At 71.8% G+C, this 47,853-nt stretch carries 34 protein-coding genes and 5 pseudogenes; 10 read left to right on the forward strand and 29 right to left on the reverse strand.

Annotated elements, in window-relative coordinates; translation table 11 throughout:
• From SSOG_RS08860 to SSOG_RS08910, 11 genes and pseudogenes are all read right to left on the reverse strand, one after another.
• Positions 1-264, reverse strand: a 264-nt coding sequence (locus tag SSOG_RS08860; protein WP_039936966.1) for an FAD-dependent oxidoreductase, incomplete at its 3' end; no start/stop codon positions are given.
• Positions 265-319: 55 nt separating this feature from the next.
• Positions 320-1,270, reverse strand: a complete 951-nt coding sequence (gene hpnD, locus SSOG_RS08865) for a presqualene diphosphate synthase HpnD (RefSeq protein WP_009713875.1) — start codon at positions 1,268-1,270, stop codon at positions 320-322.
• Positions 1,267-2,136 carry a squalene synthase HpnC gene (hpnC, locus tag SSOG_RS08870; protein ID WP_009713876.1) on the reverse strand — a complete coding sequence of 290 codons (870 nt, stop codon included), beginning with the start codon at positions 2,134-2,136 and terminating at the stop codon, positions 1,267-1,269. The genes hpnD and hpnC overlap by 4 nt, the downstream gene beginning before the upstream one ends.
• A gap of 412 nt (positions 2,137-2,548) precedes the next feature.
• The gene (locus tag SSOG_RS08875; RefSeq protein WP_039936968.1) at positions 2,549-3,289 is read right to left on the reverse strand and encodes a TetR/AcrR family transcriptional regulator; all 741 of its coding nucleotides are present in this window, start codon (positions 3,287-3,289) and stop codon (positions 2,549-2,551) included.
• 474 nt (positions 3,290-3,763) lie between these two features.
• Positions 3,764-4,570, reverse strand: a complete 807-nt coding sequence (locus SSOG_RS08880; RefSeq protein WP_009713878.1) for an ABC transporter ATP-binding protein — start codon at positions 4,568-4,570, stop codon at positions 3,764-3,766.
• The gene (locus tag SSOG_RS08885) at positions 4,563-5,498 is read right to left on the reverse strand and encodes an ABC transporter permease (RefSeq protein ID WP_009713879.1); all 936 of its coding nucleotides are present in this window, start codon (positions 5,496-5,498) and stop codon (positions 4,563-4,565) included. Before SSOG_RS08885 ends, SSOG_RS08880 begins: the two co-directional genes overlap by 8 nt.
• A gap of 79 nt (positions 5,499-5,577) precedes the next feature.
• The gene (locus SSOG_RS08890) at positions 5,578-6,450 is read right to left on the reverse strand and encodes a glycosyltransferase family 2 protein (RefSeq protein WP_039940836.1); all 873 of its coding nucleotides are present in this window, start codon (positions 6,448-6,450) and stop codon (positions 5,578-5,580) included.
• An 11-nt stretch (positions 6,451-6,461) separates the two neighbouring features.
• On the reverse strand, positions 6,462-7,253 hold the full coding sequence (locus SSOG_RS08895) for a CDP-alcohol phosphatidyltransferase family protein (RefSeq protein WP_078510269.1): 792 nt from the start codon (positions 7,251-7,253) through the stop codon (positions 6,462-6,464).
• A complete protein-coding gene (locus tag SSOG_RS08900) occupies positions 7,219-8,292 on the reverse strand; it encodes an iron-containing alcohol dehydrogenase family protein (RefSeq protein WP_009713882.1) in 1,074 nt (357 codons plus the stop codon). Before SSOG_RS08900 ends, SSOG_RS08895 begins: the two co-directional genes overlap by 35 nt.
• Positions 8,280-9,017 (reverse strand): phosphocholine cytidylyltransferase family protein, encoded by a 738-nt coding sequence (locus SSOG_RS08905; RefSeq protein WP_009713883.1) that lies wholly within the window; start codon positions 9,015-9,017, stop codon positions 8,280-8,282. The genes SSOG_RS08900 and SSOG_RS08905 overlap by 13 nt, the downstream gene beginning before the upstream one ends.
• Positions 9,014-10,916 (reverse strand): annotated as a pseudogene (locus SSOG_RS08910) (DUF5941 domain-containing protein). Before SSOG_RS08910 ends, SSOG_RS08905 begins: the two are co-directional and overlap by 4 nt.
• 269 nt (positions 10,917-11,185) lie before the next feature.
• Here SSOG_RS08910 and galE point away from each other — a divergent pair.
• The 3 genes from galE (at position 11,186) to idi (ending at position 13,864) form a co-directional block, all read left to right on the forward strand.
• Positions 11,186-12,172 carry a UDP-glucose 4-epimerase GalE gene (galE, locus tag SSOG_RS08915; protein ID WP_009713885.1) on the forward strand — a complete coding sequence of 329 codons (987 nt, stop codon included), beginning with the start codon at positions 11,186-11,188 and terminating at the stop codon, positions 12,170-12,172.
• A 110-nt stretch (positions 12,173-12,282) separates the two neighbouring features.
• Positions 12,283-13,194: a cation diffusion facilitator family transporter gene (locus tag SSOG_RS08920; RefSeq protein ID WP_009713886.1), complete on the forward strand. Its 912-nt coding sequence runs from the start codon at positions 12,283-12,285 to the stop codon at positions 13,192-13,194.
• A gap of 55 nt (positions 13,195-13,249) precedes the next feature.
• Positions 13,250-13,864, forward strand: a complete 615-nt coding sequence (idi, locus tag SSOG_RS08925; RefSeq protein ID WP_009713887.1) for an isopentenyl-diphosphate Delta-isomerase — start codon at positions 13,250-13,252, stop codon at positions 13,862-13,864.
• Here idi and SSOG_RS08930 read toward each other — a convergent pair.
• Positions 13,797-14,369, reverse strand: a complete 573-nt coding sequence (locus tag SSOG_RS08930; RefSeq protein ID WP_009713888.1) for an ATP-binding protein — start codon at positions 14,367-14,369, stop codon at positions 13,797-13,799. The two genes, idi and SSOG_RS08930, sit on opposite strands and share 68 nt — an antisense overlap.
• Before the next feature lie 245 nt (positions 14,370-14,614).
• On the opposite strand from SSOG_RS08930, the pseudogene SSOG_RS08935 reads away from it, so the two are divergent.
• The 4 genes and pseudogenes from SSOG_RS08935 (at position 14,615) to SSOG_RS08945 (ending at position 19,167) form a co-directional block, all read left to right on the forward strand.
• Positions 14,615-15,375 (forward strand): annotated as a pseudogene (locus SSOG_RS08935) (enoyl-CoA hydratase/isomerase family protein).
• Between the two features lie 80 nt (positions 15,376-15,455).
• Positions 15,456-16,319 (forward strand): SCO6745 family protein, encoded by an 864-nt coding sequence (locus tag SSOG_RS08940; RefSeq protein ID WP_009713890.1) that lies wholly within the window; start codon positions 15,456-15,458, stop codon positions 16,317-16,319.
• A 189-nt stretch (positions 16,320-16,508) separates the two neighbouring features.
• Positions 16,509-16,652, forward strand: coding sequence for an LPFR motif small protein (locus SSOG_RS53405; RefSeq protein WP_167542478.1), 144 nt, complete (start codon positions 16,509-16,511; stop codon positions 16,650-16,652).
• Positions 16,653-16,770: 118 nt separating this feature from the next.
• Positions 16,771-19,167 carry a Tex family protein gene (locus tag SSOG_RS08945; RefSeq protein WP_039940840.1) on the forward strand — a complete coding sequence of 799 codons (2,397 nt, stop codon included), beginning with the start codon at positions 16,771-16,773 and terminating at the stop codon, positions 19,165-19,167.
• Positions 19,168-19,469: 302 nt separating this feature from the next.
• Here the strand turns inward: SSOG_RS08945 and SSOG_RS08950 are convergent, their stop codons facing one another.
• The 5 genes and pseudogenes from SSOG_RS08950 to SSOG_RS08970 form a co-directional block, all read right to left on the reverse strand.
• Entirely contained in the window at positions 19,470-21,107 is a 1,638-nt protein-coding gene (locus SSOG_RS08950; RefSeq protein WP_009713892.1) for an ABC-F family ATP-binding cassette domain-containing protein, read from the reverse strand.
• Between the two features lie 437 nt (positions 21,108-21,544).
• Entirely contained in the window at positions 21,545-22,579 is a 1,035-nt protein-coding gene (locus tag SSOG_RS08955; RefSeq protein WP_009713893.1) for an oxidoreductase, read from the reverse strand.
• Between the two features lie 219 nt (positions 22,580-22,798).
• The gene (locus SSOG_RS08960; protein ID WP_009713894.1) at positions 22,799-24,604 is read right to left on the reverse strand and encodes a BCCT family transporter; all 1,806 of its coding nucleotides are present in this window, start codon (positions 24,602-24,604) and stop codon (positions 22,799-22,801) included.
• A gap of 99 nt (positions 24,605-24,703) precedes the next feature.
• Positions 24,704-26,015: pseudogene (locus SSOG_RS08965) on the reverse strand (M14 family metallopeptidase).
• Positions 26,016-26,122: 107 nt separating this feature from the next.
• Positions 26,123-28,102, reverse strand: coding sequence for a Xaa-Pro dipeptidyl-peptidase (locus tag SSOG_RS08970; protein ID WP_281048190.1), 1,980 nt, complete (start codon positions 28,100-28,102; stop codon positions 26,123-26,125).
• Positions 28,103-28,293: 191 nt separating this feature from the next.
• On the opposite strand from SSOG_RS08970, the gene SSOG_RS08975 reads away from it, so the two are divergent.
• A complete protein-coding gene (locus SSOG_RS08975; RefSeq protein WP_009713897.1) occupies positions 28,294-29,778 on the forward strand; it encodes a M1 family metallopeptidase in 1,485 nt (494 codons plus the stop codon).
• 30 nt (positions 29,779-29,808) lie between these two features.
• Here the strand turns inward: SSOG_RS08975 and SSOG_RS58390 are convergent, their stop codons facing one another.
• The 3 genes and pseudogenes from SSOG_RS58390 to SSOG_RS08985 all read right to left on the reverse strand — a co-directional run bounded on the left by SSOG_RS58390 (position 29,809) and on the right by SSOG_RS08985 (position 34,515).
• Positions 29,809-30,204, reverse strand: a complete 396-nt coding sequence (locus tag SSOG_RS58390; RefSeq protein ID WP_425385409.1) for an oxygenase MpaB family protein — start codon at positions 30,202-30,204, stop codon at positions 29,809-29,811.
• Positions 30,098-30,682 (reverse strand): annotated as a pseudogene (locus SSOG_RS08980) (oxygenase MpaB family protein); the annotation flags it as partial. The pseudogene SSOG_RS08980 and the gene SSOG_RS58390, both read right to left, overlap by 107 nt.
• Positions 30,683-30,759: 77 nt before the next feature.
• Positions 30,760-34,515, reverse strand: a complete 3,756-nt coding sequence (locus tag SSOG_RS08985) for a glycoside hydrolase family 2 TIM barrel-domain containing protein (RefSeq protein WP_245606254.1) — start codon at positions 34,513-34,515, stop codon at positions 30,760-30,762.
• Between the two features lie 198 nt (positions 34,516-34,713).
• Here SSOG_RS08985 and SSOG_RS08990 point away from each other — a divergent pair, with 198 nt between their 5' ends.
• On the forward strand, positions 34,714-35,466 hold the full coding sequence (locus SSOG_RS08990; RefSeq protein WP_009713900.1) for a MerR family transcriptional regulator: 753 nt from the start codon (positions 34,714-34,716) through the stop codon (positions 35,464-35,466).
• 11 nt (positions 35,467-35,477) lie between these two features.
• Here the strand turns inward: SSOG_RS08990 and SSOG_RS08995 are convergent, their stop codons facing one another.
• The 6 genes from SSOG_RS08995 to SSOG_RS09020 form a co-directional block, all read right to left on the reverse strand.
• Complete coding sequence (locus SSOG_RS08995; RefSeq protein WP_009713901.1) at positions 35,478-36,338, reverse strand: alpha/beta fold hydrolase; 861 nt, start codon at positions 36,336-36,338, stop codon at positions 35,478-35,480.
• 103 nt (positions 36,339-36,441) lie between these two features.
• Positions 36,442-38,634, reverse strand: a complete 2,193-nt coding sequence (locus SSOG_RS09000) for a 3-hydroxyacyl-CoA dehydrogenase NAD-binding domain-containing protein (protein WP_009713902.1) — start codon at positions 38,632-38,634, stop codon at positions 36,442-36,444.
• Between the two features lie 1,021 nt (positions 38,635-39,655).
• Positions 39,656-40,870 carry an acetyl-CoA C-acetyltransferase gene (locus SSOG_RS09005; protein ID WP_009713904.1) on the reverse strand — a complete coding sequence of 405 codons (1,215 nt, stop codon included), beginning with the start codon at positions 40,868-40,870 and terminating at the stop codon, positions 39,656-39,658.
• Between the two features lie 39 nt (positions 40,871-40,909).
• Positions 40,910-42,082 carry a CaiB/BaiF CoA transferase family protein gene (locus tag SSOG_RS09010; protein WP_009713905.1) on the reverse strand — a complete coding sequence of 391 codons (1,173 nt, stop codon included), beginning with the start codon at positions 42,080-42,082 and terminating at the stop codon, positions 40,910-40,912.
• A gap of 101 nt (positions 42,083-42,183) precedes the next feature.
• A complete protein-coding gene (locus SSOG_RS09015; protein ID WP_039936972.1) occupies positions 42,184-43,632 on the reverse strand; it encodes a sialate:H+ symport family MFS transporter in 1,449 nt (482 codons plus the stop codon).
• Entirely contained in the window at positions 43,629-44,567 is a 939-nt protein-coding gene (locus SSOG_RS09020) for a dihydrodipicolinate synthase family protein (RefSeq protein ID WP_009713907.1), read from the reverse strand. Before SSOG_RS09020 ends, SSOG_RS09015 begins: the two co-directional genes overlap by 4 nt.
• A 158-nt stretch (positions 44,568-44,725) precedes the next feature.
• On the opposite strand from SSOG_RS09020, the gene SSOG_RS09025 reads away from it, so the two are divergent.
• On the forward strand, positions 44,726-45,238 hold the full coding sequence (locus SSOG_RS09025; RefSeq protein WP_245606255.1) for a DUF1203 domain-containing protein: 513 nt from the start codon (positions 44,726-44,728) through the stop codon (positions 45,236-45,238).
• Here SSOG_RS09025 and SSOG_RS09030 read toward each other — a convergent pair.
• From SSOG_RS09030 to SSOG_RS54755, 3 genes and pseudogenes are all read right to left on the reverse strand, one after another.
• Positions 45,223-45,954 carry an endonuclease V gene (locus SSOG_RS09030; protein WP_009713909.1) on the reverse strand — a complete coding sequence of 244 codons (732 nt, stop codon included), beginning with the start codon at positions 45,952-45,954 and terminating at the stop codon, positions 45,223-45,225. The genes SSOG_RS09025 and SSOG_RS09030 overlap by 16 nt on opposite strands.
• Before the next feature lie 31 nt (positions 45,955-45,985).
• A complete protein-coding gene (locus tag SSOG_RS09035; protein WP_208867507.1) occupies positions 45,986-47,062 on the reverse strand; it encodes a WD40/YVTN/BNR-like repeat-containing protein in 1,077 nt (358 codons plus the stop codon).
• 116 nt (positions 47,063-47,178) lie between these two features.
• Positions 47,179-47,853, reverse strand: a pseudogene (locus SSOG_RS54755) (hypothetical protein); the annotation flags it as partial.

Genomic DNA, 47,853 nt, shown 5'->3' on the forward strand with positions numbered 1-47,853 from the left:
CGCGGTGCAGCAGCGCAGGTACACGTGCTGGCCGTTGTCGACGGTCAGCTCACCGGCCGGTGAGGGGCGGCGGAACGAGAAGGCGAGCCCGCCGAGCCGGGGGCGCCCTTCGACCAGGGTGACGCGCATCCCGGCGTCGGCGAGCGCGAGCGCCGCGGTGGTCCCGGCGAGCCCCCCGCCGATGACAAGCGCGGCCGCCCCCTCGGGGCGGCCTGCCGGGTCCGGGCCCGGCCGGTCGGCGGAGTGTGCGGTGCGGACTGTCATGTGGTCACCCCCTCGGGTGAACACGACGCGGCGCCGGGCCGCGAGGTTGCGTGGCTCACCGGATCCCTCCGGCTCCGCGGCGGACGGCGGCGCGGGTGTCGAGCCCGGCGAGGCCGCGCACCGCGACGTATGCCTTCTCGTGGCCCGGCAGCGAAACGCGGCCGCGCAGGACGGCCGCGGGGTCGTGGGCGATGCGCTCCAGGAGTCTGCGGTAGATGCCCGCCATGGCGGCCACGCACGCCCCGCTGCGCCGGTCCAGCATGGGCAGCAGCCGGTATCCCTCGGCGAAGAGCGCCCGGGCGCGCCGGACCTCGAACTGCACCAGCCCGGTGAGGTCGGCGTCGGCCGGGGCGACCGAGGAGTGGAAGGCCGTGGTGCAGCCGAACTTGGCGAGGTCGTCGGCGGGCAGATAGGCGCGTCCGGTCGCGGCGTCCTCGCGGACGTCGCGCAGGATGTTCGTCAGCTGGAGGGCGAGGCCGAGCGTATTGGCGTATTCGGGGGCGCGGGAGGCATCGCGCGCGCCGGGTACGGTGCCGAACACGCCGAGGGAGAGCCGTCCGATGGCGCCCGCCACACAGCGGCAGTAGTCCTTGAGGTCGTCCCAGGTCTCGTACGTCTCCCCGGCCACGTCCTTCAGCACGCCGTCGATCAGCTCGTCGAGCCCGCCGAGCGGGATCGGGAACCGCCGGGCGGCGTGGGTGAGCGCGACGGCCACCGGGTCGGTGTCGTCCTCCTCGATCGCGCCGCCGCGGATCCGGTCGAGCAGGGCGCGGGTCTGGTTGAGCCGGGCTCGCTTGGCGTCCGCGGGCAGCGCGCCGTCGCCGATGTCGTCGATGCGGCGCGAGAAGGCGTAGAGCGCCGACATGGCGTGGCGCTTCTCGGTGGGCAGCAGCTTGATGCCGTAGGCGAAGTTGCGGGCCTGGTGCCCGGTCACGGCCTCGCAGTAGCGGTATGCCGCGAGCACTGGCGCGGACGCGTGCGGAAATCCGTCCACGGTCCGGCTCACCCCTCTCTTCGCAGTGTCGCCCCCACCTCGCGCAGCAGGCTGAGCTTGGTGGGCCTGGGCGGTCCAGGGAGTACGTCATGTCCCGCGGCCGCGACCGCCCGCAGGGCGGCCCGCCCCCCGGCCACGAATCCGGCGAGCAGCACCTTGAGCCTGCCGTGGACGCTACCCACCAGGGGGGTGCCTTCATTCAGCAGGTCTCGGGCGCGTTCCGCCTCGTACGCGACCAGGGCACACACCGATGCGCCACCCTTCGGGGCGGCGAGGTCGGCCTCGGTCACCCCGAAGCGTTTCATGTCCTCCGCCGGGAGGTAGACGCGGTCCCTGCGAAGGTCCTCCGCGACGTCCTGGAGATGCTCGATGATCTGGAGGGCGGTGCAGATCGCGTCGGAGCGGCGGACCCGCTCGGGGGTGACGGTGCCGGTGATGCCGAGGACGAGCCGCCCCACCGGGTTGGCGGACAGCTCGCAGTAGTCCAGCAGCTCCTGGAAGGTGGCGTACCGCCGGACGCGCTGGTCCTGCCGGTTGGCCTCGATCAGTCCGCGGAAGGGCCCCGGGGTGAGGCCGTTGCGGCGGACGGTGGGGCGCAGCGAGCGCAGCAGCGGATGGCGGGGCGGCGCGGCGGAGGCGGTGTCGAAGACGCGGTCGAGGTCGGCCTCGAAGGCGTCGAGCATCGCGAGCGGATCGTCGGCGAGGGACCGGTCGAGGCCCAGCAGCTCGGCGTCGGCGCCGCCGGGCGGCAGATCGCCGTCGCCGATGTCGTCGACGAGCCGGGCGTAGCCGTAGACGGCCATGAGGTCGGCGCGCCAGGCGCGGGGGACGAAGAAGGGGGCCACGGGGAAGTTCTCGTGCGCGGCCTTGTCGAGCACGGCGCGCGCGGCTTTCGTGTCCGCCGTTCAGGCTGCCCGACATGGTGGAGGACCCGCTGCGCTCGTCCTCCGCGGTCACCGTGGACAGCCAGGCGTACGGGCGAGGGCCACGACGCCGCGCGGATCCCGGTGACCGGGGCCCGTGGGCGTACTGGAGATGGGCCGTGGAGCCAATGCCGTCACATCCCCCGTTCTACACCGGTTACCAGGGTCGGCACGATCCGGACACGCCGCGCCGAGGCGTCAACGGCGTCCGGCCGGGCACCCCCGAACAGGTGACAGCCGCACAGGTCCGACATGATCCGGTTGGGCATTGGTACAGCTTACGCTCCCCGACGCACACACGTACGGGGCCACACCTCGGAGCGACCCCGTACCCTGCACGGCGGCCCGGCCCTGCCCGGAGGCGGGGTCAGGCGGCCTCGTCGTAGAACTCGGTGATGTCGAGCATGGTGCACAGGTCGCGCAGCTCGAACTCGAAGAACGACTTCCCCTCCGACAGCCCGAACGACATGTGCCCCAGCGCCTCCATGGAGATCACCCCGTACAGCCGCGCCCAGCAGCGCAGCATGACGGCGATGGCACCGGGCGGCATGTCGACGCCCTGGTCCTCGCTGAGCGCCCCGAGCTGACGGGCGAGCGCCGGTTCCAACTCGCCCTCCTCGGGCGCGGGGAAGCCCCGCACCCGCCACAGATCGGAGACCAGATCGGAGAAGACCGACCCGAAGACCCAGCCCATGGTGCGCTCCGGCTTGGTCTCCTCGCGCCCGAGGCCAGGGGCCCAGGGTCCGAGGATGAGCCCGAACTCATGCGGGTGCTTGATGGCCCAGACGCGCAGCGCCCGGGCGCCGCCGATCAGTCTGCGGCCGGGCTCGCCCTCGGGGAGCTGCCCGATGACCCCGCGCATATAGCGGGCCATTTCCGCGAAGATGTCCACCCGCAGCTGAAGGATCAGCGCGTCCCGGCTGCTGAAGTAGCGATAGACGGCCGGCGCGGTCATGCCCATCTCACGCGCGATGGCCCGGATGGTCACATTCTCCGGGCCCTCCTGAACCAGGAGCGTCCGGGCGACGTCCTTGATCTCGCGGATGGTCGCAATGCGCAACCGCTCGCGCCGTGAGTACGGTGCGACGTGCGCTTCCCCTGGCGACACGCGTCCCCCTCCCTCATACCCCGCCGCTCGGCAACCCGGCGTACACGCACACGATACAGCGCCTCCGTTTAGTGAACAGCCGCAGCGGCGGTACCTCTGCGTCACTCACGGTCCGGCGGCGGCCCATCGGGAGACCGCGCGACCGCGGCCGGAACCGAGGGACGGCCGGTCGGCGGCCTGCCGCCGTGTCCCGGGACGCCCCGGACGGCCCGGCCGCGCCCCGGCAGAGGGGCGAAATTGCCCTTGGTGGACGTGTGTTCACCACGTCCCTCGCCAGATGCGGAATACAGCTTCCGCTTCGCCCGCGGTGGTCAATCCCCGGCAGCGGTCGCATGTGTCACCCCCCGTAAGCCCGATGAATTTCTGACCACCACCTTAGTGGGGCGGGGTGACAGTGCGTGAGCTTTTCCACAGGTCGGGTGCACGACGAAGGGCCGGAACCGCCTCGCGGCCCCGGCCCCCGGCGGGTTTCGGCTACTTGCCGGTCTCCTTCTCGTACGCCTTGATGACCTCGTCCGTCGGACCGTCCATCAGCAGCTCACCCTTCTCCAGCCACAGCACCCGGTCGCAGGTGTCCCGGATGGACTTGTTGTTGTGGCTGACGAGGAAGACCGTTCCGGCGTCCTTGCGCAGCTCGCGGATGCGGGCCTCGGAGCGCTTCTGGAACTTCCGGTCACCGGTGGCCAGGGCCTCGTCGATCATCAGGACGTCATGGTCCTTGGCCGCCGCGATGGAGAAGCGGAGCCGGGCCGCCATACCGGAGGAGTAGGTGCGCATCGGGAGGGTGATGAAGTCACCCTTCTCGTTGATGCCCGAGAAGTCCACGATGTCCGCATATCGCTCGCGGACCTGCTCGCGCGACATCCCCATGGCCAGACCGCCCAGTATGACGTTCCGCTCACCGGTGAGGTCGTTCATCAGGGCCGCGTTGACGCCGAGCAGCGACGGCTGACCGTCGGTGTAGACGCTGCCGCGCTCGGTGGGCAGGAGGCCCGCCACGGCCTTCAGGAGGGTCGACTTGCCGGAGCCGTTGGAGCCGATCAGGCCGATGGACTCGCCCTTGTACGCGACGAAGGTCACGCCGCGCACGGCGTGCACCTCGCGCATCCCGGGGCTGCCCTTGCGGCGCAGAATGCGGCTCAGGGCGGCCGTGGCGCTGCCACGGCCCTTGGGCCCGCCGTTGACGCGGTAGACGATGTGGACGTCGTCGGCGATGACGGTGGGCACGCGCGCCCCGGCGGGCGCGGTCGGCTCGATGGTCTCGAGTGTCTGTTCAGCCACGGCCGTACTGCTCCTCCGCCTTCCAGAAATACACGAAGCCCGCCGAGCCGATCAGGACGGCCCAGCCGAGCGCGAAGGCCCAGACGTGGTCCGGCAGGTTCGACGCGCCGTATCCGTCGATCAGCGCATACCGGATGAGGTCCATGTAGACGGCCGCCGGGTTCCACTGAAGGACGTCGGTGACCCACCCGGGCACGTTCTTCTCCGCCAGCATGTTCGGGATGCTGAACATGACCCCGGACGCGTACATCCACGTCCGCAGGAGGAACGGCATCAGCTGCGCGAGGTCCGGCGTCTTCGCCCCCATCCGGGCGACGATGAGCGCGAGGCCGGTGTTGAACACGAACTGGAGCGCCAGCGCCGGGATCACCAGCAGCCACGACAGACCGGGGTAGCTGCCGAAGGAGACCATGATGATGACCAGCACGATCATCGAGAACAGCAGCTGCTGGAGCTGCTGGAGCGAGAACGAGATCGGCAGCGAGGCGCGCGGGAAGTGCAGGGCCCTGACCAGGCCGAGATTGCCCGAGATGGACCGCACACCGGCGAGCACCGAGTTCTGCGTGAAGGTGAAGACGAAGACACCCGTCACGAGGAACGGAATGAACACCTCATGCGACATCCCGCGGCTGGTGCTCAGCAGCAGCCCGAAGATGAGGTAGTACACCAGCGCGTTCAGCAGCGGTGTCGCCACCTGCCACAGCTGACCCAGCTTGGCCTGGCTGTACTGCGCAGTGAGCTTGGCCTGCGAAAAGGCCAGGATGAAGTGACGCCGGCCCCACATCTGGCGGATGTACTCGCCGAGGCCCACCCGGGCGCCGCTCACCGACAGCCCGTACTTCTTCGCCAGCTCGGCCGGGGACAGGCCGTCGTCGGGTGAGGGCGGAGCACTCACGGCGACCGCACTGTCGTGCGTAGTCTCGCTCACAGTTGACACTTTCGTCTTCAGGGTGCGCTGAGCGGGGCCGCGCCCCGGTCGCGCTCGATGCGTATCTGATACGAGCTTGTCAGATGACAGGAGGCCGGCCCAGTCGGGTCAGGCGCCATACCGTACGCCACTTCATGGGCCGCCGTGGACCACAAGGGGTCTTCCAGCCTTCGCGGAACCCGCCCAACCAGGCACGAAGCGCGGTCTTCGAGGGACGCCTGGCCAGTGTGAGCAGCAGCCAGACCCCCAGATACACGGGTACGAGCAGGGCCGGAAGGTTTCGCCGGGCCAGCCAGACCCGGTTGCGCGCGACCATGCGGTGGTAGACCGCGTGCCTGCTGGGCGCGGTGGTCGGGTGGTGCAGCACCATGTCCGACCGGTAGTCGATCATCCACCCGGCATCCAGTGCCCGCCAGGCCAGATCGGTCTCCTCATGGGCGTAGAAGAAGTCGTCCGGCAACCCTCCGACCTGCTCGAAGACCTCGGTGCGGACCGCGTTGGCACCACCGAGGAAGGTGGTGACCCGCGAGGACCGCATCGGGTCGGCGGCGCGCAGCCGGGGCACATGGCGGCGCTGCGTGACGCCCGTATCGGGGTCGGCGATGCGGAACGAGATGATGCCCAGCTCCGGGTCGGCGGCGAACGCCTCCCGGCACAGCTCGGCCGTGTCGGTGCCCGGCAGCAGCCCGTCGTCGTCCAGGAACAGCAGGACGTCGACGTCGCGGCCGCCCGGTCCGAACGCCTCGATGCCGACGTTGCGCCCCGCCGGGATGCCCACGTTCTCGGGCAGCTCGATGGTCCGTACGGACTCGGGCAGCGCCGGAAGCGGCGAGCCGTTGCCGACGACCACCACCTCGATCGGGTCGCCGTCCTGCTTGGCGACCGAGTCGAGCAGTGCGCGCAGCTCCTCGGGGCGGTTGCCCATCGTGAGGACAACCGCTCCGACCTTCATCGTGCCGCCCGTCACTTGAGCCTGCTCGACGCGAGGATGGACACCAGGTGAAGCAGGGTTTGCAGAAGGGCGATACCGGCCAGTACGGCCACACCCAGCCGGGTGAAGAACAGGTCGCCGCGCACCTGGTCCACGACCGCCAGCGCCAGGACGAGCAGCGACGCCTCGATCCCGAGGATCAGCCGGTGGAACTGGAGCGCCGCGGCCGCCTTGCGGGCCAGCGCCATACCGGAGGAGCGCGGTTCGGAGGCCGCCTCCTTGACCGGGGGAAGACCGCCCTGGTGCCGGGCGACCCCGACGAGGTCGGTCTCGGCCTTGATCAGGACGGCACCGAGCGCGGCGAGGGTGCCGAGGAACGCCCACAGCCAGTCGATCCGCCCGGAGCCCCACAGGTCGGCGGCGCGCAGACCGAAGCCGACGAGCACCGCGGCGTCGCACAAGTACGCGCCGACGCGGTCCAGATACACACCGCCCAGCGAGAACTGCTTCTTCCAGCGGGCTATCTCACCGTCGACGCAGTCCAGCAGCAGGTAGAGCTGGACCATCAGCACGCCGAGCACGGCGCCCGCGATCCCCGGCACCAGCAGGGCCGGGGCGGCGAGGACGCCGAAGACGGTCATCAGATACGTCAGCTGGTTGGGCGTGACCCGCGTGTTCACCAGGTGCCGGTCGCAGCGCAGCGAGATCTCCCGCATGTACAGGCGCCCGGCCCAGTGCTCACCGCTCCGCCGGTCCTTCACCCCCGCGGGGTGAACGACCGGGCGGAGTTCAGCCACTGATGGCTTGACTGACTGCTTTGGCATAGTCGGCGTATGCGTCCCTGATCGCGTCGGAGGAGAGGTCGAGGTGCTCGAGGATCGTGTAGCGCCCGGGGCGGGTCTTCGGCGCGTACTCCACGACCTGGACGAACTCGTCCACGGTGAAGCCGATCTCCTCGGGCAGCACCGGAAGACCGTGCCGGTGCAGCACTTCGGCCATGAACGCCGACTGCTCGTGCTCCCCGCGCAGGTACATCGCGAACGCCCCGCCGAGACCGCACTGCTCGCCGTGGCTCGCCGCGCGCTTGGGGAACATGAGGTCGAAGGCGTGGTTGATCTCGTGGCAGGCACCGGACGCCGGACGGGAGTCGCCCGCGACCGACATCGAGATGCCGGTGAGGACCAGGCCCTCGGCCAGCACCTGGAGGAAGCCGTCGTCGCCGACGCCACCGGGGTGGCGCAGCACGGCCTCGCCCGCCTGGCGTGCCATGGCGGCCGCGAGTCCGTCGATCTGCTCGCCCGTCTCGCGGGCGGACAGCTCCCAGTCCGCGACCGCGGAGATGTTGGAGAGCGCGTCGCCGATGCCGGAGCGGACGAACCGGACCGGGGCCTCGCGGATCACGTCGAGGTCGATGACCACGGCGATCGGGTTCGGCACCCCGTACGAGCCGCGGCCCGCGTCGTTGTCGAGGGTCGCGACCGGTGAGCACAGACCGTCGTGCGAGAGGTTCGTGGCGACGGCGACCAGCGGGAGGCCGATGCGCGCCGCAGCGAACTTCGCACAGTCGATGATCTTGCCACCGCCGAGTCCCACGACCGCGTCGTAGTGGCCGGACTTCATCCGGTCGGCGAGCTTGATCGCGTCATCGAGGGTGCCGCCGCCCACCTCGTACCAGCTCGCGCCGGGCAGCGCCGGGGCCAGCCGCTCGCGCAGCACGGCCCCGGAGCCGCCGCTGATCGCGACGGCGAGCTTGCCGGAGGACGAGATCCGCTGGTCGGCCAGGACGTCCGCCAGGTCGTCCAGGGCGCCCGCGCGGATGTCGACGACGAGCGGCGAGGGGATGAGCCTCGTCAGTACTGGCACGCGATGTCACGGCCCTTCGCCAGGTCGTCATGGTTGTCGATCTCGACCCACTTGATGTCGCCGATCGGGGCGACGTCGACCTTGAAGCCGCGGTTGACCAGCTCCTGGTAGCCGTCCTCGTAGTAGAGGTCGGGGTCGCGCTCGAAGGTGGTCTTCAGCGCGTCGGCGAGGTCGGCGGCGGCCTCGCCCTCGATGAGGGTGACGCCGATGTACTCACCGGTGGCCTCGGCCGGGTCCATGAGCTTGGTGATCTTCTGGACGCCCTTGGCCGGGTCCGCGACGACCTTCATCTCCTCGTCGGCGAGCTGCTTCACCGTGTCGAGGGCGAGGATGATCTTCTGGCCGTTGCCGCGGGCGGCGAGCAGGGTCTTCTCGACGGAGACCGGGTGCACGGTGTCGCCGTTGGCGAGGATCACGGTGTGCTTGATCGCGTCACGGGCGCACCACAGGGAGTAGGCGTTGTTCCACTCCTCGGCCTTGTCGTTGTCGATCAGGGTGAGCTTGAGGCCGTACTTCTGCTCCAGGGCCTCCTTGCGCTCGTACACCGCTTCCTTGCGGTAGCCGACCACGATCGCGACCTCGGTCAGGCCGACCTCCGCGAAGTTGCCGAGGGTCAGGTCGAGGACGGTGGTCTCACCGTCGACCGGCACCAGGGCCTTGGGGAGGGTGTCGGTGTAGGGGCGCAGACGCCGTCCGGCGCCGGCCGCCAGCACGAGGCCGATCATGCGGGTTCTCCTGTTTCGTCGTGTACTGCGGGGGCCCCGGAGGACACCCAGAAGCGGATGCTCTCGATGAGCACCGTCACCGCGATGACCACGGCGAGCGCGGTCAGCGCGATGGTGAAACCTTGATTCCGGTCGTGCAGCAGGGCGGCGGCGGCCGTGACCACCAGGATCCGCCCCTCGTGCCCGCCGATCGCCCGCACCAGCCAGTGCGGCGGCGCCCCGGTGCCGCCGCGGATGCGGTACACCGTGTCGTAGTGATGGTAGGCGACGGCCGCCACCAGCCCGAAAGCCGCAGGCAACGCCCCGTTCACCTCCGAGCGGGCGGCGAGGACGAGGACGGTGCCGTACTCCGCGGCGCGGAAGAGGGGCGGCACCAGCCAGTCGAGCGCGCCCTTGAGGGGCGCGGCCACGGCACGGTCCGCGCAGGTCGCGTAGAAGGCGGCCAGCAGGACGAGCTGCCATGAGCCGAAGGCGAACGTGTCCGCGGCAGTGACCATCATGACGGCGCCGCAGAGCGCGAGGCAGGGCGCCAGAAAACGGCTTGGCTTGCGCGGCGCCACCTTGGCACCCAGCTCCGCCAGCGGGCCGGAGTCCGCGAGGTCGGCGAGGGCCTGCGCGGCCCGGTCGGTGCGCCGCGCCTTGCGGGTGAGCGAGCGCAGCACGCGCCCGGCGGTGGTGTAGCAGGCGGCCAGCGCACAGCCTATGAGCAGGACGTAGAAGGTGATGCGGGGCGTGGTGAGCGCGGTCAGCACGGCGATCATCGCCCAGCGCTCGCCGATCGGCAGCACGATCATGCGCCGCACCCAGACCGTCCAGCCGACGCTGTTGAGGCGGTCGGAGAGGGCGGCGGTGGGGCTGCTGTTGCCGGTGGCGTCGTGGTTGGCCTCGTTGAAGGAGAAGTCCACGACGTGGCGGCAGGTCTGGAGCACCATCGCGCCCAGCGCGAGCGCCCATACGTCGTCGCCGTCGGCGTTGGCCGCCCCGAGGGCGAGGCCCGCGTAGTACGCGTACTCCTTGGCCCGGTCGAACGTCGCGTCCAGCCAGGCGCCGAGCGTGGAGTACTGGAGCGAGTAGCGGGCCAGCTGGCCGTCGGTGCAGTCGAGGACGAACGAGGCGATCAGCAGCACCCCGGCCGCGACGAACCCGGGCCGGGTGCCGGTCGCGGCGCAGCCCGCGGCGATGAGGGCGGTGAGGAGGGAGGCGGTGGTGACCTGATTGGGCTCCAGCCCGCCGACGGGCGCACCAGCGGGGGATGTAGCGGGAGTAGGGGCTGATGCAGAAGGTCGTGAAGAAACCGTCCCGCGCCTTCACGGCGGTGCGCAGCCGCACCTTCTCCTCGTCCACCGCGGCGGTCTCCGCCAGCGCCGCCGCCCGGCGCTCCTCGTCCGCGGGCACGGTGGCGACCAGCACACCCAGCTCGGGACGGTGGGGGGTGGCGCCTTCGGCGTCGAGGGCGGCCGCGATGTCGTCCACGAGGGAGGGCGTACGGGCCTCCGCCGTTTCCTCGGCCGTCTCCTCAGCGCTGCCGACCGTCGCCACCGACCCGGCGGCGCCCGCGGGCGACGGCGCGCGCTCGGCCTGCCCGGCGGCGCCGGGGGCCGCCGCGGCGGCCGTGACCGCGCGGGCCAGCGCGGCCCGCGCCTCCGGCTGCGCCGTCAGCGCGCCGGTCACGGCGGCGGCGGGGAAGCGGGGGTCGGTCAGCGCCAGCCGGAGGGCGTGGCCGTGGCCGACGAAACGGTGGTCGACGAGGGCCACCCGCTCACGCGGCGGGACGGCGGCCAGCTCCGTCGCCACCCCGGCCGCGTCGATCGCCGTGCGCACGTCGAAACCCAGCGACCGCAGGTCGTCCTGGAGAGACGAGCCGGCGACCGGGGCACCGGTGAGAATCGCGGTCGACAGACGAACTCACTCCTTGGCAGCTGACATGGTGGCCGCGCCGCTCTGGCACAGGCCTGAAGCCCTCGGAACAGGGGGCAACGCGCATCCCGGTCCCGGGTGGGGCGGGCGGCATGTCGGCAGAGGCTATCGGATCGATGGAAGCGACCGTTCACCGCACATTCACCACACGATCGGGGGAACGACCGCTTCCCGCGCCGCCGATCATCATGGTGGATGGCGTGTCCCCTCGACAAACGGGCGCCGCCCTGACCTGTGGATAGGGTGCCGTCATGACGTGGCTGATCACAGGTGGTGCCGGATATATCGGGTCGCATGTCGTGCGGGCGATGGCCCGGGCCGGCGAGCGGGTGGCCGTCCTCGACGACATCTCCAGCGGAATCCCCGAGCGGCTGCCCGAGGACGTTCCGCTCGTGCGCGGCTCCACGCTGGACCGTGAGCTGCTGGACCGTACGTTCGCCGAGCTGAACATCACCGGCGTGGTGCATCTGGCGGCGAAGAAGCAGGTCGGGGAGTCGGTCGAGCAGCCGCTGCGGTACTACCGGGAGAATGTGCACGGCCTCACCGTGCTGCTGGAGGCCGTGGCCGCCGCCGGGATCGGCAGTTTCCTCTTCTCCTCCTCCGCCGCCGTCTACGGCATGCCGGATGTGGAACTGGTCACCGAGGACACCCCGTGTGTCCCGATGAACCCGTACGGAGAGACCAAGCTCGCCGGAGAATGGCTGGTCAGGGCCGTGGGGGCGGCGCATTCGATCTCGACGGCCTGTCTGCGCTACTTCAATGTGGCGGGTGCCACGCGGCCCGAGCTGTCCGACACCGGGGTTTTCAACATCATCCCCATGATGTTCGAGCGGATCACACATGGGGAGGCTCCGAGGATCTTCGGTGATGACTATCCGACCCCGGACGGCACCTGCATCCGTGACTACATCCACGTCGAGGACCTGGCCTCCGCCCACCTCGCCGTGGCCCGCCGGCTGGCCGCGCGGCCGGGCGCGGGCGATCTGACGGTGAACATCGGCACCGGTCAGGGCGTCTCGGTGCGCGAGATGGCCGACTTGATCGCCGAGGTCACCGGCCGCCGCGAGCCCGCCCCCGTGGTCGAGCCCCGCCGTCCGGGCGACCCGGCCCGGGTCGTCGGATCGACCGACCTGATCGCCAAGGAACTGGGCTGGAGCGCCCGGCACGATGTGCGCGCGATGGTGGAGTCCGCCTGGGAGGGCTGGTGCCTCCGCCACCCCGAGGCACGCCAGAGCTGAATCCGCGCCCCAGCGCGGCTCGACCGGACGGCGGTATCCCTGCCCGGGGCGCGGCCCCCGCGTAGTTCACTGGGGACGGGGGCCGTCCCGGGCAGGAGGGCCGTACCGACATGGGCGCAGGTCATGACCACCGCACCGCGGGCACCGGGCATCGGTGGCGGTTGCGGATCGCGCTCGTCATCACCGTCACCGTGATGGTCGTGGAGATCGTCGGCGGGCTGCTCGCCGATTCGCTCGCGCTGCTCGCGGACGCCGGGCACATGGCGACCGACGCGCTCGGCCTGGCCATGTCGCTGCTGGCGATCCACTTCGCGGGGCGCCCGCCCAGCCCGCGGCGTACGTATGGATACGCACGCGCCGAGATCCTGGCGGCGCTCGGGAACTGTCTGCTGCTGTTCGGGGTCGGCGGCTACATCCTCTACGAGGCGGTGGTGCGCTTCCTCGAACCCGCCGCCACCCGGGGCGGCCTGGTGATCGTCTTCGGCGCGGTCGGGCTGGCCGCGAACCTGGTGTCGCTGGCCCTGCTGCGGGGCGGGCAGCGGGAGAGCCTGAACGTGCGGGGCGCGTTCCTGGAGGTGCTGGCGGACGCCCTGGGGTCGGTCGCGGTGCTGGTGTCGGCCGGGATCATCGTGGCCACGGGGTGGCAGGCGGCCGATCCGATCGCCTCGCTCGGGATCGCGCTCATGATCGTGCCGCGTACGTACACCCTGCTCCGGGAGACGCTGAACGTCCTCCTGGAGGCGGCGCCGCGGGACGTCGACATGGCCGCGGTGCGCGCCCACATCCTCGCGCTGCCCGGTGTGGAGGGGCTGCACGACCTTCATGTGTGGACCATCACCTCCGGGATGCCGGTGCTCTCCGCACATGTGGTGGTCGGGCGGCCGGTGCTCGACGCGGTGGGTCATGAGCGGCTGCTGCACGATCTCCAGGGGTGTCTGGGGGAGCATTTCGACGTCGCACACTGCACGTTTCAGCTGGAACCGGGTGGACATGCTGATCACGAAGCCCGGCTGTGCCAGTGACACGTGCATGGGTGCGGCAGACTTGGGGGCCAAAGTCGGAACTATGAGGACGGTCATGCCGATCACACCCGCAAGCGGCCCCTCCGCCGAGACCGCCGCCGCGTCCCCCGCGCCGAACGGCTCGACGGAATCGATCATGCTCGAACTGGTCGATGAGGCCGGCACCACGATCGGCACCGCGGAGAAGCTCGCGGCGCATCTGGCGCCCGGGCAGCTGCACCGGGCGTTCTCGGTCTTCCTCTTCGACGAGCGGGGGCGGCTGCTGCTCCAGCGCCGCGCCCTGGGCAAGTACCACTCCCCCGGCGTCTGGTCGAACACCTGCTGCGGCCATCCGTACCCCGGCGAACCGCCGTTCGTGGCCGCGGCCCGCCGCACCGGCGAGGAGCTGGGCATCGCGCCCGCGCTGCTCGGCGAGGCGGGCACGGTCCGCTACAACCACCCGGACCCGGCCTCGGGGCTGGTCGAGCAGGAGTACAACCACCTGTTCGTCGGGCTGCTGAAGGAGACGCCGCGGCCGGATCCGCAGGAGATCGGCGAGACGGCCTTCGTCACGCCGGACGAGCTGGCGAAGCTGCGCGCCGAGGGCCCGTTCTCGGCGTGGTTCATGACCGTGCTGGACGCGGCCCGGCCGGCGATCCGGGAGCTGACCGGGGCGGCCGCAGGCTGGTGAGCGGCCCGCCGTCGGGTACGGGGGCGGCGGAGGTCAGCGGCAGGGCCGCCCAGACCGTCTTGCCGCCGCTCGCCGTGTGATCGACGTCGTACCGCCCGCCGGACTCCTCCGCGATCGCCTGCACCAGCAGCAGTCCGCGGCCGCCGGTCCGCCCCTGATCCGCCTCCAGCTCCAGGGGTCTGGGCCGGTACGGATGGTTGTCCTCGACGGCGACCCGCACCCAGCCCCGGCCGATCGACACCTCGACCCCGATCTGCGGGGAGAGCAGCGCCGCGTGCCGCACCGCGTTGGTGACCAGCTCGGAGACGATCAGCAGCAGATTGGGCACCAGATCGCCCTGCCCGGACACCCCCTGATGGGCCAGCAGATCGCGCACCGCGTGCCGGGCCTGCGGTACGGAGGACTCCAGGGCCGGTGCGGTGAACCGCCACACCCCCTCGCCGACCGCCGGTCCGCGCGGCGGGGCGTGCCCCGGTTCGGAGGGGACTCTCCCGACGATCTCCATGCCCGACACCCACCCATCGCCACGGCTCGACCTCTCGGGTCGAGTGTTGGGAATGGTCTGGTACGGATCGGTGAACTGAGCACAACTTAACGCCTATCGACCGCTTTTGTTCGTTGGCGTATGCCAGGGTCACTCGCTCGACTGTTCCTGCCCGTCTGAATGACGCCCCCTGGTGCCTATGGCTCGACCCCGGCCGGAAGCCGCCGAGCGGTGATCGGCCCGGCGGCCCGGATACGATCCGCCGCATGGAGCCCTGCCTGCGGCACGACGTCACGGACGGCATAGCGACCGTCGTCATCCACAATCCCGCCAAGCGCAACGCGCTGACCCCCGCCATGTGGAGCGCGCTGCCCCCGCTGCTCGACCGGCTCGCCGCCGACCCCGCCGTACGGGCGCTCGTGCTCACCGGCCACGGGGACACCTTCTGCGCGGGCGCCGACATCGGCTCGCTCAGCGCGACGTACGAGCGGTCGACGGGCCTCGCGCTGCCCGCCGAGGAGGCCCTCGCGGCCTTCCCCAAGCCGACGCTGGCCGCGGTGCGCGGCTACTGCGTGGGCGGCGGCTGCCAGCTGGCCGCCGCCTGCGATCTGCGGTTCGCGGAGGAGGGCGCGCTCTTCGGGGTCACCCCGGCCAAGCTCGGCATCGTCTACGCCCCCGGGTCCACCCGGCGGCTGGTGGAGCTGATCGGGCCCGCCGGCACCAAATACCTGCTGTTCTCGGGCGAGCTGATCGGCACCGAACGGGCGCTGCGCACCGGTCTGGTCGACGAGGTACTGCCGACGGGCGAGCTGGACAAGCGGGTCGCGGAGTTCACGCGGGTACTGGTGTCCCGGTCGCAGCTCACGCAGGCGGCGGCCAAGGAGTTCGCGGCCGGGCCCGCCGACGCGGAGCGGATCGCGTACTGGCAGGAGCAGGTTTCGTTGTCAGCGGTGAGGCCGGGGAGGGGATCGCCGCCTTCCTGGGGCGCCGGGCGCCGCGCTTCGGATGGACCCCGCCGGTCGCCTGACCGCACCGGAACCGGCCACCCGGCCACGGACTGCCGGACCCGGCTGCCGACTCTCCCTACCAGCCGGTAGCGTGCGCTCCATGACCACACTTCCCGAGCGCGCCGTACGGCGCTGCCACTCCGTCGTCAATCCGCTGCACTCCACCGTCTACTTCGCCCCGGACTACGCCAACGAACTGGCCGCACTGGGCCTGGAGGAGCGCGGGGCCGTCTACTTCGTGGGCCGTGCGGCGGCGTTCGGCCGGGTGGGCGCGGGAACCGTCACCGCGACCTTCTACAACTTCAAGCACGACCTGGTAGCCCGCCACATCCCGCGCGCCTGGGACGTGGTCTCCCCCGAGGACGCCCTGGCCGCCCGGCTGCGGGCGGCCGACTCCGTGCTGCGGCGGCTGCTCGGGGACGACGCGCTGGCCTCGAAGGAGCTGGCCGAGACGGCCGAGCTGGCGCTGCGCGCCACCGAGGCGTGTTCCCGCTCCGCGCGCCCCCTGTACGCCGCCCACGCCGACCTCCCCGTGCCCGAGGCCCCGCACCTGGCCCTGTGGCACGCCGCCACCCTGCTGCGCGAGCACCGCGGCGACACCCATCTGATGGCCCTCACCGCCGCCGGGCTCGACGCGGTGGAGGCCCTGGTCAGCCACACGGCGACCGGCAAGGGCATGTCCCCGAAGTGGCTCCTGGCCACCCGTGGCTGGACGGCCGAGGAGCTGGCCGCCGGACAGGACCGGCTGCGGACACGCGGGCTGCTGGACGAGGCGGGCGAGCTGACCGAGGCCGGTGTCGCCCTGCGCGAGTCCGTGGAGGACGAGACGGACCGCCTGGACGCCGCCCCGTACGAGCACCTGGGCGCGGCGGGCGTGGCCCGGCTGACGGAGCTGGCCGGGGCGTTCACGACGCGGGCCATGGAGGCGGGCGCCTTCCCGGCGGACCTCCGGAGCAAGAACTGACACTCCCCCTCGGGATCGGGGCGGGTTTGCGCGCGGCGGGGCGGGATACCCGCCTGTTGAGCGATCGGCCGCCCTTTTCATCGGGCGCCCAACCGCGCGCCGCGCACGCCGGCGAGTGCCCGTGCTCCGCGTACGTGCGGCGCCCGGCGGCGGCTGTCGACCCGCTCCCGACCCGATGGGAGGTCTGAAGTGCTGCGAGCTATCGCCGATGTGCTCCGTGCCATCGGATCCGCGATCGCCACGGTGGTGACGCTTCCGTTCCGTGCCATTGCCCGGCTGTTCGGCGGGGCCGCCGACACGGCGGGCGGCGCACGCCGCCGCAGGCACATCTGAGCCCCGTACGCCCCCGGGAATGTTCTCCGACACCCGCCGAACACGTCGTCCGTGACCGCTTCGTCAGTGCCACCTGCCACAATGCAGATGCAGTGCAGACCGAAAGCGGAGCGTGATCGTGACGACGTCCATCGAAGGCAGGATCGCCGAAGAACTCGGCGTACGGGAACGGCAGGTCAAGGCCGCCGTCGAGCTGCTCGACGGCGGCTCTACCGTGCCGTTCATCGCGCGCTACCGCAAGGAAGCGACGGAGATGCTCGACGATGCGCAGCTGCGCTCCCTGGAGGAGCGGCTGCGCTATCTGCGGGAACTGGAGGAGCGGCGCGCCGCGATCCTCGAATCGGTGCGGTCGCAGGGGAAGCTGGACGAGGCGCTGGAGGCACAGATCCTCGCCGCCGACTCCAAGGCCCGGCTGGAGGACATCTACCTCCCCTTCAAGCCGAAGCGCCGTACGAAGGCGCAGATCGCCCGCGAGGCCGGTCTCGAACCGCTCGCCGACGGGCTGCTCGGCGACCCGACCGTGGAGCCCACGGCGGCCGCCGCCGCGTTCGTGGACGCCGAGAAGGGCGTCGCGGACCCGGCCGCCGCGCTGGAGGGCGCGCGGGCGATCCTCACCGAGCGCTTCGGGGAGGACGCCGACCTCATCGGTGAGCTGCGCGAGCGCATGTGGGAGCGCGGCCGGGTCGCCACCAAGGTGCGGGACGGCAAGGAGGAGGCGGGCGCCAAGTTCGCCGACTACTTCGACTTCGCCGAGCCCTTCACCGAACTGCCCTCGCACCGGGTGCTGGCGATGTTCCGCGGTGAGAAGGAAGAGGTCCTGGACCTCACCCTGGAGCCGGAGGAGCCGACCGAGGACCCCGGCCCCACCTCGTACGAGCGGTCCATCGCGCACCGCTTCGACATCACCGACCGCGGCCGCCCGGCCGACAAGTGGCTGGCCGACACCGTGCGATGGGCCTGGCGCACCCGCGTCCTGGTCCACCTCGGCATCGATCTGCGGCTGCGGCTGCGGCAGGCCGCCGAGGACGAGGCCGTGCGCGTCTTCGCCGCCAACCTCCGCGATCTGCTGCTCGCCGCCCCGGCGGGCACGCGCGCCACGATGGGTCTCGACCCCGGCTTCCGCACCGGCGTGAAGGTGGCCGTCGTCGACGCGACCGGCAAGGTGGCCGCGACCGACACGATCTATCCGCACGTGCCCAGGAACCAGTGGAAGGAGTCGCTGGAGCGGCTCGCCAAGCTGGCCCGCGAGCACGACGTCGATCTGATCGCCATCGGCAACGGCACGGCCTCCCGGGAGACCGACAAGCTCGCGGGCGACCTGTGCGCCAACCACCCGGAGCTGAAGCTGACCAAGGTGATGGTTTCGGAGGCGGGCGCCTCCGTGTACTCCGCCTCCGCCTTCGCCTCCCAGGAGCTGCCGGACCTCGACGTCTCGCTCCGCGGCGCGGTGTCGATCGCGCGGCGCCTCCAGGACCCGCTGGCCGAGCTGGTCAAGATCGACCCCAAGTCGATCGGGGTCGGCCAGTACCAGCACGATCTGTCCGAGGTGAAGCTGTCGCGCTCGCTCGACGCCGTGGTCGAGGACTGTGTGAACGGCGTCGGGGTGGACGTCAACACCGCCTCCGCGCCGCTCCTCAGCCGGGTTTCGGGCATCGGCGCCGGGCTCGCGGAGAACATCGTCGCCCACCGCGACACCAACGGGCCCTTCCGGAGCCGCAAGGCCCTCAAGGACGTGGCCCGGCTCGGCCCCAAGGCGTACGAGCAGTGCGCGGGCTTCCTCCGCATCCGCGGCGGCGACGACCCGCTGGACGCCTCCAGCGTCCACCCCGAGGCCTACCCGGTGGTGCGCCGCATGGTCGCCTCCGCGGGCGGTGATGTGGCCACGCTCATCGGCAACACGGCCACGCTGCGGTCGCTTCGGGCGGACGACTTCGTGGACGACGCCTTCGGTCTGCCGACCGTCACCGACATCCTGAAGGAGCTGGAGAAGCCGGGCCGTGACCCGCGCCCCGCCTTCAAGACCGCCACCTTCAAGGAAGGCGTCGAGAAGATCGGCGACCTGGCGTCCGGGATGATCCTTGAGGGCGTCGTCACGAACGTGGCCGCGTTCGGGGCGTTCGTGGACGTCGGGGTGCACCAGGATGGGCTGGTGCACGTCTCCGCGATGTCCAAGACGTTCGTCAAGGACCCGCGGGATGTGGTGAAGCCGGGTGACATCGTGCGGGTGAAGGTCCTGGACGTGGACATTCCGCGGAAGCGGATCTCGCTGACGCTGCGGCTGGACGACGAGGCCGCCGGTGGTGGCGGTGGCCGCTCCTCCGAGCAGGGTGGTGGCGGACGCCGTTCCGCCCCCAAGCAGCGCCAGGGTGGCGGCGGCCGTGGTGGCGGTGGCGGCGGCGGCGGTTCGCGGGGCGGTCAGCGTGGTGGGGGTGGCGGGCGTGATGCCGCTCCGGCCAATGGGGCGATGGCGGATGCGTTGCGGCGGGCCGGGCTGGTGGATCCGAAGCGGCGGTAGCCGTTGTGGTGGGCGCCCGGGAATTATCCCAACCCCGCCTTCCCGCAGCATCCGATATGCGGCTCCGCCGCGCGGCGGGCTCCGCCCCGGACCCCGGCCCTCGAACGCCGGACGTGCTGGGTGGGTTGTTCCCCACCCCGCCCCTTCCCGATACCGGGGCTCCGCCCCGGACCCCGGTCCTCAAACGCCGGACGGGCTGGGTGGTGGGTCCCCGCCCCGGACCCGATTCCGGCCGCCGGACGGGCCGCAGGACCGGAGTGGTGGACCCGGACGGCGGACGGGCTGGTTGGTGGTAGCCCCCGTCAGGACTCGGTTACTTGGCCATCGGCTACCTCGAGGCGGCGGGTGGTGTGGACCGCTTCCAGCATGCGGCGGTCGTGGGTTACCAGGAGCAGCGTGCCCTCGTAGGAGGCCAACGCGGACTCCAGTTGCTCGATCGCGGGCAGGTCCAGGTGGTTCGTGGGCTCGTCCAGGACCAGCAGGTTGACGCCTCGGGCCTGGAGCAGGGCCAGGGCCGCTCGGGTGCGCTCGCCCGGGGACAGCGTGGACGCCGGGCGCAGCACATGGGCGGCCTTGAGGCCGAACTTCGCCAGCAGGGTCCGTACGTCCGCGGGCGCCAGCTCCGGCACCGCCGTGCCGAAGGCGTCCAGCAGGGCCTCGCCGCCGAAGAACAGCGCGCGGGCCTGGTCCACCTCACCGACGACCACCCCCGGCCCGAGTGACGCATGGCCCTCGTCCAGCGGGAGGCGGCCGAGGAGGGCGGCCAGCAGGGTGGATTTGCCAGAGCCGTTCGCTCCGGTCACCGCGATCCGGTCCGCCCAGTCGATCTGGAGGTCGACCGGGCCGAAGTGGAAGTCCCCACGCCGCACCTCGGCCCCGCGCAGGGTCGCCACGACCGCGCCGGAGCGCGGTGCCGCAGCGATCTCCATCCGCAGTTCCCACTCCTTGCGCGGCTCCTCGACCACCTCCAGCCGCTCGATCAGCCGATCCGTCTGGCGCGCCTTGGCGGCCTGCTTCTCGGTGGACTCGACACGGGCGTTCCGGGCGACCTTGTCGCCGTCGGGAGCCTTGCGCCGCGCGTTCTTGACGCCCTTCTCCATCCAGGCGCGCTGGGTGCGCGCCCTGGCCTCCAGGGAGGCGCGGGTGTCCGCGTACTCTTCGAAGCGTTCGCGGGCATGGCGGCGGGCGGTCTCCCGCTCCTCCAGGTAGGCGGTATAGCCGCCGCCGAACACGTTCACCCGCTGCTGGGCCAGGTCGAGTTCGAGGACCTTGTCGACGGTACGGGCCAGGAATTCGCGGTCGTGGCTGACGAGTACCGTGCCCGCGCGCAGTCCCGTGACGAACGTTTCGAGGCGCTGGAGGCCGTCGAGGTCGAGGTCGTTCGTCGGCTCGTCGAGCAGGAAGACGTCGTACCGGCTGAGCAGCAGCGAGGCGAGACCGGCGCGGGCCGCCTGGCCGCCGGAGAGGGCGGTCATGGGGCGGTCGAGCGAGACGTCGAGCCCGAGGGAGGCGGCGACCTCGTCGGCGCGTTCGTCGAGGTCGGCGGCGCCGAGCGACAGCCAGCGCTCCAGCGCGACGGCGTACGCGTCGTCCGCGCCAGGGGCGCCGTCCGCGAGCGCCTGGGTGGTGGCGTCGAGGTCGGCCTGCGCGGCGGCCACACCGGTACGGCGGGCCAGAAACGCCCGTACGGACTCCCCCGCCCGCCGCTCGGGCTCCTGCGGAAGGTGGCCGACCGTGGCGTGCGGCGGGCTGAGCCGAACGGCGCCCTGCTCGGCGTCGGTGAGCCCGGCCAGCAACCGCAGCAAGGTCGACTTCCCTGCTCCGTTGACCCCGACGAGGCCGATGACCTCGCCCGGCGCGACGACGAGGTCGAGCCCGGAGAAGAGGGGGCGGTCGCCGTGTCCGGCGGCCAGATCCTTGGCGACGAGAGTGGCAGTCATAAGGGGCCCGATCCTAACCGTCGCCCGGGGCCGCGGTCGGCGACGGCGGGGAGGGAGCCGGGATCGCGCCCACCCAGCACCCGCCACCCCCGGCACAGACCGCAACCCCTCCAGAGCCGAGGCCACCGGCCAGTGGCTCGCGACTCCACAGGAGGGAGCCGGGACCGCGCCCACCCCCGCCCAGCGCCCGCCGTCCCCGGCGCAGACCGCGACCGCTCCGGAGCCGGGGCCGCCGGTGGGGAGGTGGCGACGATGCGGGAGGGGGTCGGGGTCGGAGGGGTGGGGTCCTGGACACCACGTGTATTTGTGGCGCCGGTCGTCCAACGGCCACTTCACGCTTCCGAGCTGCGGCGCCGTAAATAGACGGTCCAGGGCCCTGCCCCGGAGGCCCCGGCACCCGCACCACCCACCCACGGGAACCGCCCCCGCACCCACCCCTACGGCACAGCCGCCGCCGTCAGAACCGTGTCCGTCGTGCGGGCCACCAGGAAGGACTCGCCGCGGGCCGCCTTCGGGGGCAGGGGCAGGCGGTGGACGCCCGGGGACAAAGGGGCGTCGTAGACGTCGAGGGTGTGGGGGCGGGAGAGGCGGTCCAGGCGGTGGGCGGCGAGGCGGACGCGGCACTCGGAGGCGACCTCGACGAGCGCTTCGCCGCCCCGCGCGGCCAGCCGGACCAGGCGGCGGCGGTCCGGCGGGGTGCGGTCCAGGGCCTGTTCGACCTGGGCGACGAGCAGGGGGACGATGGGGGCGAGACCGGTGATGAACACGGCGTCCGAGCGGGCCTTCGCGAAGGCGTCCCGTACGGCGTCGCGCTCGTCCTGACGGATCGTCCGGCCGAAGAACACCACACCGTAGCGGCGGAGTTCGCCCGCGTGGGCGCCGACCGCGTCGAGGGTGATCTCGGCGCCGAGGCCGGTGCGCCGCAGCGCGGCGGCGAGCTTGGCGAGGAGGGCGGCGCGCCGGCCGATGAGGAGGACGCGGCGGTGGGCGGAGAGGTCGTGGGCGTCGGCGCTGTGCAGCAGCCGGGTCAGTTCGGCGCGGTACTGGTCGCCATGGAAGCGGTAGGGGCCGATGCCGTGGTAGCCGTCGCGTTCGGGGTCGGGGGTGGTGCGGTCGGTCTGCCAGAGGAAGTCCCGCCAGACGATGTCGGGCCCGTCCCGTTCGATGACGGCGGTGACCGCGCCGCAGGCCAGCCCTTCGCATTCGGGGCAGCCGTAGATGACGTACCGTCCGCCGTCGAGCGGTGACCCGGTCTCCAGCAGGAGGCCGCGGACCTGTTCGGCGAAGACGGTGGGGCCGAGGTCCGAGGCGAGCGGGGAGACGGCGTCGAGGTCGGCGAGGCGCGGCAGCAGCGGTCTGCCGTTCACCTCGAAGTCCAGGAAATCGCGGTGCATTTGGTACGCGCCGTCGGACAGGACGCCGCCGGCGCGCATGGCCGGTACCAGCCCGAAAGTGGCGTACTCGGAGGTCATGCCCCAAGTATTCCCCCATCGGGGCAGCATCACCGCGACTCGCCTATAAGGGGAGAAAAGCGGAGTGCGCAGGGGTGATCCCCGGCGAGGGGCCGGGAACCGCCTCTCGCCGGAGCCCCGCTGCCCCGGGAGACGGGGCGGGGGTCCGGCGAGGAGGCGTCGTCACACCACGCGTCGTCACACCACGCGTCGTCACACCACGTGGGCGGGACGGGAGGGCTAGCGGGTGGTCTCGCCCGTGGAGACCCGGTCCTCGTCCGCGTCGCTCTTGGCGGTGTCCGCGGTCGAGGACTCGGCCTCGCCCGTCCCTGCGGCACCGTCGATGTTCTCGGCGGGAGCGGCCGGGCCGATCCGGATCTCGAACTCGCCGTCGTACTTCTCGTGTCCGGCGATGACGGCCATCTCGACCGCTTCCTCGCCCTTTTCTCCGCGCACGATCAGCGGGTCGCGGCGCAGGTCCTTCAGCAGGGCCCAACACAGGCCGACCATCACCAGGGTGAAGGGTGCGGCCACCAGGATCGTCAGGTTCTGCAACCCGGTGAGCGCGTCGTCACCGCCGCCGCCGACCAGCAGCATGACGGCCGCGACGGCGCCCGTGACCACGCCCCAGAAGATGACGACGAAGCGGCTCGGCTCGAAGGAGCCCCTCTGCGAGAGGGTGCCCATGACGATCGAGGCCGCGTCCGCGCCGGAGACGAAGAAGATACCGACGAGGATCATCACGATGACGCTCATGACGCTCGCCATCGGGTACTGCTCGAGCACGCCGAACAGCTGGCCCTCGGGCGTGGTCTCCTTGCCCAGCTTCCCCGCGGCCTGAAGCTTCATCGACGAGCCGCCGAAGATGGCGAACCAGATCAGGCTGACGGTGCTCGGCACCAGGATCACACCGCCGACGAACTGCCGGATGGTGCGGCCACGGCTGATCCGCGCGATGAACATGCCGACGAACGGCGTCCAGGAGATCCACCAGGCCCAGTAGAAGACGGTCCAGTCGCTCAGCCAGGTCGCGACGGTGTCGCCGCCGGTCGCCTCGGTACGGCCGACCAGCTGCGGGAGGTCACCGATGTAGGAGCCGATGGAGGTCGGCAGCAGGTCGAGGATGATGATCGTGGGACCGGCCACGAAGACGAACACGGCCAGGAACAGCGCCAGCACCATGTTGATGTTGGACAGCCACTGGATGCCCTTGGCGACACCCGACACGGCGGAGGCGATGAACGCGACCGTGAGCACCGCGATCACGGCGACCAGCAGCCCGGTTCCGACGTTGCTCTTCCAGCCGAGCACCTCGATGCCACTGCCGATCTGGAGCGCGCCGAGCCCGAGGGACGCGGCGGAGCCGAAGAGGGTGGCGAAGATCGCGAGGATGTCGATGACGCGGCCGCCCGCGCCGTTGGCGTGCCTGCTGCCGATCAGCGGGGTGAAGACGGCGCTGATGGTCTGGCGGCGGCCGCGGCGGAAGGTGCTGTACGCGATGGCGAGGCCCACGACCGCGTAGATCGCCCACGGGTGGAGCGTCCAGTGGAACAGCGTCGTGGACATGGCGATCTGCATCTTCTCGGCCGCGGTCCCGGGGTCGGTCCCGGGCGGCGGGGTGACGAAGTGCGCCAGCGGCTCACTCACCCCGTAGAACATCAAGCCGATGCCCATGCCCGCGCTGAACATCATCGCGACCCATGAGACGGTCTTGAACTCGGGCTCCTCGCCTTCCTTCCCGAGCGTGATCTTGCCGTAGCGGCTCATCGCCAGCCACAGCGCGAAGATCACAAAGCCGGTGGCGGCGAGGATGAACGCCCAGCCACCGTTGTGGATCAACCCGGACAGCATGCTGTCCGAAACAGACTCGAGCGCGCCGGTGAACACGGCTCCCCAGACCACGAACGCGAGGGTGAGCCCGGCGGATACGCCGAAGACCACGCGGTCGGTCCGGGGAGCCGGAGTCGGGTCGGGACTACCGGGAAGGTCTGCCGTGACCGGAGGGTCGTTTCTTACGTCCCCCGTGTCCTTCTGTGTCTCCGTCACGCATGAACCTTTCACTGTGTTTGTTTTCACTGGGTTTACTGGAACGAATACGCGGCTACCCAGTAGTCGGATACGTATGTCAATACGACCCCCGCTGTGTCAGCACGTGTTCACGGGCTGACCAGCAGTGAGGTGATAGGCTGCGCGGCCGTCCAGCAGCAGCGGGACGAGGGCGCGCAGCGGCTGCCGCAGCGGTACGAGGACATCGTGACCCGCGCCACGGAGGACCCGCGTCCGTATCCCGTGAAGGGCCAGCTCATCCCGTATGCCGTCGTACTGCGCTGCGTCCAACTGGTAGCCGCACGGCGGGTCTTGGAGCACCTCGCCCTCCCCGGCCGGTTCGTTGTCCGCGCCGCCGAGGTACACCGGGCCGCGGTCCGCGTAGCCGGAGAGCCGGGCCGCGGTGGTGGCGGCCTCGATCCACGGACGACGCTCCCTCACGAAGTCGAACGCGCCGTCCAGGGCGGCGAGTTGGGAGCCCACCCGGCGCTTGTTGTTGACGGCGGGGTCGGCCTTTCTCGGCGTCGGTGAGCGGGTCGACGCGGGTCTCGACGAGCTGCCCGACGCTGTTCTTGACCCCGGCCGTGTTGCGCAGGATCCGCTCCTGGCCGTCACCCGCCACCTGCTTGACCGGCTCGCCGGTCTCCGGGTCGGTCCAGATGCCGTAGACACCGGTGGAGAAGCCCGCGTCCTCGGCGTGCGGGCGCACGTACGTGTCCGAGAGGGTACGCGCCTCGCGGTGTACGGGAGTTGAGGTGTTGAGGTTGCGCGGCCACAGGGCCAGCAGGTCCTTCTTGTAGTACGGGACGGTGGCGCCGTACTCGTGGAGGTCGTACACGGTGTCCGGGCGCCAGTCGCGGATGACGCGGGCCATGGCGCGGGACTCGGCGGTGGTGAGCGCGAGGTGGTCGCGATTGATGTCCGTGCCCTCGGAGTTGCCGCGGGTGTCGGCGGCCCGGCCGTCGGGGTTGGCGGTGGGCACGACGAGGACGTTCGTACGCTCCAGGAAGCGGCGGGTCCCCGGATCCTTGGCGTAGGCGAGGTCGCGGATCGTGGTCAGACATGCCTCGCGGCCTGACGGTTCGTCACCGTGCTGGGAGCAGATGAGCATCAGGGAGTTGCCGCGGGCGGCCCGGGCGGCGTCGGCGGGCGCCGCGGGGGCGCCGATCCGCACCAGGTTGAGGGGACGGCCCTGTGCGGTGGCGCCGAGGGTGTCGACGGCGACGCGCGCACTGGCCTTGTCGACGTCCGCGAGGAAGTCCGCCTCCTCGGCCTGGGTCGTCCAGCGCGCACCCTTGCTGGTCTCGAATCCGGTGCGCGGCGGCGCCCCCGGCTCGGCCCGGGCGGGCGCGGCCAGGAGCGACCCGGTGAGCAGCGCGCCGAGCGCGCCGCAGGTGACGGCGGTGCGGATGAGGGGAGGGTCGGATGAGATCACGGTGCGGACTCCTGGGGTCACGTTGCAGTGCAGTTGGTGCCCGGTGAGACCGCCCGGGTGCGGGCGACCTCACCGGGTGCGGGTCAGCGCAGGGGCAGGGGCGACTCGATATGCGGGGTACGGATGCCGCGCAGCCGCTCCGACGACGGGGACGGGGACGGGGCGGCCCCGGGCGCGGCGCCCTCGGTCCGCAGGGAGCCGGCCAGCGGGAGGCGGGCCGAGGTGCGGTTGAGGTCGAGGGTCAACCGGGGTGTGGTGGTGGGCGGTTCGAGGAGTCCGGCGTCCGTACCGGCGATGATCAGGCCCAGCCGGTGGCCCGCCGGGACGACGTGGTCGGTGGCAGCCAGGTCGAGGGTGATGGTGTACGGCTTGCCGGGGGTCAGCGGGCGGCCCTTGCGGGCGTCGGCATGGTGGCCGAGGTCGGCCCAGCCGCGGCTGAAGACGGTCTGCTCGACCGCCTCCGTATCGGCCGCGGTCACCTTGAAGCAGGCGCTGTCGCCCGCCGTGCTGCTCCCCCAGCAGGTGCGGTCGTCGAGGGTGACGATGCCTTCGCCGGCCCCGCCGTAGTCACGGATGGTGTCGGGCCCGAGGTCGACCAGGACCGCGCTCAGATGGGCGCTGCTGGTGGACGGGGTGGCGGTGACCGTCACGGTGCCGGAGCCGGACAGCCGCAGGTCCTTCGTCAGCGGCGGCGTGCTGAAGCCCGCCTTGGCCGCGGTCGGCCGGTCGATGTCGGCGGCCCAGTCGCTCTCGCTCAGCCGGGGGTCGTCGGTGAAGGCCGCGGTGGCGCCGGGCCTGGCCCGCTCGGTGCCGAGGACACCCACCCCGGGGGTCGTCCCGGGGGCCGGGCGCAGGGTGGTCTGCCGCGTACCGGACGGGGGCCAGACGCGGTCGGTGGACCACTGGTCGGGGGCGCGCTCGATATCGGCCATCGGGGTGCGCTCGATGCCGTTGTCGATGCCGAGGAGGTAGTGGTCGAACCAGCGGTGCAAGGTCTTGACCCAGGTCCCGCGCCGGAAGTCGAACGGGTCGACGTGTCCGGCCTGGGAGAGCCAGATCTTGCGCTCCACGCCCGCGTCGGCGAGGGCGTTCCACCACTGTCCGAGGTGCTTGGTGCGGACGTTGAGGTCCTGCATCCCGTGAACGGCGAAGACGCTGGCGCGCACCTTGCGGGCGTCGGGGACGTAGTCGCGCGCGCTCCACAGCCCGGTCCAGTCGCCGCTGCGCGGGGCACCGTCGACGAGACGCTTCTGTACGGCGGCGCAGCGCCCGTGCGCGGCGTCGCTCTCGACCCGGTAGGCGAGCCCGTCGGGTCCGGAGCCGAAGAGGGCGGCACCCTTGGCGAAGTAGTAGTCGTACCAGGAGGAGATGGCGCCGATGGGCACGATGGTCTTGAGGCCCTTGACGCCGGTCGCGGCGACGCCGTTGGCGATGGTGCCGTCGTAGCTCTTGCCGATCATGCCGGTGCGGCCGTTGCTCCAGGACGCCTTTACGGGCTTGCCGCCGGAGGCGGCGCTGTATCCGGTGGCGCGGCCGTTCAGCCAGTCGACGACGGCCTTGGCTGACTGGATGTCGGAGCGGCCGCCGACGTCGACGCAGCCGTCGGAGCGGTTGGTTCCGGCGAGGTCGACGAGGACGGTGGCATAGCCGCGCGGGACGAAGTAGTTGTCGTAGAAGAGCGGGAACAGGACCGGTTTGCCGTTCGCGTCATAGGTCTTGGTCTGGCTCTCGTTGCCGCGTCCGCAGCAGGAGTAGTACGGACTGGCGTCCATGATCACGGGAACCTTGCGGCCCTGCCGTGCGGCCTCGCGCGGCCGCACGATGTCGACGGCGACCCGGTCGGTCCTGCCGTCCGCGTCACCGTCGAGCTTTGTGTCCACCCATACGGATTCGCGTATGGCGTCGTCGTAGGAGTACACGGGTCTGCTCTCCCGCACCGTGGCCGCGTGGGCCGGTGAGGTGCCGAGGGGAGACAGCGGTAAGAGGGTGGCGGCCACCAGTGCGGTGACCGCCGGAACGAGGTGCCTGGCCCAGTGGATGCGGGGTTTCCGCCTACGTAGCAGCACGGGCCGGACGTTAGCGCGAGTGAACTCTTGTACAGAAGAGGGCGCACGGCGCGGCGCCCTGATGAATAGGGCGGGGCCCTGTGGCGGCTGGATGTCGATTGCATGTCAGATAACCGATGGACGGGAAGTGCGCATACGGAGTACATAGAGTCGCGAGTGATCGTTCTCCCCTACGAGTTGGAGGACTCGTGCGTCACCACAGACTCATCGTCCCGAGCGCGGCCGCGGCCTGCCTGCTGCTGGCGATCCCGGCGTCGGCGGCCGAACCGTCGCCCGGCGCGCCCGGCATCGGGGACTCCTACTACCCCTCGTACGGCAACGGCGGTTACGACGTCTCCCACTACGACCTGCGGCTGAAGTACCAGCCGAAGACGGACGGCCTGGAGGGCACGGCGACGATCGTCGCCAAGGCCACGCAGGATCTGTCCCGCTTCAACCTCGACTTCGCGCTCGATGTGCGCGAGGTGCTGGTGGGCGGCAAGAAGGCGGCGTTCACCAGGACCGGCGACCACGAGCTGGAGATCACTCCGTCCGCCGCGCTCGACTCCGGCCGTCCCTTCACCGTCGTGGTGCGCTACAGCGGCACGCCGTCGAAGGTCGAGGCGGGCGGCTTCACGGGCTGGCAGCGGACGCCGGACGGCGGGGTCGCGGCCAATGAGCCGGAGTCGGCGTGGTGGTGGTTCCCGAGCAACGACCATCCGCTGGACAAGGCCACGTACGACGTCTCGGTCGCGGTGCCGGACGGTACGCAGGCCATCAGCAACGGTGTCCTGACATCGAACAGCTCGCAGCTGGGCTGGACCCGCTACAACTGGCGCTCCAGCAAGCCGCAGGCCACCTATCTGGCCACGCTCGCGGTCGGCAAGTTCGACATCACGACGGACACCACCGCGAACGGGCTGCCCGTGCTCAACGCCTACAGCAAGGACCTGGGCGAGAACGCGGGCGCGGCGCGGGCCAGCATCGAGCGGACGGCCGAGATCGCCGACTGGGAGTCCACGGTCTTCGGCCCGTACCCCTTCGAGGCGCTGGGCGGCTATGTGCCGAACGTGTCCGCGGGGTTCGCCCTGGAGACCCAGACCCGGCCCTTCTACGGCCCGAAGAAGTTCGCCAAGGGCTTGAACGTGTCGGTGGTCGTGCACGAGCTGGCGCACCAGTGGTTCGGTGACAGCGTCTCGGTGAAGGACTGGCGCGACATCTGGATCAACGAGGGCTTCGCGAGCTACGCGCAGTGGCTGTGGTCGGAGAAGGAGGGCGAGGGCACGGCCCAGGAGCTGGCGGACTACACGTACGACTCCTACCCGGCCGACGACCCGTTCTGGAAGGTCGAACCGGGCGACCCGGGTGCGGAGAACCAGTTCCACGATGCGGTGTACGACCGGGGCGCGCTGGCGCTCCAGGCGCTGCGGAACCGCGTCGGCGACAAGGACTTCTTCTCGATCCTGAAGGGCTGGACGAAGAAGAACCGATACGGCAACGCCTCGGTGAAGGACTTCGTCGCGTACGCCGAGAAGGTCTCGGGCGAGCCGCTGGCCGCGCTCTTCGACACCTGGCTGTTCACCCCGTCGAAGCCTGCGGCGACGCAGGCGCGGGCGGTGGAGCTGAGCCCGGCGAAGGCGCCGGTGCGGCCGAAGTCCTGGCAGAAGATCCAGGCGGCGCACTCCGAGCGGTGACGTCGCGCCGGCCGCTGGGCCCCAGGTGTTCTACGAGGTCCGGCGGCCGGTGTTCCAGGGGGTCCGGCGGCGGGCGGCGCGGCGGGCCTCGCGGGCGATCGGGAGGTACCGCCACCGCTCCGGCAGCAGCGGCACCACCACCCGCACGGCCAGCCCGAACCGGCGCAGCCGCCGCTCCCGCGCCGCCGTCCACGGCAGCCCGATGGCCTCGCGGGCGTCGGGCGGCATCAGCCCCGCCGTCAGGAACGCCCGGAAGCGGTTGAACAGCGGGCGCAGCAGCGGCCAGGCGGCGCGCGGCAGCGGGGCGGCGGGCGGGGGCAGGGGCGCGTCGGCCGCGAGGAGTTCCCGTACGACGGCCGTCTCCTCCAGCTCCTCGCGCAGCACCCGCCGGTAGTACGGCCAGAACTCCTCGACCGTCCGCGGCATGTGCGCGGTCCTCGAGGCCGAGGATCCGGCCGACCCGGAGCAGCTCCGCGTAGAGCTGCCGCTCCTCCGCCCCGGTGAACGGGCGGCGGCCCAGATAGCGCTGTGCGTGCAGGTATGCGGGGAAAGCGGTGGCGTGCACCCAGGCGTAGAGGGCGGGGTCGAGCGCGTGGTACGGGCGCCCGTGCGCGTCCACGCCCCGGATGGGTTCGTGGGCCGTCCGCAGCCGCCGCCCCTCCCGCGCCGCCCGCTCCCCGCCGTACACCCACAGCTGGACCGACTGGAGGGAGCGCTCGCCACGCCCCCAGGGGTCGGTTCGGAAGGCGGAGTGCTGGTCCACGCCCGCGCCGACGCCCGGGTGCGCCACCTGCATGGCCGTGGCGGCGGGCAGGGCGAGGACGCTGCGTATGTCTCCGGCGATGGACCACAGGATGCCGCCGACGGGCGGCGGCTCCGGCGTGCTCTGGTCTGTGGTGCTCATACCTCCATCGTCACGCGGTCGGCAGAACGCGCCGATGCCCGGGCCGGGGCCCGGGCATCGGCTGGGGGCGGTCGCTGTCAGTCCGCGGACAGGGGACGCAGCGTGAGGGTGTAGTCGTACGCCTTGTCGGCCTTGACCCGGTACTGGTCGCGCACCGGGTTCGGGGTGTCGCCGACGCCGGTGACGGCGTGGTCGGCGTGCAGGGTGTTCCAGCCGTCGTTGCGCTTCAGGAGGTGGGGGTACGCCGCCCGGTCGAGGTCGTCGTACGCGCTCGCGCCCACCTCCAGGTCGCCCGACACCAGCAGGCCGCCGCTGCGGCCGTCGGTGAGCGAGGCCCAGCGCACATCGTCGTGGTTGCCGTGGTCCTGGGGCTTGAGGTACTCGGTGTACTGGTCCTCGACGGAGGAGGACCAGACGCCCATGGGCGTGCCGTCCTTGCGGTCGTTGAAGTTCTCGACCGGGCCGCGGCCGTACCACCGGAACGTGTCGTACCGCTCCGGCACCTTCAGCTTCATGCCCACCCGCGGCAGGTACGACAGCTTGGCCGCCTCGTCGCGCGCCTGGACCTGGTGCCGGATGCCGATCTCTCCGGAGCCGTCGACGCGGTACGTCATGGTCTGGTCGAAGGACGCGTTGGTCGCCTCGGGCTGGGTCACGGTGGTGCGGAAGGTGACGCTGACCGTGCCGTCGTCGCCCGGGGTCACGTCCATGCCCATGACGGTGGCGCGCAGCCGGTCGAGGCCGAGGGAGCGCCACTGCTTGCCCTCGGCGGTGCCCCATTCGGAGCGCTCGTTGCTGATCGGGGCGCGCCAGACGTCGAGTTCGGGGCCGGAGGTGAGGAGTTCACGGCCGCCCGCGCGCATCGAGGTGAGCGTGCCCTTCTTCTTGTCGAAGGTGTAGCGGAAGTCGGGTCCTGTGACCTCGACGGTGTCGCCCTTGACCGTGGACGTGGCCTTGGCGTCGCCCTTACGCGCCCGCTCGGGCTCCGGGACCTTCGTCCCGCCGACCGCGAACTGGCCGAAGGAGACCACGTGTCCGGCCTTCGCCCAGTTCGCGTCGTGGGCGGTCACCGCTTGGACGGTGAGATAGCGCTCGTAGCCGTCCGGGTTCGCGGGCGGGGCGGGCAGCTGGACCTCTTCGCTCGCGTCGGGCCCGACGTTCAGGGCGCGGATTCCGCTCGCGACGGTCTTCGCGCCCTCGGTCACCTTCCAGCGCAGCTTCAGATCGGAGGTGCCGGTGAAGACGCGCTCGTTGGTGATCTTGACCTTGCCGCTGCGGGCGTCGGCGTCGGTGATGCGGATCGGTGCCTGCACCCAGGCGAGCTGGGCGGTCTCCGGCTCCGGCTTGCGGTCGGCGGTGACCAGACCGTCCACGCCGGATTCGTAGAGGCCGTACGACAGATAGTCGCCCTTGCGCTGGAAGCTGTCGAAGTCCAGGGCGATCAGGGCGTCCCGCTTCGGGTCCGCACCGGCGGCGAGCCGGGCCGCCCCGAGGGCCGTGTCGTAGACGCGGACCTGGTCGATGGTGCCCTTGGCGGTGCGTCCGGGGTAGCCGTCCTCCATGGTGTCGGCGTTGCGGCCGACGCCGAGGTCGTAGCCGGTGTAGTCCAGCGGGCCGCTCCAAGCGGTCTCGGCGAGCTGCTTGCCGTCGACGTAGAGGCGGCAGGCGCTCCCGTCGTAGGTGCCGGTGACGCGGTGCCAGGCGCCGGTCCAGCCCTGGGGGACGTCCGCGGTCACCGTGCGGGGCTTGCCCTCGCTGGTGATCGTGAACTCCAGGGTGTCGGCATCCTTCATCCGCAGCACGTACTGGTCGCCCTTGCTGACCATGGTGAAGTCGCCGGTGAACGGCTCGGCGGGCTTGACCTGGGCGTCGAGGGTGACCGCCTTGCCGGTCAGGTCGAGCTTGGGATCGCGGTAGGTCTCCACGAAATCGTCCAGACCGGACAGATACAGCGCCTTGCCCCGCTTGCCATCGACCACCTCCGGCTTGCCGGACAGGCTCGCGGCGATGCGGTTGCCGGAGGAGTCGGGGGTGGTGATCAGGGGACGCTTGATGTTCTGCTCGGCCCAGTCCCAGATGAAGCCGCCCTGGGCGCCCGGGTATTTCCGCATGACCTCCCAGAACTCCCGGAAGTTGCCGAGGCTGTTGCCCATCGCGTGGGCGTATTCGCCCATCACGATCGGCTTGGTGAAGGTCTTGGCCTTGGATTCGAGGGACGCGGGCGTGGGGTAGCGGGGCCCCGCGATATCGGCGAAGGGGGCGTCGCCGTCGGGCCGGTTGGGCTGGTGGTACAGCGGCCGGGTCGGCTCGTTCTTCTTCGTCCACTCGGCCATCGCGTAGTGCGCCTTGCCGAGCCCGGCCTCGTTGCCGGTGTCCCACATGATGACGCTGGGGTGGTTCTTGTCCCGCTCGACCATTCCCTGGTGGCGCTCGAGGAACGCCTTCTGCCATTCGGGCTTCTCGGCGAGGCAGTCGTCCGGGCAGTTCTCGAAGCTGTGGGTCTCCACCTCCATCTCGTCGTCGATGAGGATGCCCTCACGGTCGGCGAGTTCGTACAGGTAGGGGTCCGAGGGGTAGTGGGAGGTGCGGATCGCGTTGACGTTCAGCCGCTTCATCAGCCGTACGTCCTGCTCCATGCGCTCCCGGGTGGCGTACCGGCCGGTGGTGGGGTCGGTCTCGGCGCGGTTGACGCCGCGGATGAGGATGCGCTTGCCGTTGAGCTTGAGCTGCTTGTCCTTGACCTCGACCTCACGGAAGCCGACGCTCTGCCGGACGGTCTGGGTGGCCTTGCCGTCGGCGTCGCGCAGCGTGAGTTCGAGTTGGTACAGGTTGGGTGTCTCGTCGGACCACTTGGCGGGGTTCTTCACCTGCGCCGTCAGCTCGGCCTTGCCGTCCGCTTCCTCGGCGGACAGCCGCCGCACCTCGCGGCCGCGCGGGTCGTACAGCACGCCCGTGACCCGCTGCTTGCCCTTCGTCCCGCCCTCGGCGCGCGCGATGTCGACCTCGGTGCGCAGCGTGGCGTCCCGGTAGTCGGTGTCGAGGTCGGTGGTGACGTACGCGTCCTCCATCCGGGTCTTGGGAGTGGAGTACAGCGACACGGAGCGGAAGATGCCCGCGAAGCGCCACTGGTCGTAGTCCTCCAGGTACGAGCCCGCGCTCCAGCGGTGCACCTGGACGGCGACGCGGTTGTGTCCTGGCCGCAGATAGTCGGTGACGTCGAACTCGGCCGGGACGTAGCCGCCCTGGTCGTAGCCGACGTAGCGGCCGTTGACCCAGACGAACGCGGCGGAGGTCATCCCGTCGAAACGGAGCACCTGCCGCCGCCCGTCCCAGCTCTTGGGCACCTGGACGTCCTTCAGGTACGCCCCGGTGGGGTTGACGTCACGCGGGACCTTCGGGGGTTTCTCGGGGACGATCTCGCCGTCGATGTTGCGGAAGATCGGGTGGTCGAGGTCGTCGGTCTGCCAGGTGTGCGGAACCTTCACGCGCTGGAATCCCTGGGAGGAGGACGCGTCGTAGTCCTCCTTCCAGAAGCCCGCGGGCGCGTCCTCGGGCTTGTCGGCGAGGGCGAACCGCCAGCTGCCGTCGAGGCTGCGCTGCCACTTCTCCGCGTCCGGCCCGGTGGGCTTCAGCCGGGTGTGCGGGGGCTCCTGGCCCTCGCCCGTCTTCTCCGGATCCTCGAGGTAACTGTGCACATCGGCCGGGAACTTGCCCGCGTCCGGCGCTCTTCCGGCGGCGCTGTCCGCCGTGGTGAGGGCGGCGCCGAGCGCGGTGGCCATGGCAGCCGCCACCGCGATCAGTCGTGTGCCGTACCTGCCGCGTACCGTGCCCAATCCGACCCCACCTCACATATTCGCAAGAAAACCAACACAGCTGAACAGCGATGCACGTTATTGGCCGGGTAAAGAGAGAGTCAACGGTGCGGACGGATCTCTGTGCGATCAGATGAGGCCGGAAGGTTTCACAGTGATGATGAGACAGCAATACTGATGCACCCGATCGGGCAGCACACCGGAGAGCGAGGCGCGCCGATGACCACCCCCGACAGCGAGGGGCCGACCAGCGAGGAACTCACCCTCACCGTCGACGAGCTGGCGGCCCGGGCCGGTGTGACCGTCCGTACGATCCGCTTCTACGGCACCCGCGGACTGCTTCCGCCGCCCGCCATCGGCCCGCGCCGGGTGGGGCACTACGGGCCCGTGCATCTGTCGCGGCTCGCGCTGATCGAGGAGTTGCAGCACCACGGCATGACCCTCTCCGCCATCGAGCGCTATCTGCGGCAGCTCCCCGCGGACCTGAGCGCGGACGACCTCGCCATCCACCGCGCCCTCGTCGCCTCCTGGGCGCCCGAGGCACCCGAGGAGGCGACCCGCGAACAACTGGCCCGGCGGGCGGGGCGCGCGCTGTCGGACGAGGACATCGACCGGCTGGCCGCCCTCCACGCGCTGGAGCGCACGGACCGGCCGGACGTCTTCCGCGTCGACCCCGGCGTGCTGCACCTGGGCCTGCGGCTGCTGGACGTCCCGATCGACCTGGAGACGATCCTGGCGGCCCACACCGTCGTACTGGAGCACAGCCGCTCCGTCGCCCGCGAGCTGGGCCGCCTCTTCCGCGACGAGGTGTGGGGCCCGGAGCGGGAGCCGGAGTCGGGCGGCGGGGCGGAGCGGGCGGCGGCGAAGAGGTCGCTGTCGGCGGACATGCAGCCGCTGGTGGTGCAGGCGCTGGTGATCGCGTTTCAGCGGTCGATGAAGCAGGAGCTGCGCGCCTGGTACGGGACCGACTGACCTTTGTGTGCTCAGGTCCCTACGAGGGCGGCGGCCAGCTCGGCGGGGCGGGCGGCGAACGGCGAGTGGCTGCCCGGCAGCGTCCGTACGGTGAACGGCTGGTCCGGCATCGCCGCGTCCGCCTCCGCGATCATCAGGTCCTGCACCGCGGGCGTGAGCGCCCAGTCCTCCGCGCACCGGATGAAGGTCCGCGGGATACGGCCCCACCGCTCCCGGGTGAGGGTGACCGGTGTGGTCGGTATCGCGAACGGCAGATCGGGGCTCAGGGCGTGGCGCCAGCGGCCGAAGGACCCGGCGGGAACGTCGTGGTAGTAGCCCTGCCGCAGCTCCTCCGCGTACTCGGGGTCGGCGGACAGCGGATTGATCCGGAACGCGCCGATGGCCTCCGGGTCGCCCACCATCAGCCCCTGGCCGCGGGTGGTCGCGGCCTGCTCCGGGGCCTCCATGTAGTCGGCGAAGCGGGGGCGTCCCGCGGGCACGACGGACGACAGATGGATCAGCTCGTCGACCAGTTCCGGAGCCTGCTCCGCGGCCAGGGAGGCGGAGACGCCACCGGCGCTGTGCGAGACGAGGACGACCTTGCGGTGGCCGCGCACCAAGCGCAGCGCCGAGACGACGGCCCCGGCGCACTCCTCCAGGGTCAGCCCGGCCAGCGCGGACTTCTCGGTCGCGAGGCCCGGCTGGCCGGGGGCGTAATAGCCCGACGGCGTCGGGGCGTCGAAGCCGTGCCCCGGCAGATCGACGGCGAGGCTCAGCGCGCCGAGCCCGGCCAGGGCGCGCTGGGTGGGCGCCCACTGCCAGGAGGAGTGCCAGGCCCCGTGGACCAGGACGAAGACGGTGCCGGTGGGGTGTTCGTTTCTCATGTTGCTCATGGGGCCAGTCCACCCGCTCGGTGCGGGCTGATGCATGGCTATATCTCGCCAACGGGGCGCCGATATCCGCCATATATCGGCACCCCGGTCCGGTTGACGCCCCCTAGTCCGTGAAGCGTTCGCCGCGCTCCGCCTTCTCCAGCAGCAGCGGCGACGGCGCGAACCGCTCCCCGTACGCCGCCTCGAGTTCGCGGGCGCGGGCCACGAAGCCCGCCACGCCGCCCTCGTAGCCGTTGATGTACTGGAGCACCCCGCCCGTCCAGCCGGGGAAGCCGATGCCCAGGATCGAGCCGATGTTGGCGTCGGCGACGGACGTCAGCACGCCCTCCTCCAGCAGCCGCACCGTGTCGAGGGCCTCGCGGAAGAGCATGCGCTCCTTCATGTCCTCGAAGGGGATGCTGTCGTCGGGGGTGGTGCCGGTGCCGAAGTGCTCGCGCAGCCCCGGCCACAGCCCCAGGCGCTTGCCGGTGGCCGCGTCGTACTCGTAGAAGCCCGCTCCCCCGCTGCGCCCCGGGCGCCCGAACTCCTCCACCATGCGGTCGATGACCGTATCGGCCGGGTGCGGTTGCCACTCGCCGCCCGCCTCCAGCGTGGCGCGCCGCGTCTCCTCGCGGATCCTGCGCGGGAGGGTCAGGGTGAGTTCGTCCATCAGGGAGAGCACCTTGGCGGGGTAGCCCGCCTGGGCCGCGGCCTGTTCGACCGAGGCCGGGTCGATGCCCTCGCCGACCATCGCCACGCCCTCGTTGATGAAGTGTCCGATGACGCGCGAGGTGAAGAAGCCGCGGGAGTCGCTGACCACGATCGGGGTCTTGCTGATCTGCCGCACCAGGTCGAAGGCGCGGGCCAGCGCCTCCTCCCCGGTGCGCTCGCCCTTGATGATCTCGACCAGGGGCATCTTGTCGACGGGTGAGAAGAAGTGCAGCCCGATGAAGTCACCGGAGCGCTCCACGCCCTCCGCCAGCATCGTGATCGGCAGGGTGGAGGTGTTGGAGCACAGCAGGGCGTCCGGCGCGACGACGGGCTCGATCTCCTGGAAGACCTTGTGCTTGAGCGCCGGGTCCTCGAAGACCGCCTCGATGACGGCGTCACAGCCCGCGAGGTCCTGCGGATCGGCGGTCGGGGTGATGAGGGCCAGCAGCGCGTCGCGCCGGGCCTCGGTCGTACGGCCCTTGGCGACCGCCTTGGCCAGCAGCCCTTCCGCGTACGCCTTGCCCTTGGCGGCCGCCTCGTCGGAGACGTCCTTCAGGACGACCTCGATACCGGCCTTGGCGCAGGCGTAGGCGATGCCCGCGCCCATCATCCCGGCGCCCAGCACCGCGACCTTGCGGACCGTGCGCGGTTCGATCCCCTGCGGCCGGTTGGCACCGGAGTTGACCGCCTGGAGGTCGAAGAAGAACGCCTGGATCATGTTCTTGGCGGTCTGGCCGACGACCAGTTCGGTGAAGTACCGGGCCTCGATGGTCTGGGCCGTCTCGAAGTCGACCTGTGAGCCCTCGACGGCGGCGGCGAGGATGTTGCGCGGCGCCGGGTAGGGGGCGCCGTTGAGCTGCTTGCGCAGATTGGCGGGGAAGGCGGGCAGGTTGACGGCGAACTTCGGGTCCGCCGGGGTGCCGCCGGGGATCTTGTACCCCTTCTCGTCCCAGGGCTGCCGCGACTCGGGGTGGGCGTCGATGAAGGCGCGCGCCCTGGCCAGCATCTCGTCGGGCGTGTCCACGACCTCGTGCACAAGCCCCGCCTCCAGCGCCCGGCGCGGGGCGTACCGGGTGCCCTGGAGCAGCACCTTGAGCAGCGCGTCGGCGACGCCGAGCAGCCGCACCGAGCGCACCACGCCGCCGCTGCCCGGCAGCAGCCCGAGCGTGACCTCGGGGAAGCCGATCCGCGACGCGGGGGTGTCGAGCGCGACCCGGTGGTGACACGCGAGGGCGATCTCGAATCCGCCGCCGAGCGCCGCCCCGTTGATCGCAGCGACGACGGGCTTGCCGAGGGTTTCGATACGGCGCAGTCCGCGCTTGATGCGCAGGTTCGTCTCGAAGGCTTGCTGGGCCTGGTCGGGCCCCAGCGTGACCATGTCCTTGAGGTCGCCGCCCGCGAAGAAGGTCTTCTTGGCGGAGGTGACGATGACGCCGCGGATCGCCTCCTGCTCCGCCTCCAGCCGGTCGGCGACCGCGTCGAGTGAGGCGATGAAGGCGGCGTTCATGGTGTTGGCGGACTGTCCAGGGTCGTCGAGCACAAGGGTGACGACACCGTCGTCGCCCTGCTCCCAGCGGATGGTCGAGGCGGTGGCGGGGTTGCTCATCTCACGGTCTCCAGGGGCGAGGGGGGCGGAACGGAAGCGATTCGGAAGCGGATGCGGACGCGGACGGTGCGGGCTCCTCCCGTCCCGGCCCTCGCCGGACCCCTCCGCGGCCCCGCCACGCGGGACCCGAGGGGTCCAGGGACCGCGGGCGAAGCCCCGGGTGGAACCCGGAGGGTCCAGGGGCGAAGCCCCGGTTGGAACCGGAACCGGAGCCCCGGAGAGCCCAAGGCCGAAACCCCGGGTGGAACCCAGAGCCAAAGCCCCGGCGGCCCAGGAGCCGAGCCCCGGGCGGGAGTCCAGCCCCGGAGCCCAGCCGGCCCCAGGCCCGGAGCCCGATACGGCCCGGGTCCAGAGCCCCGGTACGGCCCAGAGGCAGAGCCCGGTGAGGCCCAGCCCCGGGACCAGGAAAAGCCCGGGGGCCAGAACCCCGGAGGTCCAGCGACGAAGCCCGGGGGACGAGACCAGCCCCGGCGGTTCCAGAGGCGGAGCCCCAGAAGACCCACGGGAGAGCCCGGGTGGAGCCCCCGAGGGCCCAGGAACCGAGCCCCGAGGGGTCCCAAGGGCAACGCCCCGGCGGACCCAGCGGCGGAACCCCGTGGAGTCCAGGGGCGAAGCCCCAGGCCGGGCCCAGCGCCGGAACCCCGTGAGGTCGAAGGGCGAAGCCCCGAGCCGGGTCCAGGGGCGAAGCCCCGAGTCGGGTCCAACGGCGGAACCCCGTGGGGTCCAAGGGCGAAGCCCCGGGCCAGGTCCAGGATGGCCCCCCGGCGAGGCCCAGAGGCGAACCCCCGGCGAGGTCCAATGGGCGAAGCCCCGGCGAGGTCCAAGGGCGAAGCCCCGAGCCGGGTCCAGGGACGGAACCCCGTGGGGTCCAAGGGCGAGGCCCCGGGCCAGGTCCAGGACGGACCCCCGGTGAGGCCCAGAGGCGAAGCCCCGGCGAGGTCCAAGGGCGGAGCCCCGGTGGGGTCCAGGGGCGGAGTCCCTGGTTCGGGAAGGGGCGGGGTGGGGAAAGGCCCGGCCACCACTACAGGCGCTCGACCACCGTCGCGATACCCATGCCGCCCCCCACGCACAGCGTCGCCAGCCCGTACCGCTGTCCGCGTCGCTCCAGCTCGTCCACCAGCGTGCCGAGGATCATCGCGCCGGTGGCGCCCAGGGGGTGGCCCATCGCGATCGCGCCGCCGTTGACGTTGACCTTGTCCAGGTCGAGGCCCATGTCGGCGGCGAAGCGCAGCACGACCGCCGCGAACGCCTCGTTGATCTCGACCAGATCGATGTCGTCGATGGTCAGCCCGGCCTTGGCCAGGGCCTTGCGGGAGGCGGGGGCCGGGCCGGTGAGCATGATGGTCGGGTCGGCGCCGGAGACGGCGGCGGAGACGATACGGGCGCGGGGCGTGAGGCCGTAGCGCTCGCCGGTCTCGCGGTTGCCGATGGCGACGAGGGCCGCGCCGTCCACGATGCCGGAGGAGTTGCCCGCGTGGTGGACGTGGTCGATGGCCTCCACCCAGTGGTACTTCTGGAGCGCCACCGCGTCGAAGCCGCCCGCCTCGCCGATCGTCGCGAACGACGGCTTGAGCCCCGCCAGGGTCTCGGGCGTGGTGCCGGGGCGGATGTGCTCGTCGCGGTCGAGGACGGTCAGCCCGGAGCGGTCGCGGACCGGGACGACGGAGCGGTCGAAGCGCCCCTCTTTCCAGGCCAGGGTCGCCCGTTCCTGGGACAGCGCGGCGAAGGTGTCCACGTCGTGGCGGGTGTAGCCGCCGAGCGTGGCGATGAGGTCGGCGCCGATGCCCTGGGGGACGAAGCCGGTCTCGTAGTTGGTCATCGGGTCGGCGAACCAGGCGCCGCCGTCGGAGCCCATCTTCACGCGCGACATCGACTCGACGCCGCCCGCCAGCACCAGGTCCTCCCAGCCCGAACGGACCTTGGCCGCGGCCAGGTTGACGGCCTCCAGACCCGAGGCGCAGAAGCGGTTCTCCTGGACGCCCGCCACGGTCACCGGGAGCCCCGCCGCGATGGCCGCGACCTTGGCGATGTCGGAGCCCTGGTCGCCGAGCGGGCTGACGACGCCGAGCACCACATCGTCGATCGCCGCCGGGTCCAGATCGGGGAAACGGCGCCGGATCTCGTGGATGAGGCCCACGACGAGGTCGACGGGCTTGGTGCCGTGCAGGGCGCCGTCGGCCTTGCCGCGTCCGCGCGGGGTGCGGATGGCGTCGTACACGTACGCTTCGGTGCTCACGTCTGCTGCCTTTCGAGGGGGAGGAGGGCGGTTGGCGCGTTACGACGAGGGCTCCTCGGCGGGCGGCGGCGTCGGGGTGACGGCGGGTACGCCCCAGTCGCGGGCCACCTCGGCGGCGTGGGCGCCGGGCCGGGCGGGGCCGCCGCGCACCCGGCCGGGGGTGGCGGAGAAGCGCGGGGCGGGCGCGGGCTGGGTGATGCCCGCCTCGTCGACGAAGGTGCCGCGGGCGGCGAGTTGCGGATGGCGGGGGGCCTCGCGCAGCGAGAGGACGGGCGCGACGCAGGCGTCCGACCCGGCGAACACCGCCGTCCACTCCTCGCGGGTGCGCTCCTTGAAGCGGGCGGCGATGACGGTGCGCAACCGGTCCCAGCTGTCGATGTCCTTGCGGGCGGGTGCCTGGTCGGCGATCCCGAGCAGGTCGATGAACTCGGCGTAGAACGCGGGCTCCAGCGCGCCGACCGCCATATGGCCGCCGTCGGCGGTCTCGTACGTGCCGTAGAAGGGGCAGCCGCCGTCGAGGAGGTTGCTGCCGCGCCGGTCCTGCCAGCCGCCGGCCGCCATCATGCCGTGCAGGACGGCGGTCAGATGCGCGGTGCCGTCCACGATCGCCGCGTCCACCACCTGGCCGGTGCCGCCGGAGCGGGCGTGCTGGAGGGCGGCGAGGACGCCGATGACGAGGTAGAGCGAGCCGCCCGCGTAGTCCCCGAGCAGGTTCGCTGGCGCCACCGGCGGGCCGTCGGCCTCGCCGGTCATGCCCAGCGCGCCGGTGATGGCGATGTAGCCGATGTCGTGCCCGGCCGTCGCGGACAGCGGTCCGTCCTGGCCCCAGCCGGTCATCCGGCCGTAGACGAGGCGGGGGTTGCGCTCCAGGCAGGTGTCCGGGCCGAGGCCCAGCCGCTCGGCGACGCCGGGGCGGTAGCCCTCGATGAGGATGTCGGCCCGCTCGATCAGGCCGAGCGCGGCGTCCAGGCCGCGCTCGGACTTCAGGTCGAGCAGGACGGAGCGCTTGTTGCGGTTGGCGAGGTCGTACGCCGGGTCGACCTTCAGGCCCCCGGGGCGCTCGGGCCGGTCGACCCGTACGACATCGGCGCCCAGGTCGCCGAGGAGCATGGCCGCGAAAGGGCCGGGCCCGATTCCGGCCAGCTCCACGACCCGCACCCCGGCCAGCGGCCCGTGCCCCGTCGCTCCGCCCACGTCTGCTGCCGCCGCCATCCGGGTTCCGTCCTCAGCCTCTGTATGACACCACCGCTGTAACACCGCCGATGCTAGGAACGCACCCCCCATTCCACAAGCCCCCACCCGGAGCGGGGTGTTCAGCCCGGCGTGTCCGCCGGGATCGGGCGGTCCCGCAGCAGGTGGTCATCGGACAGCTCCGGGTCCACCAGACGGCCCAACCGGCGCGGCACATCCGCTCCCATCAGCACGATCACCACCAGCGTCAGACCGGACGTCAGCACCGCCAGGGCCTGCCCGAGCGGCATGCCCTCCGCCAGGTGCGCGCCCAGCACGGGGGCCACCGCGCCGCCGAGCGCGCCCGTGTTGTAGACGAAGCCGAGCGACGCGGCGCGGCTCTCCGTGGGGAAGTGGCTCGCGATGTACTTCGGCAGGATGCCGGAGATCCCCTGGCTCAGGGCGAGCAGACAGAACAGCAGCACCCCCAGCCCCACCAGCGTGTCCCGCACCGCGAAGACGGGGAAGACGAAGCACAGCGAGGCGAGCAGGGTGTACGCGTAGGCCCGCCGGGTCCCGAACCGGTCACCGGCGAACCCGGCCAGCCAGCAGCCGGCCATGGTGCCGAAGCCCGCGTAGAACATCGCGTCCGTGACCTCGGAGGGCGCGTACCCCAGCTCGGTCTTCAGATAGGTGGGCAGCAGCGCCTGGATGGGCCAGCTGTAGAGGAAGGCGCAGAAGACGGTGCACATCAGCGCCACGTACAGCAGCCAGCCGCGCCGCCCGCCGAGCTGGGCGGCGAAGGCGAGCAGCGCGCCCGCCGCCAGCAGCGACAGCGGCCACCGCCAGCCCGCGCCCAGCGGGGTGAAGACGCAGAACAGCGCGGCGCTCGCGGCCACCGCCAGGGCCGCGTTGAGGTACCCGATGCGGCCGGTGAACAGGGGGCGGAAGGGATTCGGCCGGGCGGCCCCGGACGCGACCACCTCCTCGTGCCAGTCCCCCGCCTCGGGAAGCGCGCGCCGCACCCACAGCGCGACGAACACGGGCAGGACGCCGATGTAGAACATCCAGCGCCAGCCCCAGGCGGGTACGACCCACTTGTACAGCTCGGCGGCGAGGATCGTGCCGCCCGCGTAGCCGGAGATCAGGAAGCCGGAGGCGCGGTTGCGCAGTTGGGCGGGCCAGCTCTCCAGGGCGTACGTCGCGCTCGCGCTGTACTCGCCAGCCATGCCCATGCCAATCAGCAGCCGGGCGGCGAACAGGCTGAAGTAGTTCCAGGCGAAGCCGCACGCGAAGGTGCCCAGGGAGTAGAGCAGAATGCTCGCGATCATCGCTGGCTTGCGCCCGTACCGGTCCCCCATCGCCCCCAGCAGCGCCCCGCCGAGCCAGCGGGTGATGAAGGCGCCCGAAACCAGGCTCGCCGCCGACGCCGCGCTCAAGTCGAACTCGTCGGCTATCTCGGTCAGCACGAGCGTGATGAGCACGAAGTCGAAACCGTCGAGCAGATAGCCGATCCAGGCGGCGAACAGCGACTTCCACTGCCGCCGGGAGACCTGGCGGTACCAGGGCCCGCGTAATGCCTCGACCGTCACGACAGCAGCCCTCCCTCTTCCAGCAGTTGACGCACCGTCTTGACCGCGTCGTCCCCCAGCGGCACCTGCGGCGCGGCCGTCGCGGGGCAGGCGATGACGCCCAGCAGATGCAACGCCGCCTTGAACGCGCCGAGCGCCGAGGAGCTGCCGCCCATCGCGGCCGGATCCCCGGCGTCGGTGAGGGCGAACAGCGCTGCCAGCCGGTCCTGTTCGGCCCGCGCCCGGTCCCAGCGGCCCGCGCGGGCGTGCTCGTAGAGCCGTACGTAGCCTGCCGGGTCGACGTTGCCGAGCCCCGGGACGACACCGTGGGCACCGGCCAGCAGGGCGCCGTCCACGGCGAGTTCGGACCCGGTGAGCACCGAGAAGGAGTCGGTGAGGCCGCGGCGGCGGGCCTCGACCAGCAGCCGCCGCAGCGCACCGTCGTCGCCGCTGCTGTCCTTGAGCCCGGCGAGCGTGCCGTCGGCGGCCAGCGGCAGCACGATCCGCGGCGTCAGCTTGGAGTGGACGGAGGCCGGGATGTCGTACGCGAACAGCGGCAGCCCCGCACCCTCGCGCACCCGCCGGAAGTGGTCGGCGATCTCCACCGGGTGGGTGCGGGTGAAGAAGGGCGCGGTGGCCACGATCCCGTCCGCGCCCAGCGCGGCGGCGGTACGGGCGTGGTCCACGACCCGCTCGGTCGCCATGTCGATCGCCCCGGCGAGCACCGGCACCCGCCCGGCCGCCGCCTCGATCACCGTCTCCAGGACGGTACGGCGCCTGCCGTCGCCCAGATATGCGGTCTCGCCGCTGGAGCCGAGCGCGAACAGGCCGCTCACGCCCGCGCCGATCAGCCGCTCGGCGAGGGCGGCGAGGGAGGCCCGGTCGACCTCACCGCCGGGGGTGAGGGGGGTGCACAGGGGCGGGACGACACCGGTGAGCGGAGCCGGAAGACTCATCTGGACCCTGCCTTCCTTATGGGGCATTTTGGACGTCGGACGTCCTATGTGTGGGGCGAATCTGACTGAGCACCAGCCCCCTGTCAAGTACACCCGCGCCCAGCACACCGTCCGGATTCCGCCAGCCATCGTGTGCTCCGCGGACCACGATGAAACGCATGAGCGACCACATGACCTACGAGATCCGGGCCATCGCGCCCGAGGTGGCGAAGCAACTACGCATCCAGGACGACGCGGGCAGCCCCCCGCGCATGGTGGCGAACGACGAGGGCAACAACCCGCTGCGCTGCTGTCTGGGCCGGAGCCTGCCGGGCGAGACCATCGCCCTCGTCTCCTACGCCCCGCTGCGCCGCTGGGCCGAGGAGACGGGCGCCGAGCCCGGCCCGTACGACGAGCAGGGTCCGGTCTTCATCCACGCCGAGGAGTGCGACGGCTGGACCGGCCCCGGATTCCCGTCCGGCATGTGGGGCGACCACCGGGTGCTGCGCGCCTACTCCGCGAAGGGCAACATCCTCGGCGGCCGCCTGCTGACCGGCGGCGGGCAGCAGGCGTGCGAGGAGACCCTGGCGGAGCTGTACGCGGACCCCGAGGTGGCCGCGGTGCATGTGCGCTGCGTCGAGTTCGGCTGCTTCGTGGCCGAAACGCGACGAGTCGCTCAGTCGGAGTCCTGACGGGTGTCCGCCAGCGCGCGGCGGCACAGCGCGTCGGCGCGGCGGGTGGTCTCGGGCTGCCGGTAGTCGCGGGCCAGGTGGAGGGTGTACGCGCAGGCGTCGTCGAGGGTCACCCGGTGGCCGACGGACACGAACACCGGCTTCACCCCGTCCCGAGTGCGCAGCGCCCGGCCGACCTCCTCGTCCCCGTCGAGCAGCGGCGTCCAGTCGCCGCGGCGCGGGCCGGGCGGGTCGTGGCGGAAGGTGAAGGGATTCTTGGCGACGCCGATCGTGGGCAGCCCGGTCAGCACCCCCAGGTGGCTGGCCAGCCCGAAGCGGCGGGGGTGGGCGAGGCCGTAGCCGTCGCACACCACGACGTCGGGGCGGTGGCCGAGCCGGTCGAGGGCGCCGAGCGCGTCGAGTACGGCCGGGATCTCGCGGAACGCCAGCAGCCCGGGGACGTACGGGAAGGTGATCCGGCCGACCGCCGTCGTCTCCCCGACGACGGCGAGGGTGCGGGCGTCCAGCGCGACGGCGGCCGCCGCGACGACGCCGCGTTCGTCGTCGTACGCCACGTCCACCCCGACGACCGCCCCGGCCCCACCGCCCGGGGCGGGCACGGCCCCGCCCTCCGTGCGGACGGATCCCCGCAGCCGCTCCTGCACGGCGGTCGCCTCGGCCTCGGTCGTGGGCCAGTCGCGCGGGAGTTGGTAGCGGGGATCGATGGCGCTCGTCATGACCGGTCACGCTACCGGTCGCCGCATGCCGCTACCGGGTCGGCTCCAGGCGGGCGATGCGGCCCTTCTCGCCCGACGCCCAGCAGCCGCCGTCCGGGGCGCAGTCCACCGAGTCGTACGAGCCCGGGTCGAGGGCGCGCCAGCTGCGCCCGCCGTCCGCCGTCACATCCGTGCCGGTCGGGCCGACCGCGAGGGCGGCGCGGTGGCTGTACGGGAGCCAGGCGACCCCCGAACGGTAGGCGGGCGGGGGCTGGGTGGCCGGGGTCCAGGCCGCGCCGCCGTCCGCGGTGACCGCGGCCGCGCGCGGGGACGGCTGGTCGGGCCGGTAGTCGCCGCCCACGGCGAGGCCGTGGCGGGTGTCGCGGAAGGCGAGGGCGAACACGCCACGGGCCGGGTCACCGGCCGGGAGCGGCGCGTCGGCGACGCTCCAGGTGCGGCCTCGGTCGGCGGTGTGGAAGACCCGGGCGGTGGCGGCGCCTCCGGTGGCGAACCACGCGTCGCGGCGTCCGGCGCTCACCAGACACTGCCCGCTCGCGGCGAACGCGGCCTCGCCCGGCTGTGCGTCCGGCATCCCTTCAGAGGGCAGCACGCGCCAGGTGCGGCCGCCGTCCCCGGTGCCGAGGATGCGGTACTTGCCGTCCACGGGATCGCTGAGCGCGATGCCGTGGCGCGCGTCGAAGAAGGTCAGGCAGTCGTAGAAGGCGCGCGGATCGGGGTTACGGAACGCCTCGCTCCAGGTGGTGCCGCCGTCGTCCGTGACGAAGACGCGCGACGCCTCCCCCTCGCCGATGGCCAGCACCACCGCGCGGCGCACCCCGAACGCCTCGATGTCGCGGAACTCAAGCCCCTCCGCGCCGGGCGGGGACACGTTCCGCCAGCTGCGCCCGCCGTCGCGGGTGCGCAGCACCGTGCCCTTCGTCCCCGCGACCCACGCGGTCCGGCGGCTCACGGCGGCGAGTCCCCGGAAGCGGGCGTCGGTGCCGCTGTCCTTCAGCCGCCAGCCGGCGCGTACGCCGTCCGCCGAACCGGCTTGCGCGGGTGCGGCGAGGACGGCGGCGAGCGCCGCCCCGCAGAGTCCGGCGGCCACTAAGCGTCTGATCATGCCCATGATCCCCATGCCCGTCATGGGGCGGGAAGCTAGCCCATGGGCGATACGCCGTCCAGCACGCGACGGCGCCCGCGGGAATCCGCGGGCGCCGCCGTTCGGCCGTCAGCCGTGCCGGGTCACTTGTTCACACAGAGCTTGACCAGCAGCGATACACAGTTCTGCGAATCGTCGGTGGGCGCCGAGGTCGGGTTGTCGGGCTGACTCGGCGTCCCCTGCGGGTCGCTCGTGCCGCCGCCGTCGCTGTCGCCACCGCCGGAACCGCTGCCGGAGCCACCGTCGTCCGTCGGGTCCTGCGAGGGCGACGAGGGGTCGGATGTCGGAGTCGACCCGGATTCAGACGGGTCGGGCGACTTGGTCGGCTTCGACGGTGTCGTCGGCTTCTCCGAGGGCGAATCCGACGCGTCCGACGACGGGTCCGAGGGAGCGGACGACGGCGTGGACCGCGAAGGGGATACCGCACTCGACGGCACGTCCGAGGGGCCCGGCGCCTTCGTGGACGGCTTGCTCCGGGACGCCTCGCGCGTGCCGTCCGTCCGCGGCGCGTCCGGCTTCCGCGACGCGGCATCCGTCGCGCCCGTACCGGACGAACCCGACGAAGGTGAGGAATCCGAAGGCTGATGACTCGGCGCCGACGCCGCCGCGGGCTGCCCCGCCTCCGCCGCGCCGCCGTTGGTGAGGGCGAGCCCCGTCATGACCGCCGCACCCGCGACGAACAGCACCCCGGCCCCGGCCACCGCGACCGCGACCGGCCCCGCCTCGCGCACCTGCCCGTGCATCAGGTGGCGCATCGA

Origin of the sequence: Streptomyces himastatinicus ATCC 53653 (assembly GCF_000158915.1) — a bacterium.
Classification (GTDB): domain Bacteria; phylum Actinomycetota; class Actinomycetes; order Streptomycetales; family Streptomycetaceae; genus Streptomyces; species Streptomyces himastatinicus.

Excerpts from the sequence above, each read along its gene's own strand:
- SSOG_RS08890 (WP_039940836.1), bottom strand. The coding sequence starts at position 6,450 with ATGAAGGTCGGAGCGGTTGTCCTCACGATGGGCAACCGCCCCGAGGAG.
- SSOG_RS08895 (WP_078510269.1), bottom strand. The coding sequence starts at position 7,253 with ATGCCAAAGCAGTCAGTCAAGCCATCAGTGGCTGAACTCCGCCCGGTC.
- SSOG_RS08905 (WP_009713883.1), bottom strand. The coding sequence starts at position 9,017 with ATGATCGGCCTCGTGCTGGCGGCCGGCGCCGGACGGCGTCTGCGCCCC.
- galE (WP_009713885.1), top strand. The coding sequence starts at position 11,186 with ATGACGTGGCTGATCACAGGTGGTGCCGGATATATCGGGTCGCATGTC.
- SSOG_RS08920 (WP_009713886.1), top strand. The coding sequence starts at position 12,283 with ATGGGCGCAGGTCATGACCACCGCACCGCGGGCACCGGGCATCGGTGG.
- idi (WP_009713887.1), top strand. The coding sequence starts at position 13,250 with ATGCCGATCACACCCGCAAGCGGCCCCTCCGCCGAGACCGCCGCCGCG.
- SSOG_RS08930 (WP_009713888.1), bottom strand. The coding sequence starts at position 14,369 with ATGGAGATCGTCGGGAGAGTCCCCTCCGAACCGGGGCACGCCCCGCCG.
- SSOG_RS08940 (WP_009713890.1), top strand. The coding sequence starts at position 15,456 with ATGACCACACTTCCCGAGCGCGCCGTACGGCGCTGCCACTCCGTCGTC.
- SSOG_RS08950 (WP_009713892.1), bottom strand. The coding sequence starts at position 21,107 with ATGACTGCCACTCTCGTCGCCAAGGATCTGGCCGCCGGACACGGCGAC.
- SSOG_RS08955 (WP_009713893.1), bottom strand. The coding sequence starts at position 22,579 with ATGACCTCCGAGTACGCCACTTTCGGGCTGGTACCGGCCATGCGCGCC.
- SSOG_RS58390 (WP_425385409.1), bottom strand. The coding sequence starts at position 30,204 with ATGCCGCGGACGGTCGAGGAGTTCTGGCCGTACTACCGGCGGGTGCTG.
- SSOG_RS08990 (WP_009713900.1), top strand. The coding sequence starts at position 34,714 with ATGACCACCCCCGACAGCGAGGGGCCGACCAGCGAGGAACTCACCCTC.
- SSOG_RS08995 (WP_009713901.1), bottom strand. The coding sequence starts at position 36,338 with ATGAGCAACATGAGAAACGAACACCCCACCGGCACCGTCTTCGTCCTG.
- SSOG_RS09000 (WP_009713902.1), bottom strand. The coding sequence starts at position 38,634 with ATGAGCAACCCCGCCACCGCCTCGACCATCCGCTGGGAGCAGGGCGAC.
- SSOG_RS09010 (WP_009713905.1), bottom strand. The coding sequence starts at position 42,082 with ATGGCGGCGGCAGCAGACGTGGGCGGAGCGACGGGGCACGGGCCGCTG.
- SSOG_RS09020 (WP_009713907.1), bottom strand. The coding sequence starts at position 44,567 with ATGAGTCTTCCGGCTCCGCTCACCGGTGTCGTCCCGCCCCTGTGCACC.
- SSOG_RS09025 (WP_245606255.1), top strand. The coding sequence starts at position 44,726 with ATGAGCGACCACATGACCTACGAGATCCGGGCCATCGCGCCCGAGGTG.
- SSOG_RS09030 (WP_009713909.1), bottom strand. The coding sequence starts at position 45,954 with ATGACGAGCGCCATCGATCCCCGCTACCAACTCCCGCGCGACTGGCCC.
- SSOG_RS09035 (WP_208867507.1), bottom strand. The coding sequence starts at position 47,062 with ATGGGCATGATCAGACGCTTAGTGGCCGCCGGACTCTGCGGGGCGGCG.